This window comes from Pseudoalteromonas sp. 2CM39R, assembly GCF_023161845.1.
Genome location: NZ_JALNTM010000015.1, coordinates 115,343 through 171,029, shown reverse-complemented (window position 1 = coordinate 171,029; position 55,687 = coordinate 115,343). Strand labels below are relative to the sequence as shown.

General features: G+C 41.6%; 49 protein-coding genes (1 of these 49 only partly in view). 26 read left to right on the top strand and 23 right to left on the bottom strand.

Annotated features, from left to right (window positions below; all coding sequences use genetic code 11):
• Positions 1-179 precede the first annotated feature (179 nt).
• The 5 genes from MTF66_RS27800 (at position 180) to MTF66_RS27780 (ending at position 6,350) form a co-directional block, all read left to right on the top strand.
• Positions 180-842 carry a tRNA-uridine aminocarboxypropyltransferase gene (locus MTF66_RS27800; RefSeq protein WP_282454201.1) on the top strand — a complete coding sequence of 221 codons (663 nt, stop codon included), beginning with the start codon at positions 180-182 and terminating at the stop codon, positions 840-842.
• 790 nt (positions 843-1,632) lie between these two features.
• Positions 1,633-2,637 carry a Fe(3+) ABC transporter substrate-binding protein gene (locus MTF66_RS27795; protein ID WP_062566170.1) on the top strand — a complete coding sequence of 335 codons (1,005 nt, stop codon included), beginning with the start codon at positions 1,633-1,635 and terminating at the stop codon, positions 2,635-2,637.
• A 77-nt stretch (positions 2,638-2,714) separates the two neighbouring features.
• Complete coding sequence (locus MTF66_RS27790; protein ID WP_248529292.1) at positions 2,715-4,349, top strand: iron ABC transporter permease; 1,635 nt, start codon at positions 2,715-2,717, stop codon at positions 4,347-4,349.
• On the top strand, positions 4,346-5,389 hold the full coding sequence (locus tag MTF66_RS27785) for an ABC transporter ATP-binding protein (RefSeq protein ID WP_248529291.1): 1,044 nt from the start codon (positions 4,346-4,348) through the stop codon (positions 5,387-5,389). Before MTF66_RS27790 ends, MTF66_RS27785 begins: the two co-directional genes overlap by 4 nt.
• Positions 5,390-5,450: 61 nt before the next feature.
• Positions 5,451-6,350: a Dyp-type peroxidase gene (locus tag MTF66_RS27780; protein WP_054562779.1), complete on the top strand. Its 900-nt coding sequence runs from the start codon at positions 5,451-5,453 to the stop codon at positions 6,348-6,350.
• On the opposite strand, the gene argR is transcribed toward MTF66_RS27780, so the two are convergent.
• Complete coding sequence (gene argR, locus MTF66_RS27775) at positions 6,347-6,814, bottom strand: transcriptional regulator ArgR (protein WP_054551012.1); 468 nt, start codon at positions 6,812-6,814, stop codon at positions 6,347-6,349. The genes MTF66_RS27780 and argR overlap by 4 nt on opposite strands.
• A 225-nt stretch (positions 6,815-7,039) precedes the next feature.
• Here argR and mdh point away from each other — a divergent pair, with 225 nt between their 5' ends.
• Positions 7,040-7,975, top strand: a complete 936-nt coding sequence (gene mdh, locus MTF66_RS27770) for a malate dehydrogenase (RefSeq protein ID WP_248529290.1) — start codon at positions 7,040-7,042, stop codon at positions 7,973-7,975.
• Positions 7,976-8,065: 90 nt separating this feature from the next.
• On the opposite strand, the gene ispB is transcribed toward mdh, so the two are convergent.
• On the bottom strand, positions 8,066-9,037 hold the full coding sequence (ispB, locus tag MTF66_RS27765; protein ID WP_248529289.1) for an octaprenyl diphosphate synthase: 972 nt from the start codon (positions 9,035-9,037) through the stop codon (positions 8,066-8,068).
• A gap of 410 nt (positions 9,038-9,447) precedes the next feature.
• Here ispB and rplU point away from each other — a divergent pair, with 410 nt between their 5' ends.
• From rplU to MTF66_RS27740, 5 genes are all read left to right on the top strand, one after another.
• On the top strand, positions 9,448-9,759 hold the full coding sequence (rplU, locus tag MTF66_RS27760; RefSeq protein ID WP_036965957.1) for a 50S ribosomal protein L21: 312 nt from the start codon (positions 9,448-9,450) through the stop codon (positions 9,757-9,759).
• A gap of 16 nt (positions 9,760-9,775) precedes the next feature.
• A complete protein-coding gene (rpmA, locus tag MTF66_RS27755) occupies positions 9,776-10,033 on the top strand; it encodes a 50S ribosomal protein L27 (RefSeq protein WP_054551015.1) in 258 nt (85 codons plus the stop codon).
• Positions 10,034-10,183: 150 nt separating this feature from the next.
• Positions 10,184-11,338 carry an Obg family GTPase CgtA gene (gene cgtA / locus MTF66_RS27750; protein ID WP_248529288.1) on the top strand — a complete coding sequence of 385 codons (1,155 nt, stop codon included), beginning with the start codon at positions 10,184-10,186 and terminating at the stop codon, positions 11,336-11,338.
• Between the two features lie 79 nt (positions 11,339-11,417).
• Positions 11,418-11,897, top strand: coding sequence for a type 3 dihydrofolate reductase (folA, locus tag MTF66_RS27745; RefSeq protein ID WP_282454200.1), 480 nt, complete (start codon positions 11,418-11,420; stop codon positions 11,895-11,897).
• A 79-nt stretch (positions 11,898-11,976) separates the two neighbouring features.
• A complete protein-coding gene (locus MTF66_RS27740) occupies positions 11,977-12,354 on the top strand; it encodes a DUF3718 domain-containing protein (protein WP_248529286.1) in 378 nt (125 codons plus the stop codon).
• Between the two features lie 333 nt (positions 12,355-12,687).
• Here MTF66_RS27740 and MTF66_RS27735 read toward each other — a convergent pair whose 3' ends face one another.
• The 7 genes from MTF66_RS27735 to lptD all read right to left on the bottom strand — a co-directional run bounded on the left by MTF66_RS27735 (position 12,688) and on the right by lptD (position 21,416).
• Positions 12,688-14,703, bottom strand: a complete 2,016-nt coding sequence (locus MTF66_RS27735; RefSeq protein ID WP_248529285.1) for a methyl-accepting chemotaxis protein — start codon at positions 14,701-14,703, stop codon at positions 12,688-12,690.
• A 141-nt stretch (positions 14,704-14,844) separates the two neighbouring features.
• Positions 14,845-15,660 (bottom strand): symmetrical bis(5'-nucleosyl)-tetraphosphatase, encoded by an 816-nt coding sequence (locus tag MTF66_RS27730; protein WP_248529284.1) that lies wholly within the window; start codon positions 15,658-15,660, stop codon positions 14,845-14,847.
• A 6-nt stretch (positions 15,661-15,666) separates the two neighbouring features.
• Complete coding sequence (gene apaG, locus MTF66_RS27725; RefSeq protein WP_054550996.1) at positions 15,667-16,056, bottom strand: Co2+/Mg2+ efflux protein ApaG; 390 nt, start codon at positions 16,054-16,056, stop codon at positions 15,667-15,669.
• The gene (gene rsmA, locus MTF66_RS27720; RefSeq protein WP_054550997.1) at positions 16,040-16,846 is read right to left on the bottom strand and encodes a 16S rRNA (adenine(1518)-N(6)/adenine(1519)-N(6))-dimethyltransferase RsmA; all 807 of its coding nucleotides are present in this window, start codon (positions 16,844-16,846) and stop codon (positions 16,040-16,042) included. The genes apaG and rsmA overlap by 17 nt, the downstream gene beginning before the upstream one ends.
• Positions 16,843-17,835, bottom strand: a complete 993-nt coding sequence (gene pdxA, locus MTF66_RS27715; RefSeq protein ID WP_175078668.1) for a 4-hydroxythreonine-4-phosphate dehydrogenase PdxA — start codon at positions 17,833-17,835, stop codon at positions 16,843-16,845. The genes rsmA and pdxA overlap by 4 nt, the downstream gene beginning before the upstream one ends.
• Before the next feature lie 5 nt (positions 17,836-17,840).
• Positions 17,841-19,133: a peptidylprolyl isomerase SurA gene (gene surA, locus MTF66_RS27710; protein WP_055021167.1), complete on the bottom strand. Its 1,293-nt coding sequence runs from the start codon at positions 19,131-19,133 to the stop codon at positions 17,841-17,843.
• Positions 19,134-19,169: 36 nt separating this feature from the next.
• A complete protein-coding gene (gene lptD, locus MTF66_RS27705; RefSeq protein ID WP_248529283.1) occupies positions 19,170-21,416 on the bottom strand; it encodes an LPS assembly protein LptD in 2,247 nt (748 codons plus the stop codon).
• Positions 21,417-21,519: 103 nt separating this feature from the next.
• Here lptD and MTF66_RS27700 point away from each other — a divergent pair, with 103 nt between their 5' ends.
• The 3 genes from MTF66_RS27700 to djlA are packed head-to-tail and all read left to right on the top strand — an operon-like array spanning position 21,520 to position 24,070.
• Positions 21,520-22,521: an aminoglycoside phosphotransferase family protein gene (locus MTF66_RS27700; RefSeq protein WP_248529282.1), complete on the top strand. Its 1,002-nt coding sequence runs from the start codon at positions 21,520-21,522 to the stop codon at positions 22,519-22,521.
• Positions 22,518-23,174: an N-acetylmuramate alpha-1-phosphate uridylyltransferase MurU gene (murU, locus tag MTF66_RS27695; protein ID WP_248529281.1), complete on the top strand. Its 657-nt coding sequence runs from the start codon at positions 22,518-22,520 to the stop codon at positions 23,172-23,174. Before MTF66_RS27700 ends, murU begins: the two co-directional genes overlap by 4 nt.
• A gap of 23 nt (positions 23,175-23,197) precedes the next feature.
• The gene (gene djlA, locus MTF66_RS27690; RefSeq protein WP_248529280.1) at positions 23,198-24,070 is read left to right on the top strand and encodes a co-chaperone DjlA; all 873 of its coding nucleotides are present in this window, start codon (positions 23,198-23,200) and stop codon (positions 24,068-24,070) included.
• Here the strand turns inward: djlA and MTF66_RS27685 are convergent.
• Together MTF66_RS27685 and rluA are read right to left on the bottom strand one after the other, a co-directional pair.
• Positions 24,053-24,988: a DUF3530 family protein gene (locus tag MTF66_RS27685; protein ID WP_248529279.1), complete on the bottom strand. Its 936-nt coding sequence runs from the start codon at positions 24,986-24,988 to the stop codon at positions 24,053-24,055. The genes djlA and MTF66_RS27685 overlap by 18 nt on opposite strands.
• Before the next feature lie 80 nt (positions 24,989-25,068).
• Positions 25,069-25,722, bottom strand: coding sequence for a bifunctional tRNA pseudouridine(32) synthase/23S rRNA pseudouridine(746) synthase RluA (gene rluA / locus MTF66_RS27680; protein ID WP_248529278.1), 654 nt, complete (start codon positions 25,720-25,722; stop codon positions 25,069-25,071).
• Between the two features lie 133 nt (positions 25,723-25,855).
• On the opposite strand from rluA, the gene MTF66_RS27675 reads away from it, so the two are divergent.
• Complete coding sequence (locus tag MTF66_RS27675) at positions 25,856-26,086, top strand: hypothetical protein (RefSeq protein WP_248529277.1); 231 nt, start codon at positions 25,856-25,858, stop codon at positions 26,084-26,086.
• A 25-nt stretch (positions 26,087-26,111) separates the two neighbouring features.
• On the opposite strand, the gene nadS is transcribed toward MTF66_RS27675, so the two are convergent.
• The 3 genes from nadS to rapA all read right to left on the bottom strand — a co-directional run bounded on the left by nadS (position 26,112) and on the right by rapA (position 29,751).
• Entirely contained in the window at positions 26,112-26,396 is a 285-nt protein-coding gene (gene nadS, locus MTF66_RS27670) for a NadS family protein (protein ID WP_248529276.1), read from the bottom strand.
• Between the two features lie 2 nt (positions 26,397-26,398).
• Entirely contained in the window at positions 26,399-26,728 is a 330-nt protein-coding gene (locus MTF66_RS27665; protein ID WP_282454193.1) for a type II toxin-antitoxin system RelE/ParE family toxin, read from the bottom strand.
• 128 nt (positions 26,729-26,856) lie between these two features.
• The gene (gene rapA, locus MTF66_RS27660; RefSeq protein WP_248529275.1) at positions 26,857-29,751 is read right to left on the bottom strand and encodes an RNA polymerase-associated protein RapA; all 2,895 of its coding nucleotides are present in this window, start codon (positions 29,749-29,751) and stop codon (positions 26,857-26,859) included.
• Positions 29,752-30,050: 299 nt separating this feature from the next.
• On the opposite strand from rapA, the gene MTF66_RS27655 reads away from it, so the two are divergent.
• The 3 genes from MTF66_RS27655 (at position 30,051) to MTF66_RS27645 (ending at position 35,831) form a co-directional block, all read left to right on the top strand.
• The gene (locus tag MTF66_RS27655; RefSeq protein ID WP_248529274.1) at positions 30,051-31,448 is read left to right on the top strand and encodes a PhoH family protein; all 1,398 of its coding nucleotides are present in this window, start codon (positions 30,051-30,053) and stop codon (positions 31,446-31,448) included.
• A 62-nt stretch (positions 31,449-31,510) separates the two neighbouring features.
• A complete protein-coding gene (locus MTF66_RS27650) occupies positions 31,511-34,939 on the top strand; it encodes a response regulator (protein ID WP_248529273.1) in 3,429 nt (1,142 codons plus the stop codon).
• On the top strand, positions 34,908-35,831 hold the full coding sequence (locus tag MTF66_RS27645) for a diguanylate cyclase (protein ID WP_248529272.1): 924 nt from the start codon (positions 34,908-34,910) through the stop codon (positions 35,829-35,831). Before MTF66_RS27650 ends, MTF66_RS27645 begins: the two co-directional genes overlap by 32 nt.
• Before the next feature lie 32 nt (positions 35,832-35,863).
• On the opposite strand, the gene MTF66_RS27640 is transcribed toward MTF66_RS27645, so the two are convergent.
• The gene (locus MTF66_RS27640; protein ID WP_054562759.1) at positions 35,864-36,244 is read right to left on the bottom strand and encodes a DUF3192 domain-containing protein; all 381 of its coding nucleotides are present in this window, start codon (positions 36,242-36,244) and stop codon (positions 35,864-35,866) included.
• Between the two features lie 162 nt (positions 36,245-36,406).
• Positions 36,407-37,351 carry a D-2-hydroxyacid dehydrogenase gene (locus MTF66_RS27635; RefSeq protein WP_248529271.1) on the bottom strand — a complete coding sequence of 315 codons (945 nt, stop codon included), beginning with the start codon at positions 37,349-37,351 and terminating at the stop codon, positions 36,407-36,409.
• Between the two features lie 94 nt (positions 37,352-37,445).
• Here MTF66_RS27635 and zntR point away from each other — a divergent pair, with 94 nt between their 5' ends.
• From zntR to MTF66_RS27615, 4 genes are all read left to right on the top strand, one after another.
• Positions 37,446-37,859 carry a Zn(2+)-responsive transcriptional regulator gene (gene zntR / locus MTF66_RS27630; protein WP_082401639.1) on the top strand — a complete coding sequence of 138 codons (414 nt, stop codon included), beginning with the start codon at positions 37,446-37,448 and terminating at the stop codon, positions 37,857-37,859.
• The gene (locus MTF66_RS27625) at positions 37,843-39,123 is read left to right on the top strand and encodes an SO_0444 family Cu/Zn efflux transporter (protein WP_248529270.1); all 1,281 of its coding nucleotides are present in this window, start codon (positions 37,843-37,845) and stop codon (positions 39,121-39,123) included. The genes zntR and MTF66_RS27625 overlap by 17 nt, the downstream gene beginning before the upstream one ends.
• Before the next feature lie 155 nt (positions 39,124-39,278).
• Positions 39,279-40,409 carry a 1-acyl-sn-glycerol-3-phosphate acyltransferase gene (locus tag MTF66_RS27620; RefSeq protein ID WP_054562756.1) on the top strand — a complete coding sequence of 377 codons (1,131 nt, stop codon included), beginning with the start codon at positions 39,279-39,281 and terminating at the stop codon, positions 40,407-40,409.
• Between the two features lie 99 nt (positions 40,410-40,508).
• Entirely contained in the window at positions 40,509-40,754 is a 246-nt protein-coding gene (locus MTF66_RS27615; protein WP_248529269.1) for a DUF1289 domain-containing protein, read from the top strand.
• Here MTF66_RS27615 and MTF66_RS27610 read toward each other — a convergent pair.
• Entirely contained in the window at positions 40,751-41,455 is a 705-nt protein-coding gene (locus MTF66_RS27610) for a transporter substrate-binding domain-containing protein (protein ID WP_248529268.1), read from the bottom strand. The two genes, MTF66_RS27615 and MTF66_RS27610, sit on opposite strands and share 4 nt — an antisense overlap.
• Positions 41,456-41,605: 150 nt before the next feature.
• On the opposite strand from MTF66_RS27610, the gene MTF66_RS27605 reads away from it, so the two are divergent.
• The 3 genes from MTF66_RS27605 to MTF66_RS27595 are packed head-to-tail and all read left to right on the top strand — an operon-like array spanning position 41,606 to position 46,755.
• The gene (locus tag MTF66_RS27605) at positions 41,606-41,806 is read left to right on the top strand and encodes a DUF3283 family protein (RefSeq protein WP_036966037.1); all 201 of its coding nucleotides are present in this window, start codon (positions 41,606-41,608) and stop codon (positions 41,804-41,806) included.
• Positions 41,807-41,808: 2 nt separating this feature from the next.
• Positions 41,809-42,234 carry a GNAT family N-acetyltransferase gene (locus MTF66_RS27600; protein ID WP_248529267.1) on the top strand — a complete coding sequence of 142 codons (426 nt, stop codon included), beginning with the start codon at positions 41,809-41,811 and terminating at the stop codon, positions 42,232-42,234.
• 15 nt (positions 42,235-42,249) lie between these two features.
• A complete protein-coding gene (locus tag MTF66_RS27595) occupies positions 42,250-46,755 on the top strand; it encodes an EAL domain-containing protein (protein WP_248529266.1) in 4,506 nt (1,501 codons plus the stop codon).
• Between the two features lie 22 nt (positions 46,756-46,777).
• On the opposite strand, the gene MTF66_RS27590 is transcribed toward MTF66_RS27595, so the two are convergent.
• Together MTF66_RS27590 and MTF66_RS27585 are read right to left on the bottom strand one after the other, a co-directional pair.
• Positions 46,778-47,731 (bottom strand): ion transporter, encoded by a 954-nt coding sequence (locus MTF66_RS27590; RefSeq protein ID WP_054562751.1) that lies wholly within the window; start codon positions 47,729-47,731, stop codon positions 46,778-46,780.
• 9 nt (positions 47,732-47,740) lie between these two features.
• Positions 47,741-50,410 (bottom strand): bifunctional acetate--CoA ligase family protein/GNAT family N-acetyltransferase, encoded by a 2,670-nt coding sequence (locus tag MTF66_RS27585; RefSeq protein ID WP_248529265.1) that lies wholly within the window; start codon positions 50,408-50,410, stop codon positions 47,741-47,743.
• Between the two features lie 169 nt (positions 50,411-50,579).
• Between MTF66_RS27585 and MTF66_RS27580 the strand changes: the two genes are divergently transcribed.
• On the top strand, positions 50,580-51,296 hold the full coding sequence (locus MTF66_RS27580) for an SIMPL domain-containing protein (protein ID WP_054562750.1): 717 nt from the start codon (positions 50,580-50,582) through the stop codon (positions 51,294-51,296).
• Here the strand turns inward: MTF66_RS27580 and MTF66_RS27575 are convergent.
• From MTF66_RS27575 to hemW, 4 genes are all read right to left on the bottom strand, one after another.
• Positions 51,285-52,541, bottom strand: a complete 1,257-nt coding sequence (locus tag MTF66_RS27575; RefSeq protein ID WP_248529264.1) for a lipopolysaccharide biosynthesis protein — start codon at positions 52,539-52,541, stop codon at positions 51,285-51,287. The two genes, MTF66_RS27580 and MTF66_RS27575, sit on opposite strands and share 12 nt — an antisense overlap.
• A gap of 4 nt (positions 52,542-52,545) precedes the next feature.
• Positions 52,546-53,229 carry a hypothetical protein gene (locus tag MTF66_RS27570; protein WP_248529263.1) on the bottom strand — a complete coding sequence of 228 codons (684 nt, stop codon included), beginning with the start codon at positions 53,227-53,229 and terminating at the stop codon, positions 52,546-52,548.
• Between the two features lie 99 nt (positions 53,230-53,328).
• A complete protein-coding gene (locus tag MTF66_RS27565; RefSeq protein WP_248529262.1) occupies positions 53,329-55,164 on the bottom strand; it encodes a DUF885 family protein in 1,836 nt (611 codons plus the stop codon).
• Between the two features lie 40 nt (positions 55,165-55,204).
• Positions 55,205-55,687, bottom strand: the 3' end of a protein-coding gene (gene hemW / locus MTF66_RS27560; protein WP_063527263.1) for a radical SAM family heme chaperone HemW. Its footprint extends 651 nt past the window's final position; only the last 483 of its 1,134 coding nucleotides appear in the window; its start codon lies off the right edge, out of view; its stop codon occupies positions 55,205-55,207.

The following is a 55,687-nucleotide window of genomic DNA, read 5'->3' as shown; positions in this document are numbered from 1 at the left end:
CACTAACCACTAACCACTAACCACTAACCACTAACCACTAACCACTAACCACTAACCACTAACCACTAACCACTAACTACTTAGATCAATATCTATTCCCCATATTTTTAGCTACAATACGCGCCGTTTAATTATCTGGTAAATACACAGTGGCTACTATCTCAAATAATTCAGTGTTAATGCTTCGTGCTCAGCAAATGACTGAGTCTCGTCGTGAATTTAAAGCGCGAGGAGCAAAGTTAACGCGTTGTGAGCGTTGTTTATTAGCCGAACACTATTGTATTTGTGACGGCGTTGAGCAAGCTCAGTGTGATGCCGCGGTCTGTTTACTTATGTACCATAATGAGAGTTTTAAGCCGTCAAATACTGGCCGTTTAATTGCTGAAATTGTGCCAGATAACCATGCCTTTAAGTGGGATAGAACAAATCCAGATGAAGCCTTATTAAGCTTGTTGGCAGATCCTCAGTATCAGCCAATGGTTATTTTTCCTGCCAGCGATGTTGATGATGAAGCGCGCGTGATCACCGAAGTAACTCCTGTTGAAGGTAAGCGTCCATTGTTTATCTTCTTAGATGGTACTTGGCGCGAAGCAAAGAAAATGATCCGTAAAAGCCCTTATCTAGATAATTTTCCTGTGCTTTCAATTACGCCTGAAAAGCTATCTGATTATCGATTACGTGTTGCCCCGCATGAGCATCAACTAGGCACCGCTGAGGTGGCTATTATGGTACTTGCCCTTGCGGGTGAAGAAGATGCTACACAAAAGCTTGAGCAACATTTTATTAAGTTTAGAGATGCATATTTGCTTGGTAAGCGAAATAAAGGGCGACCAGAGCAATAACTCTTTACTAAATTTTAGGCAAAAGAAAAGCGCGTACTATCTCTAGTCGCGCTTGCGGAATCTTCTTAATTTTTTGCATCCTGCAATTGAATCTAATCAACTCCCTAAACTTTGCCAATCCATGCGATTACACTTTACTTATTGGTTCTGTGCAATATAAGGCAATCCCGCCTTGTTTCCTTGTTAGTCCTTTACATCCTTGCTGGTAAATACTTTACCACTCCTTTACGTGCCATCCTGACACTATCCCTTTGTTTGCAAATCCGTTGCGATGCCCTAACGGCCTGTCCTTTATTCCACTTTTTGAACTTCCTGTATAACAACGTCCTGTTGTCATGCCATTCCACATCATCCTGATGTTGTCCGTAGGTTGTCACTCCATTGCGTTACTCTTCCTGAGCCTGTCCTTGATTCCTTATTCTCCTAATGAACCTTATTCCGCGGTATTATGAGTAATGCTTCCTTATCCATTTACTCATTAAGCTTCTTGCTTAGTTGATGTAAGTAATTATAGAGAAATGGGCAAAGCTGAGTAGGTCAAAATCTTACTTAATCTGCTGGTTATTTTATTGTCATTTAAAGTATGTTGTTATATTTCAATTGTTTACCTTGTTTTGTGCAGTGTTTGCTGGTGGTTTTTACTCAATAACTGCCATGTGGGTGAGATATGTCTTACATGCAAATTCCTAAATGGCAGTTAGGTTGATTGAAATATAAGTTTAAACGGGTGCACTTTGCCCTAACTCTAGGTAAAATATTTTGATAATTGTTACTATTTAGGTGCTATAAAATGAAGAAAACAGCCTTAGTATTACTTAGCGCATTATTAAGCGCGCCTACATTCGCTGCAGATGTAGTAAATATTTACTCGTTTCGTCAACCATTCTTAATTCAGCCTATTTTGGATGATTTCACAAAGCAAACAGGTATTAAAACCAATGTGGTTTTTGCCAAAAAAGGTTTGATTGAGCGTGTAAAGCGTGAAGGTAAGCACAGTAAGGCTGATTTAGTGTTAACCTCAAATTTTAGTGCGCTGATTCAATTAGAAGATTTAGGCTTAACGCAATCCATTAATAGTGATGTGGTTAATGCGAATGTGCCAAGCACTTTTCGCGATGGCGACGGTCAATGGATAGCACTTACTAAACGTGTACGTAATGTTTACTCTGCAAAAGAGCGTGTTGGTGCACTTGCTGAATTAACTTACGAAGATTTAGCCGATCCAAAATACAAAGGTAAGATCTGCACTCGATCTGGTAAACATCCTTACAATTTAGGTTTAGTTGCTTCTATGGTTGCTCACCATGGCGAAGCAAAAACTAAGCAATGGCTTGAGGGTGTAAAAGCCAATTTAGCACGTAAGCCGCAAGGTAATGACAGAGCACAAGTAAAAGCCGTAAAAGAAGGTTTATGCGATCTGGCGTTAGGCAACAGCTATTATTTTGGCAAAATGATGCAAGATGAGCAGCAAAAATCATGGGCTGAAGCGGTTTATATTAACTTCCCTAACCAAACAAACCGTGGCTCTCATATCAATGTATCGGGCGTTGTTATGACCCGTTATGCTAAAAACCCTGAAAATGCCTTGAAACTGGTTGAGTATATGACCGACAATAAGGCGCAAAATATGTATGCTTCAGTTAATATGGAATACCCTGTAAAGCAAGGGGTTGCATTATCTGAGATGGTTGCATCATGGGGTGAGTTTAAAGAAGATAGTCTTCCTCTTGATGAGATCAGCAAATATCGCCCTGTGGCACTGAAGCTGATTGACGAAGTAAAGTTTGATTTATAACGAGGATATTTCTCGTAACACATTTTTATAAAAGCTGTTTTTTAACAGCTTTTATTTTATCTGGTATTAATCCACTTATGCATGTGAAGTTTTCGCTGTCGCGTTGGCAGCTTATAGCCTGGCTTATTGGCCTGTTGCTTGTTACGCCATTAGGCTTTTTATTATTTGAATCTCTTCAAGGAGATTCAGATGTATTTCAGCACCTTTTCGATACTGTGCTGTGGGATTATACCCGTAATACACTCATACTTATTGCAGGGGTAGGGCTGCTGAGCTGTGTAATTGCATTGCCGTTAGCTTGGTTAACTGCATATTGCGAGTTTCCTGGGCGTAAGCAATTTGAATGGGCGCTAATGCTGCCATTAGCAATGCCAACTTATCTCATCGCCTATGTGTATACCGACTTACTTGATTACGCAGGGCCAGTACAAATAGCCCTTAGAGACTGGTTTGGCTGGCAATCACCAGACGATTACTGGTTTTTTGATATTCGTACATTAACTGGGGCTATTATTATGATTGCCTTGGTACTCTATCCTTACTTATTCCTTATTTTTAAAACGGCACTCAGAGAGCAGTCTTTTAAACTAGTACAAGCTAGTCAGCTGATGGGCTTATCGCCATTACAAAGCTTTCTGCGCGTTAGTTTACCTCTTGGTCGTGGGGCGATTGTGGCAGGGGTTACATTGATCAGTATGGAGGCCATGGCTGATTTTGCTACCGTTAATTACTTTGCTGTGAGCACACTAACGACCGCTGTTTACGATACATGGCTTGGCTATTACTCATTAACGGCAGCGGCGAAAATTTCAGGCATTATGTTACTGATTTTGTTTTTAACCATCATGGTTGAGCGCTTTAGTCGTCGTGATCAAGCTGTGTATGAGCGTCAGTCAAGCGTTAACAGTGCCACCTTGTATCGCTTAAAAGGCGGTGCGGCATGGGCTGCAAGCTTGGCTTGCACTGTTGTGCTGGTACTGGCTTTTATTTTGCCGGTTGGGGTATTAGTTAAATACGCTATTGTCTATGCAGATGAAGCATGGAATGAGGCATTCTTTAATTACGCTTGGCAAAGCTTTAAAGTGGCTGTTGTGGTGAGTATTGCAACTATCCTATTGAGCTTATTGGTATTGTTTTATCAACGTATTGCGAAGCAAGCTTACCCTTTGATCCCAGGACGTTTAGCAAGTACTGGCTACGCCTTACCTGGTACTGTGTTAGCTATTGCCGTATTACTACCATTAACTCAGTTAGATGATGCATTAAATAATTGGCTTGAGCCTTTTGGTTTATCACCAGGATTACTTTTGAGCGGCACTTTATTTGCGATGATTTTTGCTTATGTTGTACGTTTTTATGCGATTGCGCATGGCGCGCTTGAAAGCAGTTTTTTACGTATTAGCCCTTCATTAGATATGGCTAGCCAATCAATGGGCAAAGGGCCCTTACAAACACTTTGGCGAGTACATTTACCACTATTAAAACGCGGCATTCTAACAGCTGGCTTGTTAGTGTTTATTGAGTGCATGAAAGAGTTACCTGCGGCTTTATTACTCAGACCTTTTAATTTTGAAACCCTGGCAACTCATGTTTTTCAATATGTTAGTGATGAGCAATTGGAGCTTGCGTCAATTTCAGCCTTGTTTATCGTGTTAGTTGGGTTAATCCCTTTGTATTTCGTTAATCGTTCGATGGAGCAAAATCACTCATGAGTCATTTGATAATTAAAGACTTAGCTTATCAGTACAATGCGACTCAGGTGTTGAGTGAACTAAACCTCAATGTTGAACAAGATGAAATAGTCTGTTTGCTTGGCGCAAGTGGCTGCGGCAAAACTACTACCTTAAAGGCAATTGCCGGAATTTTACAGCCTGAGCAAGGCTATATGAGTATTGATTCAAAAGTGGTCAACGATAGTGGGCTGTTTGTTGCACCGGAAAAACGTAATATTGGCATGATGTTCCAAGACTATGCGTTGTTTCCTCATTTAACGGTAAGCGACAACATTGCGTTTGGGCTAAGCAATATGAGTAAAGCGCAAAAGCGCGAGCGTGTAGATGAAATGCTTAGCCTTGTTAAACTCGATGGTTGTGCACAGCGATATCCGCACCAGCTTTCTGGTGGACAGCAGCAACGAGTAGCAATAGCCCGTGCACTTGCTTACAAACCAAGTTTATTACTACTTGATGAGCCATTTTCGAATATTGATACACAAGTACGTTTTGAGCTTATTGCCGATATACGTCGCATTATTAAAGCTCAGCAGGTTTCTGCGGTATTTGTTACCCATTCGAAGGAAGAAGCTTTCGCATTTGCCGACACGCTTGCGGTTATGCATGGTGGAAAAATCGCCCAACAAGGCTCTCCTGAGCAGTTATTTAGCCAACCTAACTCAAAGGTGGTTGCAGAGTTTCTTGGTACGGGCATATACTTAACGGCAAAAGTATTAACGCCAACTGAATATGAGACGGCGTTTGGTGTGGTTCACTCATTGACACCGAACAATGCAGATTGTCAGCAAGGTCAAGTGTATATAAGACCACATCATATTCAGTTGTGTGAAGCTGCGCACAGTGACGCAAACAGTTTAACTATCTTGCACAGGCGCTTTATCGGTACGCGTTATGTATATCGTATCAATATTGCAGGGCAAGAGTGTGAAGTTGCTGCAGAGCAAGACCGCGTGTTAGCTGTTGAGCAGCCTGTAAAAATAAAAATAATGCCGCACACAGTCAATTTTTTTCATGATTAGTAATAAATAACAATCTTGAATCCTTGGCTTTGTGCAAATAACGAGAAGCTAAGGATTCACTATGGCGCAAGCGCAATCTGGGATTTGTGCTGAAGCAAACTTACATGGTTTGCACCTGTTTTTTAATGTTTACGATGGCCATGATGAGTCATTACGTAAAAAACTAAAACGCGTTAGCGTCATTCAAGATGAGTTTGCTGATCAGTTCTCAGAAGCCATGCTATCGTGTGTGGTTGCCCTTGGTGCTCAGTATTGGCCGCATATTCTGCCCGAGTTTATCCCTAGCCAATTACAAAGCTTTCCGAATGTTACTCATAGTGAGCATGTGATTAGTGCGCAGCCATTTGACTTGTTTGTGCAAATTCGCTCAGACCGCGAAGATGTAAATCATCTATTTGCTCTGCAAATTCTAAAATTATTAACACCGGATGTTGAGCTGGTGGAGCAGGTCCGTAATTTTAGGTTTTTAGATGGACGTGATTTTAACGGCTTTATTTATGCAGGCGATACACCTCATGGCCGTCAAAAGCGTAGTACAGCACTTATCGATAAACCGGGTCACTTTGAAGACCAAGGCAGTTATATTCATGTTCAGCGCTTTGTGCATGATTTGAGTGTCTGGCAGCATTTATCGTTATCAGAGCAAGAGCAAATCATGGGGCGCACGCGTCTAGATAATACCTTGATTGTGCCTGCTGTAGAAACCAGTCATGCGGTTCGTAGTGAATTAAAAGATGAGCATGGCCAGCCACTTTTGCTAAACCAAAGCATGCCATTTGGTGATGTGCATAAGCAGGGAATTTTAATGGTTTCGTGTGCTGCGCAAGGGGATGCGTTTGAGCAGGTATTAAAGAGTCGCTTGGGGCAGGGCGATTGCTATGATCATTGGCTCGATTTTACTCAAGCCGATATGGGATCTGCGTTTTTCGCCCCGTCAGTAAACTTCTTAAAGCAACTTTAAACGGTATCAAATAAAGTGCGCACGCGATCAAGCGTCACATCGATTTCAGAAATCTTCGCAGGGGCGATAAAAATAGTGTCGTCGCCTGCAATGGTGCCGAGTACACCATCCGCCTTACCGAGTGAATCAAGTAAACGAGCAATTAATTGTGCTGCGCCTGGACTAGTACGAATAATGATCATCATTTCGTTATGCATAATATCAATAACAAGCTGACGCAGTGGGCTTTTCGCTGTTGGCACACCCATTTCAGCCGGTAAACAATAGACCATTTCTTGTTTTGCATTACGAGTACGTACTGCACCGAACTTGCTTAACATGCGAGAGACTTTACTTTGACTAATATTATCAAAGCCTTGCTCTTTTAATGCTTCGACAATCTCACCTTGTGAGCCGAAGTTTTCTTCTTTTAATAGCGCTTTAAACGCTTTGATCAGTGCTTCTTGTTTGTCTTGTGGTTGCATGTTGCCGTTTCTTTATTCATAAAATGTAGGGTAATTCTACACAACTCTGCATATTTATGCAGTATTAGTTTACAAAGTCGTCCAAAATGCTGTGTCTTTACAGCCAAGTTTACAACTATGGTCGAAATTATACGCGAAATAAGCAGGATAAATTTGTTTTTAGTCGCTAATTTCATTATCTTTAGGGCCACAAATATTTCCTACCTCAAATTACGGAGAATTCCAATGAAAGTTGCTGTTTTAGGCGCAGCTGGCGGTATCGGCCAAGCATTGTCTTTATTATTAAAAACAAGTTTACCTGCAGGTTCTGAATTATCGTTATACGATGTTGCCCCTGTTGTTCCTGGTGTAGCGGTTGATCTTTCTCACATCCCAACAGACGTTAAAGTTGAAGGCTTTGGTGCTGACAACCTAGACGCAGCATTAGCTGGTTGTGATATCGTTCTTATCCCAGCGGGTATGCCACGTAAGCCAGGCATGGACCGTGCGGACCTTTTCAACGTAAACGCAGGTATCATCAAAACATTAGCTGAAGGCATCGTTAAAAACTGTCCTAAAGCGTTAGTAGGTATCATCACTAACCCAGTAAACGGCACTGTGCCAATTGTTGCTGAAGTATTCAAAAAAGCGGGTACTTACGATGCTAACCGTGTATTCGGTATCACAACGCTTGACGTGATCCGTTCAGAAGCATTTGTTGCTGAACTTAAAGGTTTAAGCGCAACTGACGTTAAAGTTCCTGTTATCGGCGGTCACTCAGGTACTACAATTCTTCCTCTTCTATCTCAAGTTGAAGGTGTTACTTTCACTGACGAAGAAGTTGCAGCATTAACTCCACGTATCCAAAACGCAGGTACTGAAGTTGTTAACGCTAAAGCGGGTGGCGGTTCAGCGACTCTTTCTATGGGTGCTGCAGCAGCACGCTTCTGTATGTCTTTAGTTAAAGGCTTACAAGGTGAAGAAGTAGTTGATTACGCATACGTTGCAGTTGAAAACGGTGACGCAGCATACTTCGCACACCCAGTTCGTCTAGGTAAGAACGGCGTTGAAGAAATCCTTTCTTACGGTGAGTTAAGTGCATTCGAAGAGCAAGCTAAAAACGACATGCTAGCTACACTTAACAAAGACATCCAAGAAGGTGTTGATTTCATCAATGGTTAATTCCGACAGATGATAGGCGATTTTTTTAATCGCCGAAAACAAAAAAGCCTGCAAAATGCAGGCTTTTTTAATGGCTCGAATAAGTCGCGTTTAGTGATCGCGTGCAACGGCGATGCGTGCCAAACTCTCTAAGGCTTGTTTGTACGGTGTGTCTGGTAAGAACGCAATACAAGCAATTGCTTTGTCAGCTTCTTGCTCAGCTTTTTGCATTGCAAACTCAAGGGCCTTAGTGTCAGCTAATGCCGCTAGAATGCTCTCTAAGTGCTCCATACCATTACCAAGCTCAATTGCTTCGCGTACTAGCTTAACTTGCTCTGGTGTGCCTTTTTGCATTGCGTAGATAAGCGGTAGGGTAGGTTTACCTTCAGCTAAATCATCGCCAATGTTTTTACCAAGTTGCTCGGCATCAGCATTGTAATCTAGAACATCATCCACTAATTGGAATGCAGTGCCAAGATGCATACCGTATAAGTTTAATGCTTCAAGGGTTTGTTCGTCTTGCTCGGTAATAATTGCAGCAAGGCCGGTTGCAGCTTCGAACAATTTTGCCGTTTTGCTGTAAATAACCTGCATATAGCTTTGTTCTGTCGTGTCAGGGTCGTTACAGTTCATTAGCTGTAATACTTCACCTTCAGCGATGACATTGGTTGCATCAGCTAAAATTTGCATGATTGGCATTTTACCTAGGCCAACCATAAGCTGAAATGAACGAGTATAGATAAAGTCACCCACCAAAACGCTCGCTGCATTACCAAACTCTGCGTTGGCTGTAGGCGTACCACGGCGCAAATGTGACTCGTCGACAACGTCGTCATGCAATAAAGTTGCGGTATGAATAAATTCGATGATAGTGGCAAGCGTAATATGGTCTTTGCCCTCATAACCAAGTGCTTTTGCCGCTAAAATGGCCAACATAGGACGAACGCGTTTACCGCCACTGTTTACTATGTATAAACCGAGTTGGTTAACCAATGCGACATCTGAGCGCATTTGGGCATGTATAAGTTGATTGACGTCATCCATTTCATTTTCGATTAACGTCTGGATAGCTTTTATATCCATTGATCTCCGAGCCAATATTTATGGGTATACGGGGCTGATTGTACAACAAAAAAAGCGCTTGCTCGATATTTTGTGATGATTCAGTAAAAAAACACTGTAAAGTTTTTTATTTGAGATCAATTTTGCCAAGATAAATTTATAGTCTTGATTAATAAGTGATCAGCTTTTTGAATTTTCAAAGTGCGTATTATTAGTGTAATTTAATTGTCATGAGATCGTAAAAACCGCTTGGCATGTGGTGTTTTTAGGATAGAATAGGAGAAAATATTGAATTGCTCTCAATGCAGCTATTTTTTATTCATTTTATCGAAAAAGAGGCTTGCTAGTTTTTGCACATTAGCGTAAACTTCGCGCCCTATTGAAGAATATTTTAGTTGCGTCGATTTGAGGGCGCACAGACGGAGTTAATTATGTACGCGGTTTTCCAAAGTGGTGGTAAACAGCACCGTGTGACTGAAGGTCAAACAATTCGTCTTGAGAAATTAGACGTTGAAACTGGTGCAGCAGTTGAATTTGATTCAGTACTTTTAGTTGCTGATGGTGAGAAAATCGAGATCGGTGTACCGTTCGTAAACGGTGGTAAAGTAACAGCTGAGGTTGTTTCACACGGTCGCGGTGAGAAAGTTAAGATTGTTAAATTTAGACGTCGTAAGCATTCTCGTAAGCAAATGGGCCATCGTCAATGGTTCACTGAAGTTAAAATCACTGGCATTAGCGCTTAATTAGAGGTACTGAGAAATGGCACATAAAAAAGCAGCTGGTAGTACTCGTAACGGTCGCGATTCAGAAAGCAAACGCCTAGGTGTTAAGCGTTTTGGTGGCGAATCAGTTCTAGCGGGTAGCATCATTGTTCGTCAACGTGGTACTCGTTTCCACGCTGGCGCAAACGTAGGTATCGGTAAAGACCACACTATCTTCGCAAAAGCAGATGGTAAAGTTCAATTCGAACAGAAAGGTCCTTTAAACCGTAAATACGTAAATATCGTAGCTGAGTAATCATCTCGATATTTGAAAAACCCCGCCTTTGCGGGGTTTTTTGTTTTAAGGCACATAAATATATACCTAAGCGCCTTGGCATTGGGTGCTGAATAGGGCACTTAGGTATATAATAGAGTTATTAACAAGCCAATCTTAAAGTGAGTAATCATGAAGTTTGTAGATGAAGTAGAAATTCGTTGTGACGCGGGTGATGGCGGCAGCGGTGTCGTATCTTTCCGACGTGAAAAATATGTACCAGATGGCGGTCCTGATGGCGGCGACGGCGGCGATGGCGGCAGCGTTTATCTACAAGCCGATGAAAACTTAAATACGTTAATTGATTACCAATTTGAGCGTTTTCATAAAGCAGAGCGCGGCACAAATGGCCAAAGCCGTAACATGACTGGTAAAAAAGGCGCTGATTTAACGCTTAAGGTGCCTGTTGGTACACGTATCATTGATGTTGATACTGAAGAGTCATTAGGTGATTTGACCCAGCATGGTCAAAAGGTTGTTGTTGCAAAAGGTGGTTTCCATGGCTTGGGGAACGCACGTTTTAAATCAAGTACAAACCGTGCGCCACGTCAAAAAACACTAGGTACACCTGGTGAAGTTCGCAGCTTACGCTTAGAGCTAATGCTACTTGCTGATGTTGGCTTACTTGGTTTACCAAATGCTGGTAAATCAACGTTTATTCGCAGTGTTTCTGCAGCTAAACCAAAAGTGGCAGATTACCCGTTTACGACGCTTATTCCTAATCTTGGTGTAGTACGCCCAGAAGCGAATAAGTCATTTGTAATTGCTGATATTCCAGGTCTAATCGAAGGCGCCTCAGAAGGTGCTGGCCTTGGTATTCGCTTCCTAAAGCACTTAGAGCGTTGTCGTGTATTATTGCATATCATTGATGTTATGCCTGTTGATGGCACAAATCCGGTTGATAATGCCTTTGCGATTATTAATGAGCTGCACCAATACAGCCCTAAACTTGCTGAAAAGCCGCGCTGGTTAGTATTTAACAAAATTGACCTATTACCAGAAGATGAAGCTGAAGCGCTGTGTAATGAGGTTGCTGAAGAGCTAGGTGAAGAGGTTAATGTTTACCGTATCTCTGCTGCAAATAAGCAAAATACCCAAGCACTATGTCATGACATTATGGCGCTACTTGATAGTATGCCGAAAGAGAAATTCGCTGAAGAAGAGAAAGAAGAAGTTGAATTTAAGTGGGATACTTACCATCAGAAAGCAACATCTCAAGACGATGATGATTGGGATGACGACTGGGATGATGATGACTACGATGTAGAAGTTATCTACCAACGATAAAATTTAAAACTGAAAAGGAGCCATGCGCTCCTTTTTTATTGATAAGAAAAAAGTATTAAGGTTTAGTGTGAAAATTTCAATGATTGCTGCAATGGCAAATAACCGAGTAATTGGCCAAGACAACCAAATGCCATGGCATCTACCCGCCGATTTGCAACACTTTAAAAAAGTAACCATGGCAAAGCCTGTGATCATGGGCCGTAAAACATTTGAATCAATAGGCCGGCCTTTACCAGGCCGTCAAAATATTATTATCACGCGTAATGCTGATTACACAGCAGAAGGTATTGAGGTGGTTACTTCTCCAGAGGCTGCGCTGGAATTGGTTGCTGATGTTGAAGAAGTTATGATTATTGGTGGTGGAAATATATACGAACAATTTCTATCTCAAGCAGATCGTCTATACTTAACATTCATCGACCTCGACGTGGTCGGTGATACGCAGTTTCCAGATTACGAAAGTGTTGCTAATTGGACAGTTGCCGAGCAAGAACAGCATCAACCTGATAACAAAAATCCTTACTCGTATACTTTTGTAACCCTGTACAAAAATCCGTAACATTATTGCGGTAAAATTAATTAGTTGGTACAATATTACACAATCTTGGTAAGAAAAAAGTATTACATAAGGGCAAAATATGATGAAGTTACCAAATATGTTACTTGCAGCGGCTGTTGTTTCAGCGTCAGTAGCCTATACAGCACCAGCAAAAGCGAATGATCAATTAGCTGTTTCTATCTGTGAATATATCGCTGCTGATGATAAAAACCGTTTACGTAGTAAGCTTAAAAGCTCACGTGTGAAAATTCGTAACATTTTTGATGCTGTAAAATGTAACGGCAACAATATGCTTCGTCATGCTATTGAAAGTGGCGCTGCAGATGCTGGTGAATATATTGTTAAGAACTTATCTAAAAGCTCGTTAAAAGATGGTGCAGACATCGCATGGGCAGAATCAAACGGCCACGGTGGTTCTCCATTAATCGCTGTTATTAAAGACCGCGCAGGCCTTTAATTGAAACGCCAATAGAATTTAAGAAACCGCACTCGTTGCGGTTTTTTTGTGCCTGAAAAACGCTTCGTTTATTTCATACCTACTCGCAATTCTTCGTTATTATTTTGTATTAAATAATGCGCCTGCATGGGTGCGGGAGGCAGGAAAATATTAAGAGTAATCACCTCAAAAGATCATTTAATTAAGTGAACTGGTATGAATACATACAAAAAAACCGTGTTTGCAATTCACAAACACGGCTTCTATATTTGTTAGCTCGTAGCTCGTAGCTCGTAGCTCGTAGCTCGTAGCTCGTAGCTCGTAGCTCGTAGCTCGTAACTCGTTCACAGCTTCTTAAACTTTAAACGCATCTACCGATAAACGTAGTTCTTCCGCTAATTTAGCAACTTCTGAACTTGAAATATTGGTTTGGTTTGCGCCTTCAGCTGTTTGTTCAGCAATTGCTACAATCGACTCTAAGCGTTCACTAATTTCTTGCGACACTTGTTGTTGCTCATGAGCGGCTGTTGAGATCTCTTCACTTACGTTGTGAGCTTGCGCAACGGCTGTAGTGATTGAATCAAGGGCTGTGTTTGCAAGGTCTGATTGATCTACACATGACTCAGCTTGTTGCTTACCCTTCGACATTGCCGATACAGCAGCCTCTGCGCCAACCTGAAGCGATTCAATCATAGCTTGAATCTCTTGGGTCGATTCTTGAGTCTTGCTCGCTAGAGAGCGTACTTCGTCAGCAACTACGGCGAAGCCTCGGCCTTGTTCACCGGCACGGGCTGCCTCTATGGCTGCATTAAGTGCAAGTAGGTTTGTTTGCTCTGCAATGCCACGAATAACATCTAAGATGCCACCAATTGATGCGCTATCTTTGTGTAGCTTATTGATAACTTGTGAAGCATCATCAACTTCACGGGCAAGTTGTTCAATAGTCGCTTTGTTTTGTGAAGAAATGCCTTTAACACGGTCAGCTTCTTTATCAGCGTTCTTGATTTCGCTAAGTGCCTGTTGAGCACTGCTGCTTACCGCTTGTGATGTACTGCTCATTTCAGTGGTTGCTGTGGCAGCTTGTTCAACTTGCGCTTGTTGGTTACGAATAGCTTGGCTTGACTCTTCAGTAATTGCTGAAGTTTCCTCTGAAGCCGCTGCAAGCTGTGTAGAGCGAGAGATAATGCCTTGAATAAGCGTACGTAAACTTTCGATTAGCGTATTACAACTACGTGATAGCTCACCGAACTCGTCTTTAGCTGAGTCGTCTAAGCGTTGAGTCATGTCGCCGCTAGCAACAATATCAAGAATACGGTTTACTTCAGAAAGTGGTTTAGTAATACGGCTAACAGTAACTGCTGCAACAGCAATAGCTATTAAAGTGGCGATAACCATGGCAACCCAAGTCCAAATGGTTGCTGTAGATACGTTACCACTAACGTCTTGCTGTAGATCAAAGGCAAGTACAGTTGCTTGGTCGACAAGCTCTTTAAGTTGTTTTAGAGCTTCAGTTGTTGATTTTTCTGCATTTGCCAGCTCAGCTTGAGTTTGTGCAATTGCATCAATTAAACGCTTTTTATTTGCTGATAGGCTGTTGTTGCCACGTACATTATTTACAAGGTTCTCAACATAATCGTTTAGGTCGTTATATAAATCACCATTACTTTCAATGATAGCAGGGCGGATTAGGCCAAGGCTTCGTTCAACTTCTTCTAAATAATAAATTTGTTCGTTTTTCACGATATCTAACGTGTTAAGGGTTTTAACCGTTAACATATCAGTACTATTAGTGACTACTGACTGGAAGTTGTTCTCCATGTTGTTAGCAGCTTGATAGGCACGTGAATTGTTTTCTTCAAGACCATCGATATCAATGATATCAAGCACAACAGAGTTAGCATCCTCTGCGCTGATCTCAATATCTTCAAGCTGGGTGCGCAGCGTATTGTTAAGTTCAAGTTGAGTTTGTTTGTCTTTGAAAAGATTATCGACAGACTTGGCAAAGCGCTTATAAGTTTGCTCAACTTCTTGACTGCTTTGTTTTAACTTAGGGTCGTTACTCACTATTTGTTGTAGGTCTCGATAAGAGCTATCGTAACGCTTTTTCTGCTCGGTAAAATTCTTGCGAATAGTTGCTAATTCATCTTGTGATGTGGTGTAAAAGCTAGCTTGAGCTGATTTACTCATCAGGATGAATTCAACCTGCAATTCATAACTTTTATCGAGAGCCGGTAATGACAGCTGATTAACTCGCTGTGTCGATTGATCAATGTTGGTAATTCTGATCAACGAGTTACCACCAATAAATAGCAGGAGTAACGTAATAACAATAAAGCCACCCCAAATGCGCTGTCTAACGGTCAAGTTCATATGTAATTCCAGAAAATAGTACTAATCAACACTTATCGGCAAGGTTGCCAATTAGTTAAGTATTTAAATTTAATTAGCTTTAAATTAAATTAACTTTAATTGTTATAAATCTAACAGATGTTCAGCTATTTTTCAGTTTATTTAGATAAAAGAGTGGGATTTTTCGACAAAACAGTCTTTTTGGCTGAGTTCCATGAGGGTCATCGCGCCTCCCCATACACAGCCAGTGTCGAGGGCATGAATTTTTTCGGCTTTAACTTTACCTTCTAAAGCTGCCCAATGACCAAATGTGATCTGTTGCTTGAGCTTATTAATATTCGGATGCTCAAACCAAGGAATTATTGAACTATCTTCACTAATGCTGGTTTTGTTGCTGAAATCGAGTTCACCAAGCAAATTAACGAAGCGCATACGCGTGAAGTAATTAACGATATAACGAAATTTAGCCTCGTTAGGTAGTGTTGATTGCCATTCTAATGGGTGGGGGTCATACATATTGGCAAAGTAATGATGGGCATCACTACCTTGGTAGCAACTTTCGGCAAAGCGAGCGCGTTTTAATGCTTTTTTTATCGACCAATTTGGGTTTAAGCCGGCATGGCTTATCAGCATGTCATAACGTTCGAGCCAAATAGCTAATGGCTGTTGTTGCAAAAAATGAATATATTCAGGGAGCTTCGGACTGTCAAAAACACTAGCAAGCTTATCTTTTGGGTTTGCTAGCTTATTTAGATAATGACAAGCAATTAGGTGTAAATCATGATTACCAAGGGTGATGGTTACACTGCCTTGCATAGTATGAAGGCGCTCGAGGCAGGCGAGTGAATCAGGGCCTCGAGCAACAATATCGCCAACTAAGTAAAGGTGATCTTGGCTTGGGTTGAAATTGACACGTTTTAGTAACGCATCAAATTCACTGTAACAGCCTTGTAAGTCACCAATTGCGTAGTCAGCCATTATTACCTAATGCAATATGTTTGGACGAGCTAAGCGAAACACCTCGATTGGCGCTTCAAACTCAGTCCCAAATTCGTTACGCATGGTGTAATGGCCTTGCATCGTCCCAACAGGAGTATCAAGCACTGCACCACTGGTGTATTTGTAGCTTTCGCCTGGGGCTATGGTAGGTGTTTCACCAACAACCCCTTCACCTTGCACTTCCACTTCTTTGCCGTTGGCATCGGTAATTAACCAGTAACGGCTCAATAGCTTAGCACTGCATAAACTGTGGTTTTTAATGGTGATTGAGTAAGCAAAAACGTATTTATCTTGTTCAGGCTCTGATTGACCTTCTACATAGAAGGTTTCAACCGACACCTTAATTGGAGAACCTAAATTACTGCTTGTTGTCATAAATCCAATTAGCTATATCAATAAATTGTTGTAAAGACAGGCTTTCAGCACGCAGAGTGATATCAATGCCTATGCTTGTTAGTTCTTCAGCTGTAAGTAAGTTAGATAAACTATTACGTAAAGTCTTACGGCGTTGATTAAAGGCTTCTAAACATACCGTGTTTAATAGCTTAGTGCTTTTAGCTGAACGTTGCTCTGGCTTTTTAGGGATCAAGCGAATAACCGCTGAATCTACTTTAGGTGCTGGTTTAAAGCACTCTGGCGGCACATCAATCACTGGCATTGCGTGACAGTAATATTGCGTCATTACACTTAAGCGACCAAATGCTTTACTGCCCGGGCCTGCGACCATACGTTTGACCACTTCTTTTTGCAGCATAAAGTGCATGTGCTCTACGTTATCTGCGAACTCAAATAAATGGAATAGCAGCGGAGTTGAAACGTTGTATGGTAAGTTACCAAAAATCTTTAACTTTTCGTCAGACTTGATCAAAGAGCTAAAATCGAATTTCATTGCATCGCCTTGATGCACTGTTAACTTTGGCCCTAAGAATGGGTGGCTCGTTAAACGTTCTGCTAAGTCTTTATCTAGCTCAACAACCGTTAGGTGGCCACTTAAATCAGCGACTGGCTCAGTGATTGCACCAAGACCCGGGCCGATTTCTACTAAATTGTCTTCAGGTTTAGGATCGATAGCCGTGACGATTTTGTCGATGATCATGTCATCGTTTAAAAAGTTTTGACCAAAACGCTTACGAGCGCGGTGTCCTAAATGTACTTTATCTGTCATTGATTCTGTGCTTTTTCATGGGCGAGCTTAATTGCTTCGCGGATCGCTAATTCAAAACTACCTACATCAGCAGTACCTGTGCCGGCTAAATCGAGAGCCGTACCGTGATCTACTGAGGTGCGAATAAATGGCAGGCCAAGGGTGATGTTGACCGAATTGCCGAAACCTTTGTATTTTAGCACAGGTAATCCCTGATCGTGATACATTGCAAGCACGGCATCTGCTTGCGAGAGATATTTATCTTGGAACAGGGTGTCAGCAGGCAATGGTCCAATTAAGTTCATACCTTGATTATTTAACAGCTCTAAAGTTGGCGCTATGGTATCAATTTCTTCAGTGCCTAAATGACCATCTTCGCCAGCATGTGGGTTTAGACCACATACGAGGATACGCGGATTTTCAATACCAAACTTAGTTTGTAAGTCATGGTTTAAAATAGTGGCAACTTTACTTAAACGTTCAACGGTGATTGCGCGCGATACATAAGCAAGCGGTATATGCGTCGTAACAAGCGCCACGCGTAAGCCTTCTGTAGCTAACAACATCACTACATCGGCAGTATTCGATTGCTGCGCAAAATACTCAGTGTGACCGCTGAATGAGATACCTGCTTTGTTGATAATCCCTTTATGCACAGGTCCTGTAACAACAGCGGCAAAGGTACCATCCATATTTTTTTCACTGGCGATACGCAACGTATCCAGCACGTATTGACCATTGGCGTCATTAAGTACGCCCACTTCAACGTCAGAGCCTAAATCTACTTGATGTAAGTAAACGCTGCCTGCAGGGGCAATGCTTGGGGCTTGGCTGTCATCGAAGTCAATTAAATTAATATCTAAACCAAGCAATTTAGCGCGCTGTTTTAACAGCGCGCCATCAGCAATCACCACCAGTTGGGCATCCCACTGGTGCTGCGCTAACTTGATAAGTAAATCAGGGCCAATACCGGCTGGCTCACCTGGGGTAATTGCAATTCTAATGGTCATAATTTTTATTCTGTTGGGAAAATATCAACGTGCGCTTGTTCACGCATTTCTTGCTGCCAGTTGAAACTTTCTTCTTTAAATTTACGATTAAACAGTAGTTGGTGAGCGCGGTTACGCTTAGCTTGCTCTGTTTTATCAGCTACACGCTTATCAAGTAGCTGTACAATGTGCCAACCAAACTGTGTTCTGAATGGCTCACTGATTTCATTTTTATCTAGAGAAAGCAGGGTATTTTTAAATTCTGGTACATAGGTGCTTGGATCAGTCCAATCGTACTCACCACCTTTTAATGCTGAACCCGGATCTTCAGAGTATTCTTTAGCAAGTTCACCAAAGTCAGCTTTACCTTCACGTAGCTCTTTTGCAAAACCTTTTAGCATGTCACGCGCTTTTTCTTCGCTTAAGATGATAGAAGGCTTAATTAAGATGTGACGTGAACGAACCTCTGTTGTTTCAACAACTTGGCGACCACGAACATCTTGCACTTTAATGATGTGGAAACCAGCACCTGAACGAAGCGGGCCAACGATATCGTCTTTTTTATGGCCTTTTACCGCTTCAGCAAAAAGTGATGGCATTTCGTTGATGCTCATCCAACCTAGCTGACCACCTTCAAGGGCTTTTGAACCGCTAGAAGATGAAATAGCGATACGCTTGAACTCTTTGCCTTCTTTTAAAAACTCGATAACTTTATCTGCACGCGTTTTAGCACTGGTGATTTCATCAGCTGTTGCATCACTTGGGATATCAATCAAGATATGACCAATATCATACTCTTCGGCATTCTTGCCTTGAGTTTCCATGATTTTAAGAAGGTTATCGATTTCTTGTGGGCTAATATAAATACGACGGTCAACGTTCGCACGCATTACTTGTTGCGTGGTGATTTCTTTACGTATTTCTTCACGGTATGCTGGGTAACTCTCGCCTGATGCCTCGATAGTGCGACGTAAATCAGCGATTGTACCGCCTTGCTCACGAGCCATATTTTCAAGTGTTTGGTCTAACTGAGAGTCAGAGATTTCTAAACCCATGCGCTCAGCAAGTTGCATCATCAGAGTTTGGTTTACTAAACGCTCGATTGCTTGAATGCGAAGCGTATCATCAGAAGGTAATTGCTGACCTTGCTCTTGCGCTTGAGTTTTTACGCGATTGATAATGGTGTCTACTTCACTTTGTAAAATAACACCTTGGTTAACTACACCAACAACTTTGTCGATTTCGACAGGTTTTGCGAAAACGCTTTGGCAAAGGCCAACTGTTAATAATGCAGATGCAAATAATTTTTTTAAATTCATACTTTTTCTAATACTCTTGCTAATAGTACTGCGGTACTAGTTATTAAGAAAATACGGTCTACGATAGCCAAAAATACCTTGTTGTAATAATTTTTGTGCATCATAACGGCTTTTACTTCCAAGCCCTTTTAATACGATATTGAAGCCAATACTGGTATCAAAGGTTGCTTGCTCTTGACCAATCGCCTGGTTCAAATCTGTTTCGATTTGACGACGGCCTGTGATTTGAAACGCCCAACAGCACGATTCATACTGAAGACCGCTGAAAACCTCAATGCTACGACCACTTTCTAAATCGCGGTGATAGCTGCCAACAAACTGCCAATCTTGCGATAGCGGAATGCTGGTAAATAGACCAACTTGCTCGATTGTATTGCCTGAGACATCATTTGCATAGCGATGGTTCAATTGCACGAGCTGTTTATCGTCACCTTTATAATCTAAGGTGATATTTGATTGAATAATTTCTTTACCATCAGTGTCGTATTGAATACCACCTGATAGATACCAGCGACGGTGCCAATGTAACATGGTTTGCGCTGCGAACAAGGCATTGTAGTTAGTATCAACATTAATACCTTGTGATGTAGGCTTTGCATCATCACTTAAATAGAAGATTTGGCCTGCGCTGAAATTAAATACTTCTTCGTTTTCATTGCTAAATAAGCGAGTAGTCGCACCTAACGTAAATTGGTTCGCAGTGGCAATACGGTCGATACTTGAGAAACGACGGTCTCTAAATAAACCAAAAAAGTCATCTTGTAATTTTGCCGTATCGTAAAGGCCAATATTTGATTGGTCTTTATTTGGCGTATACAAGTACTGAATTTGTGGCTCAAGAGTTTGAATACCATCTTTAAAGAAAAACGCGGTATCACGCTCAAAATTTAATTGGCTGTATAAACGCACTTTTGGCAGGGTGCGGGTGACTTTTTCGTCGTAGTCGGTCCCTGCTAAATCGCCATGCTGGTTATATTCAGTATGCAATACGCTGAACTCTGATAAAAATGACCATGCGTATTCTTGATAACCAAAGCTTGCTTTAGGTTCTATGTGAACACGGCTTGCTTCATCAATAACTGCGTCATCATTCGTGAAATAACTAAGCTCACCATCAAGGGTTAAATCAACGCCATAAAAATCATACGCATCAGTTTGCGAAAAACTAATTTGTGGCAGTGCCGCATATGATTCGCGGTGATCACCTAGTACTTCAAAACTCTGTAGTTTAATATTGGTGCGCCAAGTGTCACCTAAGTGGGTGAGTGAACCTGTACGGTATAACTGAGTGTCTGTGCGAGTCGCATAGCCAGAATTTAAATCGGTTAAGTAATTATCATCACTAACGTTAGTAATATCGATATTACCGCGCCAGTTTTCACCAAAGTAACTTTGCTGCTGCCAATGGAATAGATAACGCGAGTCAACATTTGGCTCTTCATCATCTTTATCTAGGTACTCAACGGCAATGAGACCGTTGTTTTGCTCTGTTAAATAACGAAACTCACCAATCATTTGTAAACCGCGCTTAGACATATAGCGAGGCGTAATGGTGGCGTCGTAATTTGGAGCAATATTCCAGTAATACGGAGTGATAGTTTCAATACCGTAGCGGCCTGAACTTGAGAATTTAGGTGTTAATAAACCTGATTTACGGCGATCATCTAACGGAAATGTAAAATAGGGGATATAAAGAACTGGCGTATCAAATACCCGTAATACGGTATTGTGAGTTTCGCCCCAGCCATCTTCACTTGATAAGTCAATTTCGTCAGCTTCAATTGCCCACACCGGTGTTTCGCCCGGGCAGGTAGTAAAGCTTGCGTTCATCAGGTTTAGGCCAGACTCGTTGACTGTTAGTTTTTCTGCGCCACCATGACCAAGTTGGTCGGTGAGCTTATAATCAGCACCAAGCAAGCTTAATTCAGAATTATTTAAATCCGCATTGAGCCCAGAACTATTAATTTGGCTTACTTTATCGCGATAAACGATAGGGCCGGTTGCATTAAGTAACCCACGTTGTTTGTCAATCAGTGCACTTTGTGCGGACAAATTCATCGTTAGGGTGTTAATATCTACATTACCGGTAAATTCTGCGCTTTGGGTACCCAATAGTTCAATATCATCGGATTTGATATCGATCATATTAAGTTCAAGGCCAGGGAGCGGTTGCCAAGCTCTGGTTTGCATTGAAATGCCACAAAAATTGTGTGTCAGTTCAGTTTCGGCGAACGATGGTGCGCTAAGTACGCTTAGCATCATTATGCCCCAGGTTTTGCTCATTTAATGACCTTAATGCTCTTTGGTTGGATATAAGCTAGACATAATAAAGGAAAACAATGGCAAATACAGTAATTGACTTAGTGAAAAATAGATATCTTACTAAATGAATCGTTATAAAAGTTTACAGCAGTTTTTAAATCCTCATTTTAAAGAGGATGAATATCAATTAGCCGCCATCACTGGGGATGCGAGTTTTCGCCGTTATTTCCGCGTAAATACAAGTGATCAGAGCTATATTGTTATGGACTCAGACCCAGATAAATTAGATAACACGCCTTATATAGAACTCAACAAAGTGTTTTCTCAGCATGGCTTTAAATTACCAAAAATTCTTCAAGCAGATGAAAAGCAAGGCTTCTTCTTACTAAGTGATTTAGGCAATACTCATTTGGCTGATTTACTGGGCGACGAAGACCGCACTTTACACTACAAACATCTAATAAAGTTAAGTGCACAATGGGCGCAAATCCCACCTGCCCAATACATGAAAGTATTTGATGGCGAGTTTTTACAGTTTGAGCTGAGTATTTTTAAAGATTGGTTAGTCGATAACTTTATTGGTGAGCAACTTTCTGTTGATGAGCAGCAAATGTGGCAACAGGCTTGTGAGTTATTAGTTAACAATGCGCTTGAACAACCAATTGTTACGGTGCACCGAGACTTCCATAGCCGTAATATTATGCGCACGGGGCAGCAATGGGCAATCATCGATTATCAAGATGCGGTGCAAGGGCCTGTGTGTTATGACCTTGTGTCGTTATTAAGGGATTGCTATTTCAAGTTACCAGAGCAAGAGCTCGACTATCTTTTACATTACGCTTATGACGAATTTAGCGAGCAACAGCTATTGCAAGACACCTCATTTGCGATGTTTAAGCGCTGGTTTGACTTAACAGGCGTGCAGCGTCATTTAAAAGCAGCAGGTATATTTTGCCGCTTAAAATTACGTGACGGTAAGTCTGGTTATTTGAATAATGTGCTGCCAACCCTTACATACATTAGTAATGTCAGTAAAGAATACCCAGAGTTAACAGCCCTTGGCCAGTGGATAGAGCAGACTATTATTCCACAGACTAAGCAGCGATTAACTAAAGAGTCTAAATGAAAGCAATGATCCTAGCGGCGGGGCGCGGTAAGCGCATGATGCCGCTAACAGAAGCGATGCCAAAGCCGATGCTAAAGATTAACGGCAAGCCATTATTAGAGCATCACATTAATAACTTACGCCAAGCAGGCATTACCGATATTGTCATTAACCTTGCCTGGCAAGGTGACAAAATAACAGAGTATTTCGGTAATGGTTCGCAGTTTGGTGTATCGATCACTTACAGCCAAGAGCAGGCTGGGGGGCTTGAAACCGCCGGGGGCATCATTCAAGCATTGCCGTTATTGGGTGAGCAATTTATTGTCATCAATGGTGATGTGTTTACTGATTATGATGTGACTTCGTTGATGCAGCTTCATCTGCAAGCAGGGGAGGCGCATATTGTCCTTGTTGAAAATCCTGCGCATAACCCTGATGGTGATTTTGCACTGAGTCATCTAAGCCCAGATAGTCAAAAGTATACTTTTTCCGGTATAAGTCGCTATCATGCTGATTTCTTTAAAGGTCTCAGCGCAGGTATTCGTCCACTTGGGCCCATTTTGCGAGAAAAGCTCAGTGAACATCACGTTTCGACTGAGCTTTATTTGGGGCAATGGGATGACATTGGCACACCTGCCAGACTCGACGAAATCAATCAACGTTTCGCTTTGTAATAACAACAGAGGTTTGCCAAATTATGTGGGGAAAAGTACTCGGTTTTTGTTTTGGCTTTATGTTTGGCAAATTTATAGGAGCCTTACTGGGCCTATACCTAGGCCATATGTTCGATCGCAGCTTAAAACAAGACTTTGATAAAGCAGGTGGTTTTTCTGGTTTGTTTAAAGGCGATGATATTAACGAGCGCCAAGCACTTTTCTTTTCTAGCTGTTTTGCGGTGATGGGGCATATCGCCAAATCGAATGGTCGCGTTAGTGAAACGCATATTCGTGCTGCAAGTTTGTTTATGGACGAAATGGGCTTATCGGGTGATGAGCGCAGAGAAGCACAAGATGCCTTTCGTAGTGGTAAAGAAACGGATTTTTCATTAAAAGAAACGGTTCATGACTTTAAAGAGCGCTTTGCTCGACGCCATGATTTATTGCAACTTTTCCTCGAAATACAAATTCAAATGGCCTTTTCTGATGGTCACCTTGCAGAGCAAGAAAAGCAGCTATTGCAAGAGGTGAGCAAGCAGTTAGGTATTTCGCGTACTCAGTTCGCATTTTTATTAAAACGCTACCAAGCCGAATTTGCATTTCGTCAGCAACAACAGCGTTTTTATGAACAACAACGCCAACAAAGCCAGCAAAACCGCAGCAGTCATAGTGAACAAAGAGGGCACAGTGTGCCACCGAATAATGGTATGAATCGCGCTCAAGCGTTGGCTCTTTTAGGCTTAAACAATGATGCTTCAGCGAGAGATATTAAAGTAGCCTATCGAAAGCTCATGGCTCAGCATCACCCCGATAAGCTGGTATCGCAAGGTTTACCAAAACATATGATGGAAGTTGCGGTAAAGAAAAGCCAAGATATTCAAGCGGCTTATGAGTATTTAAAAAAGGCGGCGTAAAAAGCCGTCTATTTCTTTGAGCAGTCGCTGGTGCTGCTCAGGCTCTGAAGGCACACCAAATAACTCTCTTTGACGGTAGTCATATTTAGCGTGTTTTCTTACCCAACGTTTTCTGTCTTTTACACTTTGCAGGGTGTCAGGGTTACCCTCACTATAAAAAATATCCAGTAAGGGTGGGCTGATAGTTGAAAGCGTCGCATTGAGATGCTGGTTACGAACACTGTTAGGTAAATAACTACCTAGGCTAATAAAAGCGTTTAGTTCGTTATTTGGAAAGCTAGCATAATGCTCAATCAATAACCCCGCACTGGCACCTTGTGCCACCACAATAATATTGCCGCCTTCATCCATTGCACTGTTATACAAGGCATTGAATCTGGCAATTAGCTTTAGTTTGTAATCATCAAGCACAGCTTCACTGATATTAGGCTCACCCGTAACAAAATGCGGCGCTTGTTGCGTTTCGGCTGGTGTAGCAGGAGCTTCTTGCTCATCGCCTTGTTCATTACTTTGTATTGTTGACTCAGGTTCAGAGCTTTCAGGTGGCTCGGGCGTTGTCATATCGACAGGGTGCCAATCAATGTCAGGCATGGTCATGGCAAGGGTTGCATAGCCAATTTCGTTTAACTGCTTGCGCAAAAAGTTAATACCAGCATTATTAGTGGGTAAGTGCTGCCAATCAGGAATGATTAGCACAATTCCGCGTTGACTGGCTGCCATCGATTGACGATATAAGCTAATGAACTCATCTTCACCGGCAAGCAGGGTACGTACTTCATCGCTTGGTAAAAAGCGTTGAATATCGTTAGTGACCAAACTTGACCAAGGGGTGGGTTTAATAAAGTCGGCAGCATTCACATTGCCCATGAACGCAAAACAGGCTGCGTAAAGTAAGCGATGTGCGGGTTTTAAATTCATGCCGATATTACCTGAGTCTTTAATTAAATCAGTTATTGATTAACTATCGGCAGTATTTAGTAAATATTTAGCGAATTGTCTTAAAACTCAGGAGCGGCTTCAAAAATCAATGTTTCACCGCTGGCTGGGTGAGCTAAGGTTAGCATTTCGGCATGCAGTTGTAAGCGAGGAGCCATGGCGAATGCCTCGGGGTGAGCATACAGCTTATCGCCTAAAATAGGGTGACCCAATGACAGCATATGCACACGTAGTTGGTGAGAACGCCCAGTAATAGGGGTCAGCTCGACGCGAGTTGCATTCTGTTCATATTCAAGCACTTTAAAATGGGTTAATGACGGTTTGCCATTATCGTGATCAACCATTTGCTTTGGTCGGTTCGGCCAATCACAAATAAGGGGTAAATCTACCGATCCTGTTTCTTGCTCAAGCTTACCAAATACGCGAGCAATGTAGCGTTTTGCAGTTTTTCTATCTTGAAACTGAATGCTTAAATTACGATGCGCTTCTTTGTGCAGAGCTAAACAAATAATGCCAGAGGTAGCCATATCAAGGCGATGAACAATTTTTGCTGTTGGAAAAACGCGATTAATGCGAGCAATAAGGCAGTCAGCGTGTTTTGGATCTTTTCCCGGCACAGTAAGTAAACCACTTGGTTTATTCACAATAAGCAAGTCATCGTCTTGATAAACAATACTTAAATAAGGTGTCATTGGGGGATTATAATTGAGTAACACAGCCAGCCTCGATGATATGCAAGGGCGCTATTTTAAAGGAGTATGAGCGCATACACAATGCCAGAGCTGGTTTTCGAGTAGCAGCTAAGATACAGTAAATTCAGCTATGGAGTTTAAATAGAAGGACAAGTGAATGTTTCGCCTTGGTTTAATTCGCAGTAAACCTTGTACACGTTGTGGCTTAGAAGTTAATGATCTTGAGCCAGAGTGTCCGCATTGTAAAGGCTTTTCAGACCTACAAGCAGTATATTTAAAGCAGGCTTACAAAGACGATTTAATACTAAGAAATAAAAGCTTAGCTAAGTTATTTTGCAAGCTAGCGGTATTGGCCGTAATTATTACCCTTGTGGTGTTTTTTGTATAAACATTAGTCATGGCTTTGCTGTTAGCTAATGAGCCGCAATTTCAAAATAGATGTTAGGGTTATCTTGAATCGTAGCCAGCACTTTTGCTGCTAACCCAGTTGGGTTTCTTCGTTTAGTTTCCCAACTTTTTATGGTGTCTGTACTGGTCCCAAGTGCTTTAGCGAATTCAGCTTGAGAAACGTTCAGTTTCATACGTATAGCTTTTACATCGGCGATATCGAATTGAGTACTACGTGCAGGAGCGACTTTTTGTTTTTCAATTTCAACAGCTTCTTGTAAAGAAGCTTTCAACTCATCAAATAAGCTCATGATTATTCACCTTTTAGTTTAATAACTAACTCTTTAAGCTGTGCCTTTTCAGACTTACTAAGAGTAGTTTTAGTTGCTTTATGATATGCCAAAACAAAGTAAATACGTTCTAAATGAGCAACAAAATAAATAACTCGGGTACTACCGCTTTTACCTTTGTGACCCGTTGCCATTCGTACTTTTCTAAGCCCGCCAGTCTCTTTTATTAGCTCTCCTTTCAGAGGGTTGGCTATTATTTCAACTTGCAAACTTCGTAACTCATCGTCAGTGGCAATTTGCTTTATTTGCCTAGTGAAGATGGAGGTTTCTATAAATTCAATTGCATGTGTCATAGCATTAATTCCATTTAATCTATGTTGTGTACAGTGTACACCTTGTTTCGGTAAGGTCAATGTGAGGGTAATAAAAAACGCGATGTGAAAGCACATCGCGTTTGTAGTTTGAGTTTAGCGCTTCAACGTTAGTGTGAAACGACAATTAAACGAATTGCATCCAGTTTAATTTGGGCTTTTTCGATGTAAGTCGTGAGTTCGCTACGCTGTTTATCAAAGAAGCTAAGCTCTTCATCACGAATATTCGGGTTGATCTGCTTAAGTGCCGTTAAACGAGCTTGCTCTTCACCAAGGGCAGTTTGCATTTTCTCTAGTGATTCAGCACGCAGTGCTTCTAGCTTGGTTTGTGCCATGCCTTGTGCGCTGGTGATCATTGGGTGAATGGCACTTTGTAGCGCGCTTGCTAATTTACTTGCCGTTTGGCGACCAACCGCAGACAACTGCTGATTGAAAGCATCAAAAGCAACATTATCAGCCAGATTGTTACTGCCCTTATCTAACAAGATACGAATAGGCGTTGGTGGCAAGAAGCGGCCAACCTGAAGTGCTTTAGGCGCCATCGCTTCAGCAATGAAAATAAGCTCAACAAAGAAGGTACCAGCAGGTAGCTTTTTGTTTTTCAGTAACGCCACAGAGGCAGTACCAAAGTCATCATCACAAATCATGTCTAAGCTGCCTTGCACCATAGGGTGGTCCCAGCTGATGAAATGGGCGTCTTCTTGCGAAAGCGAGGTGCTGCGATCAAACGTTACTGTGATGCCATCATCTTTTAAGCATGGGAAAGATGGATTTAGCATGTGCTCAGTTGGTTTCAAGATAATGGTATTTTCACCTTTATCTTCTTGGCTTACCCCAAAGGTGTCGAACACATTGATCATATAGCTTGGCAGCGTGAATTGATCGTCTAACTCTTCGATATCAGCTACAAGGCTTTCTGCTCGACCTTGGCCACTTGAGTGCAGCTCTAGTAAGCGGTCACGACCACTTTCCATTTGCTTACGAAGCTTAGCATTTTGACCTGCCACTTGTTCTAGTAGTGGGTCTAGCTCTTCTTCGTCGCAATTGTGTGCACCAATAAACTCAAGCAATTCTTCGCCATACTCTTTATACAGCATTTGCCCTGTTGTCGAGGTTGTTTCAAACGCATCTAAGCCTTCGTTGTACCAACGAAGTAACACTTCTTGTGCGGTGTTTTCAAAATACGGCACATGAATGTTTACATCTTGAGTTTGACCAATACGGTCAAGACGACCAATGCGTTGCTCAAGTAAGTCTGGATTAAGTGGTAAATCAAACAATACTAAGTGATGCGAGAATTGGAAGTTACGACCTTCAGAACCAATTTCAGAACAAAGTAGAATTTGCGCGCTGTCGTACTCGTCGGCAAAGTAAGCTGCTGCACGGTCACGTTCAACAATCGACATGCCTTCATGGAAAACAGAGGCTTTAATTGCTTCACGCTCACGTAAAATCTGTTCTAGGCTAAGTGCGGTTTCGGCTTTAGCACAGATAAGCAGTACTTTTTCGTGTTTAAGGTTTTTTAAGGTTTCGATTAACCAATCAACACGTGGGTCAAATGCGCCCCAGCTGGCATTTTCACCTTCAAACTCTTGGAAGATCTTTTCAGGGAATAGAGCGCGAAGTGCCGTTAATTCAGCATTTTGAATGCCGCCCATGTTACCCAGTACCGACATCGCTGTTTTGTATTGTTTAGGCATTGCCATAGGGTATGCATGAAGCTTACGGCTTGGGTAACCATCAATACCGCTGCGGCTATTTCTAAATAAAATACGACCCGTACCATGGCGGTCCAGCAGCATTGATAAAATTTCGTTGCGCGCCGCTTCATCACCTTGCTCCGCTTTCGCTAAAATGTCAGTGATGTCGGTTTCTTTCAATAGCTCTTTTAATGTTGCACGAGATGCATCATCAAGGCCTTGTTCCCCCAGTAATTGATTAGCAGCTTCAGCAACCTCTTTGTAATTGCTTTCTTCTTCAACAAACGCATCGTAGTCGTAGAAACGATCTGGGTCGAGTAATTGCAAGCGGGCAAAGTGACTGCGGTGACCAAGTTGATCTGGCGTTGCAGTTAATAAGATAAGGCCCGGAATGTCTTGGCTTAACTCTGCCATGCGTTGGTATTCAGTGCTTGGCTTACCATTATTGATACTTAAATGGTGCGCTTCATCAACAACCAATAAATCCCAATCAGCCAGAGTTGCTTGCTCAAACCAGCGTTTTTTCTTGCTTAAGAACTCAAGGCTAGTAAGTACTAACTGTTCTGTTTCGAATACGTTTGGAGAGTCTGCGAATGCTTCATCACAACGTTCTTCATCAAAGATTGAAAAACGTAAGTTAAAGCGGCGTAGCATTTCTACTAACCACTGATGCTGTAAGTTTTCAGGCACAACAATCAATACGCGGCTAGCACGGCCACTGATGATTTGTTGATGTAAAATCATACCTGCTTCAATGGTTTTACCTAAACCCACTTCATCAGAAAGTAATACGCGTGGTGCAAAACGTTTACCCACTTCTTGTGCAATATAAAGCTGATGCGGAATAAGGTTTGCACGCTGACCAATTAAACCTTTTAAAGGCGATTGTTGGCGCTCAAACTGGTGCTGCCAAGTTTGGTAGCGCAGCGTATAGCGATCAAAACGGTCCACTTGACCTGCAAATAAACGGTCTTGTGGTTTATTGAATTTGATAAAGTGATCTAAAAAGGTTTCTTTTAACTGCGCTTTTTCACCATTATCAACGCGAATGCCGTGATAGCATAGTAACTCGCCTTGCTCTTCAACAGACTCGACTTCTAATTCCCACTCTTCAACGCTGCGAATAATATCACCTGGATTAAATGCGACACGAGTAACAGGTGCTTCTGTTAAAGAATAAACTCTGTTTTCTCCACTGGCTGGAAATAAAATGCTGACCTGACGGCCTTCAAGGGCAACAACGGTGCCTAATCCTAAATCTGACTCAGTATCACTGATCCAACGCTGACCTAAGGAAAAATTCATGTATGTCTCGTCTATGAAGAAAAAAGGCGGCTATGTTACCTGTAACGCCATGCTACTTCAAGGCAGTAAACTCGCCGCACACAATTAAATTTAGTCAACCTTTTTAAGCCATTATTAATGGTAAAAATTGTATGTATTTTAACCAGTTAAATAATTGTATATTTGTTTGTCATAAAAAGGACTTTTGTCGTAAATAGACTAAACTGAGTATATACCTGACGAATAAACCATAGCTTCATCCGCCGCTTGTTTAGTTTATTGGGTATAGCATAAAAATCATAAAACGTAAGGAAAGTGCTATGGAAAAAGCTTCGAACCTTGATAGTAAAATGTATGTGCTCGATACCAATGTATTACTCCACGAACCCCTCGCTTATTTATCTTTCCAAGAACATGATGTTGTTATCCCCATGACAGTATTAGAAGAGCTCGACCACATTAAAGATAGGAAACGTGATGTTAGCCGTGACGCCCGTGTTGCTATTCGTGGTTTAGATGAAGTGTTAAAGGACGCTTCGCCAGAGCAAATGTTGCAGGGGGTCGCGCTTCCTAGTAACAAAAAGGCTAAATCAGAATCTCGTGGCCGCTTAATTATCGTTAATGACCATTTATTTGCAGACAGTATTTCGGGGTTGCCAGGCAACGAAAACGACCACCGCATCATCAATTGTGCTGTTCATTTACAGAAGCAACACAGCGATAGCAAGGTGGTGCTTGTCACTAAAGACATCAATATGCGCCTCAAAGCGAAAGGGGCAGGCCTTAAATTTGTTGAAGACTACAGAACAGACCAATTAATTGACGACATAGCGTTGCTTACTAGCGGCTATAAAAAAATTGAAGGTGATTTTTGGCAACAGGTTGGAGAATGCGAAACAGAGCAGCAAGGCCGAGATACCTATCATCATGTTGCAAAAAGCACGATTAGCGATGTGTTCTGTAATGAATATATTTTAGATGAAAGCGACCACTTTGCGGCTCGAGTAACAGGCTACGATGATAAACAAATTACTTTAAAGGATATCAGTGTCGAGCGCTTGATGAGCCATACCGCTTGGGGCGTTAAGCCAAAAAATGTTTATCAAGGGATGGCACTAGATGCGCTACTTGACCCAAGTATTGAATTGGTGATTTTAACTGGTCCCGCTGGCTGTGGTAAAACCTTACTTGCTCTTGCTAGTGCCCTCGAAATGATTATTGAAAAAGGCATTTACGATAAAGTGATTGTCACTCGTAACACCCCAGAGATTGCAGAGTCGATAGGCTTTTTACCTGGCACTGAAGAAGAGAAAATGGCGCCGTGGTTAGCTGCTATTACCGATACCTTAGAAGTGCTGCATAAAGGGGATGAAAATCCAATTTCGAGTCGTAATTACATTATGGAAAAAGCCAATGTACAGTTTAAATCGGTAAACTTTATGCGTGGCCGTAGTATTCAAAACGCGGTTGTTATTTTGGATGAAAGTCAAAACTTAACCGCTTCACAGCTGAAAACCATTATTACTCGTTGCGGTGAAGGCACTAAACTCATTTGCTCAGGTAACTTGGCGCAAATTGATAGTAATTATCTCACGCCAGTTACCTCAGGCTTAACCTATATTGTTGAACGTTTTAAAGATTTTCAGGGCAGTGCTACCGTTAATTTAAACGGTGTGGTACGTAGTCGCTTAGCCAGCTTTGCTGAAGAAAATTTATAACTTGCCAGTACTGCTATGCCTCGTTAACCTAGCTGTTATCGAGGTAAGGTACTTATAAGCCAGTGAATTTTTTACCGTTAAAGCATTACTATCGCTCTTTAGCTGTGGCACTTATTGTGCCACTGCTGGTGGCGTTTTTTTTGTGTTTACATCTATATAATTTAAAACTTGAACGGGCGATAGAAAGCAGGCAAAACGGTTTTAATAATATTTCAGCTCAGCTTAGCCATGCTATGCGTGCCGCAGATGGCCTTATAGACACCATGTTCAAGCTATATGAGCAGCCACTTTCTTATGATTTTGATCCTAGTTGGGCACGCAATGTGAATCAATATGATCACTATTACTACCAAAGTGTGGGCGATGGAGTGGGGGAGATAGTCGGGCAAGGAAAGTTTGCCTCAACCGCTTACGCAATTAATCAATGGCGACGAGTTATTGCCCTCGGCCCCTCGTTTAATACCACGCTGTCGCTTATTCAATCTTTAGAAGCGGTTGCTTATGTTAATGAGCAAGGCTTTGTTTATATTAAGCGCCGTAACACAGCAAAAAGTGAATTTCTGACCAGTGTGTTAGATAACAAATTTCGACCTTTATCAATCAATAGCAACAAGCTTGCTTCGAGCTCTGTGTTGACGATTAATGGTCATGCTTACTTTGCTATTGGCAAGCAGCGAGCCGCTAATAGTCGTGATTACATCGTGTTGATTTATGACCTTAAAGCAATTTCTAACTGGTTAAAAAAAATAGCGCCTAACTATGGTGAGTATATTTTTATCAACCAAGATAACCAAGTTATTGCCAGCTCAAAGGCAACGCTTAATACTGCCATAAGTGCCAACGAGCATTGGCCAAATATCGCGGTAGATATGCGCAAGAGTAATCACAGTCATTTAGTACAAGAAGCTACCAACTTACCTATTTACACTCGTTTCTATGAATCAAAGCAAGCTCTGAGTGAACCAGTAGGCTACGACATTTTTTTAGAATTCGCATTTTTGAGTGTGTTTTTAGTGATGATGTTCAGCGCTGTTTTTTGGTTGAGTCAGCGCATTTTTGTAAAACCAATGACGCACTTGATGAATTATCTTGAGCAGCATGATGAAGGCAAACAAGCGTTAGTTCATTATCGTATTCCTGTTGATTGGCAGCCTTGGTTCAGCCGTGTGAAAAAGGTGTTTAGCCGTAATGAAGAGCTCGTTCAGTCGTTACAAGAGGCAAATAAAGCGCTTGATTCGCAAGTACAGGTAAAATCAAAACAATTACGCCGTAGTATTGATGCGAAAGAGCGTCACTTAGCGCTATTAAATACCATGCTCAATAACGTACCGGATCTCATTTATTTTAAAAATATTGATGGTTCGTTTTTAGGCTGTAATAAGGCGTATGAGCGCTATATTGGCTTGCCACAAGAGAAGCTAGTAGGGCAGCAAATATGTGATATTAGTGATGATAACGGTGAGTTAAACGAGCTTGAAAAGCAAGTACTCCAAGACCGCCAAGCTTATCAAAAAAGATTGACCACAGAAGATAACAGCTATCTTTTTAGCATTGTGCCATTTTACAACGAACATCAGCAGTTTCTTGGCACCATGGCGATTGGTCGTGATATTACCGAGCAGCATAATGCGCTCAATGCATTACAAAGCTCCGAAGCAAAATTACGCAGTGCTATGGAATATGCTGCTAATGGGGTGCTGTTGGTATCGCTTGACGATCAGGTGCTGCAAGCAAATAAAGCGGCACGTAAAATCTTTGCAATTGAAAACGCCAATGACCTCAAACTAATAGACTTATTTGCTGAGACGTCTTATCAGACGTTAAAAAATACTCTGACAGAGCTGTTGCATGAGAAGAAAAAAGTGTATCACTTTAGTCTTGAGCAGCAAGAGCTACAACGCTGGCTACAAATTAGTGTGTCATTAGTTTGGAATGCTGAGCAAACACCTGATTACTATGTTGTTCATGTACAGGATGTGACGGATTTAGTAAAAGCAAAGGATGACGCAGAGCGGGCAACATTAGCTAAGAGCCGCTTCATTGCAAACCTTAGTCATGAAATACGCACACCACTCAATGCTGTACTAGGCTTAATTGATGTCATCGCTTTACAAGGTTTAACACAGCCGCAGCGTAATCATGCCGAACAAGCAAAATCAGCAGCCAATAGCTTGCTTACTTTATTGAATCGCATGCTCGACTTTGCCCGCGCTGAAAGCTCGCAAGTACAACTTAATAAAGCTCCTTTTAGTGTGCCTGATTTAATTGACTACTGTCAGGGAATAACAGCTCCTTTATGCGCAAATAAAGATATCGAGTTTAAAGTCGAATGCGATAAAAGCATTAGCGATAACTTAGTGGGTGATCAAATTTGTTTGCAGCAAGTACTGGCTAATTTACTGACAAACGCTGCCAAATTTACCGAGCAAGGCACGGTGACATTAAACTTAATGCTGGTGGAAGAGTCAGCTGAGCAGCAACTCATTTGTTTTACTGTTAAAGACACGGGCATTGGTATTAGCAAGGCAGATCAAAGCCGCTTATTTGATGCATTTACTCAAGGTGATGAATCATTAACGCGCTCTCATCAGGGGGTTGGCTTAGGCTTAGCGATTGTTAAGTACGAAGTTGCGCTAATGGGAGGCGAAATTAAGCTGGAAAGCGAAAAAGGTAAAGGCAGTGAATTTTGCTTTTGCTTACAGCTAGATAAAGCCTCGGAGCCTGTGAAAAAAGAACTGGTTTCATTGCCTTCTAGTACTGATTTATCTGGCATGTTAGTGCTGGCTGTGGATGATAACCCGCTTAATTTAAGCATTATTAAAAGTATTTTAGAGCAAATTGATGTCACCGTTGTGTGTGCACACAGTGGTGAAAAAGGCATTGAACTGGCAAATAGCTTAAGGCCCGATCTCATTTTTATGGATATTCAGATGCCAGAAATGGATGGTTGTCAGGCAACGCGTATTATTCGTCAGTCATTCACCAAAGAACAAATGCCGATTTATGCACTCACTGCACACAGTGAAAGCGAAGATATTGAGCATTCAATCGCGGCGGGTATGAATAAGCATTTAACTAAACCGATTGTTGCTAGTAAGTTGTTTTTAGCAATGAGTGAACTTGATAACACAAAAGAAGTCTTTTTTGATCAAGCTTTTATACTGTCTCAGTTTGCAAACAATACTAAGTTAGTATTAACTATGTTGTCGAAGTTTGCGACTATGGCAGCAGAGCAGTTATTACAAATCTCTACATTAAAAACTACCGATGAGTTGGTCCGTGTGGTTCATAATGTAAAAGGGTCAGCCGGAAATCTCGGTTTTAAGCGATTGTCAGCGTGCGCTCAGCAATGTGAAGCTAGGCTTAAAGCAGATGGCGAACTGCCCGAACAATTAAATGATGAGTTGCAATGGCAAATAAAACAGGTCATTGCATTTATCATCGAACAAGGATCTACTGATGTTGAAAAGAGCCAAGGTACTGATTGTTGATGACGATCCGTTAAACCGCTTGGTATTAGAGAAAACATTGCAGCAAGACTATGATGTTTTTTGTGTTGAGAGTGGCGAAAAAGCACTAACGTTTTTAAAAACGCAGACTGTTGATTTGTTGATCTTGGATATTGTGATGCCCGGCATTGACGGCTACGAAGTGCTTACTAAGTTAAAAGAAAGCGCGACTACCAGTATGCTGCCTGTAATATTCATTTCAGCTAATACCAGTCACGATGATGAAGCGAAGGGCCTTGAATTAGGCGCGATGGACTACATCACTAAACCATTTAGTGCTGCTATTGTGCGTGCTAGAGTGCGCAATCAGCTGTTGATCAAACAAAAAAATGACTTACTCGAAATGCTCGCCTCAATTGATGGCTTAACAGAGATCCCAAACCGACGTTATTTAGATGAAAATTTAGCGCGAGAGTGGCGTCGTTGCCGTCGAGATCAAACCCCGCTATCTGTGTTATTGATGGATGTTGATCACTTCAAGCGTTACAACGATTGCTATGGTCACCGAGCGGGTGATGATTGCTTAAAACAAATTGCTCATGCCTTAGTTGGGGCGTGTGAACGAGGCAGTGACTTTGTTGCTCGTTATGGTGGTGAAGAGTTTGCTGCGGTGTTGCCCAATACTTCAGCTAAAGAAGCTATGTCGTTTGCAAATAAATTGCGCAATGCAGTTAATGATTTAAACATCCCACATAAAGCGTCGCTAAATGCCGACCATGTCACAATTAGTATTGGTATTGCGACCACAGAAAATGGTCAGGTTTATGCAGAACAAACTTTGCTTGAAGAAGCTGATTTAGGTCTTTATCAGGCTAAAGACGCCGGACGAGATCAGATAGTATCGAGAATGATTGCAGTTAATGAGTCAGAGTAGGCAAAGCCTACTCATCCGTTTCAAATTATTTATTAACCATTGCTAAGAGATTTATAAATCGTATCACCCACGCCAATTAACTTATCATTTTTAAATACGAGTGGCGTACACTCGTCTTTAGTCATCTTGCCATCAGAGTGAATACTATGCGTTGCATAGAATAATACTTGGTAAACATCATCACCTTGCTTTAATAACTCGGTAAAGTTAGGTGTATTTAGTTTATTTAATACAGTTTGGTAGCTCGTATCTAATGCAAGATTAGAAATCACTTCACGGTTATTTTTATGCTGTTTTTGCCAGCTAGAAGAGTTACCAGCCCAATGTGTGTCGGCTTCACCGTCAGAAACAGCAATTACACAACCAGTTAAAAATGGAGCAGTTAGCGCGGCAATTAGAAGTGCTTTTTTCATGTTATTTTATCCCGAAGAAATTGTTTTATAGTTACCCTTAGATAGCAAACTGCTTGCCAAACTTATAAATGATAACCAAATCAATTGTTTAGGTTTTTTTTAGTCAATGGGCTAAGTAATAAATCACTAACTACTTAGCTCTATTGACTAATAAATTGCGATTTAGACCAACCTGTTACGTGTTTCGCCTTGATTAAATGCCTGGATATTTAACGCAATTTCGTTAACTAAGCGCACAATAGATTCTTGGCTCGCCCATGCAATGTGTGGGGTAAGTAATAAGTTTGCACCTTTGTATAGTGCCAGCGGGTTTTCGTGCTCTGCGGGTTCTTTACTGAGTACATCAACACCGGCTCCGGCAATAATATTATTAGCTAATGCATCAGCTAAATCGGCTTCATTTATGATCCCACCGCGAGCAGTATTTATAATGATAGCTGACGGTTTCATCATGCTTAATTCTGCCGCAGCGATTTGGTTGCGTGTTTCATCAGTTAGCGGGCAGTGAACACTAATGATATCGGCTGTGGTTAAGGCATCATTGAAACTAACACGACCTTCACGAGGCGTTTGGCCTTTTCGTTCACTAATGATGACATTGGCACCAAAGGCGCGTGCTACATCGGCAACGGCTTTACCCAGTGAGCCATAGCCAACAATAGCCAGTGTTTTGCCGGCAATTTCATTAAAGCTGTAATCTAAACGGCAAAACATAGGGCTTTGCTGCCATAAGCCTTGTTGGCAATCATTAATATATCTGTGAGTATTGCCCAGTAAATTAGTGATTAGAGTAAAGGTATGCTGCACCACACTCGGTGTTGAATAGCCCGCGACATTTGTCACTGCGATGTTATATTCTTTGGCTGCACCTAAATCAATGTTGTTAGTCCCTGTCGCTGCAACACATATTAATTTTAAATTAGTTAGCTTGCTCATGGCGTGCTGATCAATCACCACTTTATTACTGATAACGATATCGGCATCTTGGCAGCGCTCAACAACCTGTTCTTTAGCGGTTAAATCGTAACAGGTTAATTTACCTAATTGCGCTAAGGCATCTAACGACGTGTTGGCTAATGTCGCTGCATCAAGGACAGTAATATTCATGTGCTTTCCTTTTTTAATTTATTGCTTGACCTTGGGGTATACTCCAAGGTTTATAGTGAGCATAATAAATAAACGCTTCACAATGGAGACGGTGATGAAAATAGGTGAGTTTGCCCGTCAGTTGGGTGTCTCAACAGATACGCTACGGTACTACGAAAAGCATGGTTTGTTAACGCCTAGTTCGCGTTCAGACGTGGGATATCGTTTTTATTCTGAGAATGACTATAAACAAATGGCGTTTATTCTCAGAGCAAAGAATGTTGGCTTTAGTCTGGCTGAGATCAAAGAACTACTGCAAATTAAGTTTCATAAAGATCAGCATTCTTGCCATGAAGTTAAAGAGATGACGATACAAAAACGTGATCTCGTTGCACAGCGAATTGCAGAGCTTACTCGCTTTTATGACTCACTTTCATTATTGGCAGATAAATGTTGTGGCGGAGAAGAGCCTGCTGAAAACTGCTCAATACTAACAACGCTGGAGGATATCGATGGACTTACTCAATAATTTTTGGCATCTGTTTTTGCTTTCAGCGCCTTGGTTAATGCTGGGCTTATTCATAGCTGGTCTTCTCAATGTGTATTTGCCTGCTAACTTTCTTAACCGGCATTTAGGCAAAGAAGGGTTATGGACCACAGTTAAAGCAGCCTTTATTGGGGCTCCAATGCCATTGTGTTCATGTGGTGTGATCCCTGCGGCCATTGGTTTAAGAAGGGCGGGGGCGTCAAAAAGTGCCACCACAGCATTTTTAGTTTCAACTCCTGAAACAGGGGTCGATTCAGTTTCGGTATCTTATGTATTACTAGGCCCATTTATGGCGGTAATACGTCCTATTGCCGCCGTGTGCAGTGCCATTGTGGCGGGAGTATTAGTAGGTAAAGATAGCGAGCTTCATCAGCATCAAAACACAGCATCAGATGAAAAAGACTCAGAATCAACATCTTGTTGTAGCAGTAAACAGCCTGAGCCTGTGACCACATCAAGTTGTTGCAGTAAAGAAGCGCCTCCTAAGCCCGAACAAAGTTGTTGCAGTAAGCAAACGCCTAAAGAGTCTGAGTCTGTTAAAACAACAAGCTGTTGTAGTAGCAAGAAATCGCAACCAACACAGGAGCCGCAACACAGTTACGCAACTGAAAAAGCAGCACCTTCGCAGAAAAGCTGTTGCAGCACTGAGCAGTCATCTAAAGCCGTTGAAAGTCGTTTTAGCAAACTGAAACGTGCAGTGAGCTTTAGTTGTAACAAGCTGCTTGAAGACACCATGATTTGGCTAATGATCGGTTTATTTTTTGCTGCTCTAGTTCAAACTTATGTACCAGAATCTTATTTAAGCCAATGGGGTAATGGCATCCTTGCAATGCTGGTGGTTATTTTAATCAGTATTCCTATGTATATTTGTGCCACAGCATCGACACCTATAGCTGCAGGCTTATTACTCAGTGGTGTGTCTCCGGGGGCGGTGCTAGTGTTTATGTTAGCTGGGCCGGCAACTAATATTGCAACACTTGGTGTGGTTGGTAAAGAGCTTGGCAAGCGTGCGGTATTTGCCTACTTAATAGGAGTGATTGGCACGGCGCTAGCATTTGGCTTTTTAACCGATTATTTAGTGGCGCAATACGGTTTTGTTGTAGCGCCGATGATGGGCGAAGAGCACGAAGTTTTACCTCATTGGTTAAGCCTTGGGGCAGGTATTGTGTTGGCAATTTTAATGCTTAGATTACTGCTAAAAATGGTATTAAAAAAGTCGTCGCAAACTGGTAAGAGCATTGCTTAATTATTTGTTATAGATATATATTTTCTACATTAATTGGCATTTAATTTGGTTAACTATCGCGTCTCGGTTCGCATTTAAAATTGCCTGAGTTATAATCCGCCAATTATTTTTAACGGCACGCTCAGCGTGCCGTTTTTTAACTTAAGTAGTTTTTAATGAGTGAAAGTGTGGATAAATACGCCGACATAAGACCTTACAATGATGATGAAGTAGCTGATTCAGTAGCGCGTTTGATTGCTGATAATGCCTTTGTAGATGTAATCGCTAAGTATAACCTACCGCGCTTTTTATCGAACTTCCCATTTATTACTCGCCCATTAGTGCGCAGCCAGCTGCGTAAAAAGTGGGGCAACACCGCATCGGTTGAGCAAGTTCAGCATGAAGTGGCTGATTATTTAAATAAACTAATCACCCGTACGACTTCAGAAGTAACGTTTTCGGGCATCGATAAACTAGACCCAAAACAAGCTTACTTATTTATCTCTAATCACCGCGATATCGTGCTTGATCCTGCACTTGTGAATTGGGGCTTGTTCAAGCACAACATGCCGACAGTTCGCATCGCAATTGGTGATAACTTACTGCAAATTCCTTATATCACTGAGTTAATGCGTTTAAACAAAAGCTTTATTGTAAAGCGCTCAGCGAAAGCTCCGAAAGAGATGTTAAAAGCGCTGTCGCAGCTGTCTGCTTATATCTATGACTCACTCGCTGAAGGCCACTCAATTTGGATAGCGCAAAAAGAAGGCCGGGCAAAAGACGGATTTGATCAAACAGATCCAGCCTTACTTAAAATGTTGCAGTTACAAGGTCGTAAGCAGAAAAAAGAGTTTGCTGAATACGTACGCGAATTAAAAATTGTGCCAGTGTCTATCTCTTATCAATACGAGCCATGCGCGATTGCTAAAGCGAAAGAGCTTTATCACAAACAGCAACATGGTCAGTATGTGAAACAGCAGGGTGAAGATATTGCTAGTATTGTTGAAGGTTTTAGTACAGCTAAAGGGCATGTACATTTAGCGTTCGGCGAGCCAATTGAATCAGGCTGCGAATCGCCTGAAGAGCTTGCAAAAACTATTGATCAGCAAATTGTTGATTCGTTTTTCTTACACCCAGGTAACTATATAGCGGGTGGTTGTACGCAAGCTGTGATTGACGAAAAAGATGCAGCTGCATTTAACGAGCGACTAGCAAAAGTGCCAGAGGAGCTAAAACCTTTGGTACTAGCTATGTATGCTAAACCTTTTCATCGTAAAGCAGAACTTGCCACAAGCGAATCTGAGTAAGCGAAACAGATAGTTTAAGAAGCCACTTTTTAAAGTGGCTTTTTTTATGGTTAATTTTCAGGCTATACTTTTAATATTCTTTATTAACCGGCATTTGTGATGCAACAAATTGAAATATTTGAAATTCCAAGCCCTTGCAAAGGAATATGCCAAGTTAATAACCGAGGCTATTGTAAAGGTTGCTACCGTAGTCGCGATGAGCGCTTTTATTGGAATAAGTTTACCAATGCAGAAAAACGTAAAGTCATTAGCTTATGCCAACAGCGCTATAAACGTTATCTTCAGAAAAAACAGCAGGCAGAGCAGCAACAAAAAAATCCTGAGCAAGGCGGTTTTGATTTTTAAAATTTACTGAGGTTGTATTTCGATTTTAAAAATTGCACCGTGCCGTTTTTATCAAGCTTTTTAAGCACTTTAGTTAGTTGCGGAATAATCGCTTTATGTCGTTTATGCACAAAGTGAAAGCTCTGCATCGGCATTAATACCTGTTTATGAAAGGCTGTTTGATCAAACCCCGGGTGCTTAGTCGACAATAAAAAGTCTAGTAATATTGTTCCTTCAACACGTTTTTGCGTGAGTAAATTAAGCTGCGCAGTGACATTTCTGACCTTGATCACATCACCATCAAATGGGTGGTTATCGATATAACTCTGGGCTGCCGGGTAGCTAGACTGAATTGCTAACGATTTAAGCTGTTCATATTGGCATTGTCGGCAGTTTTTCAGTAGCACTAGATTAAAATCAAAAAGCGCATAGTCTACTTTCAATAAGTTTGGGTAATCATCTTTAACATCGGCAATGCGGCCTAGTTGCCCATCGAGTACTCCTTGGTTAGCGGCAACCAAGGCATTTTGATGATTAAAGTCGATAATATGGATCTCATAGCCAATTTCTTTGTATGCCATTTTCATTAAATCAATAACATAGCGAGCTTGAGGTGTATCGGCGGGGCGATTAAAGATCAGTAAATTATTGCTGGCACTACATGATAAGCAAAAAAACAGCAAAAATAAGGCAAATCTGTGACTCAGATACTTCGACAACATGCGTTCCTTGCGTACATAAATTGCTCGTTAATTTACTGATATGTGTTTCCAAAATCAAGCTTATCCGTGGGCTTTTTAAGCTAATAAAAGGGATTAAAGCCTGTTAATTTTGTTATACTTGCGAAATCAAAAATTTATTGCTGAGAAAGTATGAGTTTCAATTTATGTAAATTGCCACGAGAGCAAAAATATCAAATTCAATTGGATTACGAAGCGTCTTTTTGGGCTTATCAAATAAAGCGCGGCAAGAACACCCGCGAAGGCGTTTACACTGCAATAAATAATCGCCCTATGTCTGAACAAGCTTTTCTTAAGCAGCAATTTGAGCATTACCTTTCGTTAATGAGCTAATCATGGCTGCGTTTAGATTTTGTTTACTTGAGCCAATTAAAACGCCGTTAGTAAACAAATTTTATGATAAACACAAGGCTCGTGGTCGCGCGACCAAAGCTGACCAAGTATGGGTTGCTTACAAAGAAACAGAAATAATTGCAGCATGCCGAGTCCAAAACCATGCAGGGCTGTTATTTTTGTCTACCCTTTATGTTGATGAAGTATGGCGGGGTCAAAAAATAGCTTCACAATTACTTGCGGCTGTCACCGCTGCACAAAAAGGGACAGTTTTTACCTTCGTGTACCAAAATCTGATTGATTTTTATCTACAAAATGGGTTTAACTATGCATTAACATTACCCAATTCTTTGCAATCGTTGTTTGAGGTATATGCGCATCGAAACGTAGTTGCGATGCACTTTACGCGTGACACAGTGCCAAGTTAGCAATTTGGAACGTCAATGACTAAGTTCTTCTCCAGTATAGCGTTATTTTTTATTCTGATCTGTGGCTTATTTAGCCATCCCGCTATCTCGCAGGTAAAACGTTTATCAACCAGTGAAGGCTTATCGCAAAGTTATGTAAACACCATGCTTATCGATAACAGTGGCTACTTGTGGTTATCGACTGAAGGTGGCCTCAATCGCTACGATGGTTATCAGGTGGTTCATATCAAAGGCCCTAATGGTGAGCTTGAAGATGCCATCATTGACCGTATTTACCAAGACCCTCAAGGCTATATCTGGATAGCTTCACTACAAGCGGGTTTATTCCGCTATGATCCCACTTCCGATACTTATCAGCAGTTTATTGCTAAACCAACCACTGAAGAGCAAATTTTTATTGAGTCGGTGTTTAGCATGGTGGCTGTTGATGACAAAACACTTTGGCTAGGGCGAGGTTGGGATTTTGCCAAATTAGACTTAGAAACGAAAAAAATCACCTCTATTTTTGAAATACCTGAACGCGTAAAAAGCAGCGTTATTCGAGAGCTTTTCGCGTACCAAGGTTATATTTTTATGGGCACTAGTAATGGTGCTTATGTGTATGAGTTGGCATCCGGAAAAGTCCGTAAACTTGAGCATTTGCAAAATGAGCCAAGTCATATTTATCAAAATTATGTGAAATCATTCGCTATTATCAATGAACAAACATTGCTAGTGGGCGCTGTTAGAGGCCTCTATCAGGTTGATATTAGCAATTTAAAAGCAATGTTCGAGACCCCTGATACCGCTTTCAAAAATAAAACGCTCATTAGTGAATTAAATATTTGGAAGATTATACCTGAGACTAACTCTATTACGCTTGGCACTGATAAAGGGTTATTTGAATATAACCTTGAAACGGGTGAGTTAGCTAAGAATATGCGCCTAAAAGAAAGTGGTTACACACTAGCTGACACCAGCATTATTGATATTGTGAAAGATCGCTCAGGTGGAATGTGGCTGGCAACCAAAAATGATGGGGCGTTTTATCAGTCATATGATAACTACAATTTTATCAATGTGACAGCCAACTCATTAACAGGCGATGGACTATCTCACCATTCAATTTGGAGTATCACTGAGTTTCAAAATCGTCTCTGGCTTGCCACCCATAATGGTTTAACAGCGGTTGATTTAGAAACCTACGAAAGTGAAGTTTTTTTAAAAGATTATCAGGTTGACCTTATAACCACTGAATTCAGTATTTACCAAATCATGCCCTACAAAGATAAGTTATGGCTGCATACTAATCGCGGTATATTAAGCTTTGATCCGAAAACCGGGCAAGCCACCCCAGTCAAAGCGGCAAATCCCGAGAACCAAGTTTTAATTAACGATTGGGTGCATGGCATATTGTTGATGCCATCGGGGGATCTTTACTATGTTCACCCTGATTACGGCATGTTTGTTTATAATATCGATAGCCAAAAAGTGACCCGACTAGGCGGCAAGTTTGATGAGTTTGAGCCGTTTTTAGCCTACGGATTTTTACCTGCGTTGTCGTCAAATCCAGAAGCGCCATTATTTTATAATGCGGGTATTCTGTATCAAGTTGATCCCGAAACTTACGAGCTCTCGACGATATATAAAGTACCTGAACAACATGAAAATGTTGCTGTGAATGTGATGTCTTACATCATAGATAACAACAATGTGTTGTGGTTATCGCTTTCAAACTTTGGCTTAATCGGCTTAGATGCCAGCACCTACGAGCATATTTATACCATCGACCTTGAGAAAAATAAGTTAGGTACTTTGTTATATGACATGGTGCTTGATGAGGCGGGCATGATATGGATGAGTAGCCATAAAGGACTTTGGCGACTGAACCCAGATAATTTACATTTTCAGCAATTTACTGGCTCAGAAGGGTTATTCTCAACCGAGTTTAATAGCGGAGCTTTTACTAAGCTTGAGTCAGGGCAAATTGTCTATGGTACGCTAAAAGGCTTTACCTACTTTTACCCTATGGATAACCACTATCAGCAAGCTTTAATTGATCACGTAAATATTACTAACCTTGATTTAATGTCTCGTGATTTACCCGCTGAGCTAAAACAGCCTATCGATAGTGTTGTCCTTGAGCATGATGATATAGGCCTTGAAGTTGCCTTTTCGGCGATGGCATTTAACTATCAAGAACGTATCATTTATGAATATCAGCTTGGTGATGGTCAAAAAACTTATACCCGTAATAACAACCGAGTGCTCTTCCCAAAACTCAGTGCAGGAAAATACCACCTTAAGGTATGGGCAAAAGATCCATTAACCGGAGAGTTAACGCCGCCGGCAATTTTAAATATCGAAGTGAAATACCCACCTTGGCGTGCACCTCACTTTATTGTTTTATATGTGATTTTGGTTGCACTGTTTGTTGCTGCTTGGGTGTTTAGACGTAACCGTATGCAACAAATATTGCTAGCCGCCCATAAAGAAAGTAAAGAGAGTGAAGCACGATTGAAGCTTGCTCTTGAAGGTAGCCATTCTGGAGTATGGGATTGGTCATCGCAAAGCCCGATTATTTATCAGCCGCGTCTTAAAAATGAGTTAGGCTATGAAACTGATAGCCTTAATCTAGATGATTATTTAGCAAAGATTCACCCTCATGATAAGCAAACTTTTAGGTTAGAGTGGTTAGAGTTTTTATCTACACAAAAAGGCTATTTCAATTGTACCTACAGGCTGCGCCATGCTGATGGTAATTGGCGCTGGTATAAAGACTTTGGCAAAGTGGTTGAGTGGCAGGACAGCGCTCCTGAAAAAGTAGCAGGTACCTACACAAACATGACCCGTGAACTGGTATTTGAAGAAAATGCCCGCTTGTTTGGTGCAGCATTTGAACAAACTCGTGACTGGGTGTTCATCTTAGATAAAAATCTGCGTATTCGCGCTACCAATAAGTCATTCCAAGATGCGTTTGGTTTTCCTGCAGAGCCTCGCTCTAGCCGTTCGCTCACACTTGGGATGCCTATATCTACCCGTATTCATTACTTACGCATTATGCAAAAGCTTGAATCGGGTGAGCACTTCTCTGCAGAAGATGTGGTTGAAGTTGCTGGCGGTGAAAAGCGCCAAGTATTAATAAAAATAAGTGCGGTTGCAGGCAATAATCGCCAACTTGATAGCTATGTGATTATAGTTACTGATATTAGCGCGCAAAAGCTGGCTGAAAACGAGCTGCATTTACTTGCCAACTACGATGCTTTGACGGGGCTGCCAAATAAAACCTTGTTCAACGACCGAGTCGTTCACGCTATTGAGCAAGCTGATTACCATCAAACAAAAGTGGCGCTATTAAACGTTAATATTAAGCGCTTTAAGCACTTTAATGATTCGCTAGGTCGTGAAGAGTCAGATGAGTTAATTAAGCGAGTTGCTAAGCGCTTAAAACAGGTGTTGCGTCCACAAGATAGCGTGGCTCGTTTTGATGGTGACGAGTTTGTGATCCTTGCTGAAGATTTAAAACAGCTTGATGAGTTACTGCTGTTATGTGCAAAAGTGATGGATTGTGTCGATACTCATATTGAACTGAGCCAGCAAGCTGTAAAAGTGAACCTTAGTGTTGGGGTTGCTGTTTACCCTGATGATGCAAAGGACACCAAAGCCTTATTGAAAGCCTCTAATGTGGCACTGTACCACGCGAAAAGTCATGTTGAAGGCTGTTATCAGTTCTATAAGCAAGAAATGAACTTACAAGTGCAGCGTACTTTGCACCTTGAATCACAGTTAAGTAAAGCTTACCAAGAACATGAGTTTTGTAATTTTTATCAGCCAATCGTGAGCGCTGAGACTCGCCAAGTGGCGGGGCTTGAAGTGTTGTTACGTTGGCCGAGTAATGATGAATATAAACCTGAAGACTTTGCAAATGCTGCAGAAAGCTCCGGGCTAATTACCAAAATTATGCTGCAGACTCTATCAAGAGCATTGATTGAGCTGCGCCAATGGCGTACCACGCATCCTGATTTATATATTTCTATTAATCTCTCTGCCCTAGATTTTGAAAGCGAAAATCTGGTTGAGAAAATACATCAATCAATAAGCGCAATTAAAGTTCCTGCGAGCGCGCTAGTGTTTGAAATCACCGAATCAGTGATGATGCATGACTCTGATAAAGCGCAGCAAAGTATGGAAAAACTCAAAGCCCTAGGCTGTCGTATTTATATGGATGACTTTGGAACGGGTTATGCGTCACTGACCTACTTGAAACGTTTTCCGGTTGATGTGCTTAAAATAGACAAAAGCTTTGTTAATGATATTGGAATTGATAAAGGTGATGAAGCGATTATCAACTCAACACTTACCTTAGCAAAAAGTTTGGGTAAAGAGTGTGTAGCAGAAGGAGTTGAAAACCGCACGCAATTGCAGTTCTTACGCTCTTTAGGTTGTGAGTATTTCCAAGGTTACTTGTTTAGCAAACCTGTGGCAGGTGATGAAGTAAAAACGCTTTTAGATACCCAGTGGGATGATGAATTTTCAGGGTAAAGCCAAAGCTTTACCCTTTATGTTAATCTTGGCGTTTACCACAGTGGCGGCAATACAGATTGCGATTGCGGTTTTTAAGTTCGTTATGAATCGCTTTATTCGCCTCTTGCTGACTTAAACCCAGTTTATACCGTAAGTTTTCTAAGTGTTCTTCTTCAACCGGCGATAAATGCCCATCTTCAACGGCTTCGTGGACTGCATCGGTAAACACTTGTCTGCGTTTACGTAACTGCTCAGAAAAGCTTGAGGCCAACAAACCGGTTGGAATAGCCACCATACCCATACTAACTAGTGTAATAGCACCACCAAATAAGCGACCAAGGGGAGTCACAGGCACGACATCGCCATAACCAACAGTTGTTAATGTCACCATTGCCCACCACATTGCAGCAGGGATAGAGCCAAATTTATCTGGCTGTACATCGTGTTCAATTAAGTAAATACCGCATGAAGCAATGATCAGCACTACGGCCATAATAAAAAAAGCCGCAAGCAGTGAACTGCTCTCTTCTTTGAACGAGTTTAATAATAGCTGCATCGCCCTTGAATAGCGTGTCAGCTTAAAGATACGCATTAACCTAAGCACTCGTAAGAAGCGCAAATCAACACTCACAAAGACCATCAGAATGGTGGGTAAAATCGCTATAAGATCAATCAGCGCCATGGGCGAAAAGAAATACTTAATGCGAATTTTTGAATTTGTTAGTGTACTTTCTTTATGCACGCTTTTATCAACACAGCACCAAAGCCTGAGCACATATTCTAAGGTAAAGATACCGACAGAAATCAGCTCAATCATTAAAAATTCGTGATGATATTGCTTTGCTAAAGGGCCGACTGACTCCAACACAATCGCCACCACATTAATCATGATCAACGACATTAAAAACACGTCGAGAGCGCGTCCTATACGTCGATATTTTCCGTTACCTTCAAAAACTCGTGCAGTGTAATTTCTTAAACGATGCAAAATAATGATCCAGTTTTAGTTAAGTTTTAGCACCATATTAATGCTGCCTTCTTCAAAGTCGCGGGTGATCTTAAACCCGAGTTTTCGTGCCAGTTCAATCATGCCGGTGTTTTCTGGCAAGGTAATACCAGCAATTTGTTTTACGCCTTGGTTTTTACAATGCTCAATCGCCGCATTCATTAATATTGTGCCAAGCCCTAAACCTTGGCAATCAGAGCGCACCACAATTGCAAACTCAGCATCGAGCTTGTCTGGATCCATAAGTACACGAGACACACCTAATGTACAGGCTGAGCCATTTTGCTCTTGGCTAACAATAAACGCCATTTCTCGGTCATAATCAATTTGCGTCATTTTCGCGAGCTGATCATGGTTAAATTGCGGTAATTCACCGAAAAAACGCTTATATCTGTCTCCTTTACTCAATGATTGATCAAACTCTAAGTGAGCTTGCTCATCTTCTGGTTTTATTGGTCTTAGCTGTGCTTGGGTATTGTTTTTAAGGGTTACTTCTTTAACTAATTCAATCGGGTAGGGGCGAATACACAAACGTTTACGGTTCGCTTTTGCTTTATAACGGCTAAGGCCAATAGTCGCATCAAGGACCAAAAACTGCCCGTTGCTGGCTAAAATAGGGTTTAGTTCAACACTGGTAATATCAGGTTGGTCGATAACAAGCTGCGAGATACGGGTGAGTAGGGCGCATAAACGGTATTTATCGACTTTTTCTGGTAGCACGCGGTCTTTTAGTACGCCTTTATCGTGCGCCGCAGCAATCAGGTATTTTGCCAAGTTCATATTCAGTGGTGGTAGTGCCACTGCAGCTTGAGCGAATTCAAGTCCGGTGCCTGCTTCACCAAGTAAGATCACCGGGCCAAAGTTAGGCTCTGTTTTAATAGCGATTCGTAGCTCATTAGCACCTGCTCGTGGCGCCATCTTTTGCAATGAAAAGCCTTCAATATGGGCATCAGGGTAGGTGTTTTTGATTCTTAGCAGCATGGCAAAAGCTGTTTGCTCAACTTCTTGCGCATCATTTAAATTAAGGACCACACCACCGACTTCTGATTTAGAAGGAATACTTGGGCTAATTAGTTTTAACGCTACCGGAAAACCCAGCTCAATGGCTTGTTCTTTGGCTTCTGTTGGTGTGTAAGCAACCTCAGTTTGAATACAATCAATACCATAATGAGTGAGTATTTGGCTTGCTTCATGGGTTGATAAATAGCTTTGCTCTTCGGCTAAAAACTCATTTACGACATTGCGTGCTGCGTCTTTATTTATTTTTGCATCATCGGTGTTTGATTCTGGCGTTTGCGTTAAATGCTTTTGGTTACGGCGATAACTTACCAAGTGCATAAACGCACCAACCGCACCTTCAGGTGTACGGTAGGTCGGAATGGCATTATTAGCGCAGACTTTACGCGCGGCATACGCGGCATCTTCGCCCATAAAGTTTGTCATAACATAAGGGCGAGCCATCTTCGGGATTTTTTCTAAGGTTTCGACAATAATCTCAGCATAGTCTTCACTCGGTGCAAGCGCAGAAGGGGTATGAATGATCAGCAGGTTTTTGACTTCTTTGGCTTGCAGCAAAATTTCTAACGCTTGTTGGTAGCGTCTTGGCGCAGAGTCACCAAAAATATCCACCGGATTCGAGGTCATTTCTGATTGTGGGATCACTTTATTCAGCGCTGCTCTGGTCTCGTCGCTAAGCTCTGCCAGTTTTCCTGAGCTTTGCAAGAGCGTATCAACGGCCATGACACCTGGGCCGCCGCCATTGGTTAAAATAGTCAGCTGTTCGACTTTAAGTAGTTTGGGGTGCATTGCCAGTGTTTGTGTCGCAGCAAAAAGCTCTCGTAAGTCATTTACCCTTAGCATACCCGCTCGCTGGAATAGCGCATCATAGACCGCATCTGAGCTTTGTTTGCCACCAGTGTGTATTTCTGCGGCAAGGGCACCGGCGCTGGTTTTACCGGTTTTAATGGCAATGACGGGTTTGCTAAATGCAGCGGCCCGCGCTGCAGAAATAAAGCTACGAATATCTTCTATATTATCGATATACAACAAAATAGCCTTGGTTTTTGCATCTCGACCTAAAAAGTCGAGTAACTCATCAAAGTCGATATCAAGGCAATCACCCACAGACACAAAATATGAAAAACCAATCTCTTTATTTTTCGCCCAATCAAGAATGGTTGAGCAAACCGCCGCTGATTGCGATACAAAGGCGAGCTTTCCAGGGCTTGCAACTGTATGCGAAAAACTAGCATTTAAGCCAATGTGAGGAATAAGTAAGCCCAAACAATTAGGTCCAAGTAAAGAGACATTTGCCTCAGCAGCTGCTTCTTTTAATGCGTGCTTTTGGTCGGCGTTTAAGCCCGCCGCAATCACCACTGCATGTTTACAGCCAAGCTCCCCAAGCTCATTAATGATGTTGATTAAGGTGTTTTTATTAGTACAAATAACCGCAAGATCAGGTACTTTTGGAAGTGCAGCAATGCTCGGATAGGCTAGTACGCCGTGTACAGCGCTGTGATTTAAACTAACAGGCATGATTGGGCCTTTAAAGCCCCCTTGTAAAAGGTTGCGCATAACCACAAAGCCCGCTCGGTTAGGGGAATTTGAGGCGCCAATGACCGCGACTGATTTAGGGTTAAAAAATTGGCTAATACGTTTAACGCTCATGCTGTTTCCTTCGCTTGCGCTGTTTGTTAAAACTTCAGGGTCTGTTAAGTTTAATACACCCAAACTAGAACCGACACGCTTCTAAAGTATTAAAAGTTATACTCATAAGATAACCTGTTTATAACTACTTTTCGAGTCAAAAACAGTGACCTACATCAAGGAGAAAAGCATGAATAAAGCGCAACCATTTAATATCGTTATTGCAGCCTGTGCATTGGCGGTTGGTTTGCTCGGGTTAGGTTTTATTTTGAAAAGTGCAGCCCTTGATGTGAAAGGCATGGAGCGCACTGTTCACGTTAAAGGTTTAGCTGAAATGGAAGTGCCAGCAGACACTGTTATATGGCCGTTACAGTTTTCTGATGCCGATAACAACCTTGAAAAATTAGTGGGTCGAGTTGAAGAAAAAAGCGATGCAGTCGTCGCCTTTTTAAAGCTACATGGTTTTAGTGATGAAGAAATCAGCCTTGGTAGTCAGTCAATTATTGATAAACAAGCCCGTGAGTATGGCGGCGAGAATCAGCAGTTTCGTTATATTGCCCGTAATAATGTCATTGTTTATTCAAATGACATCGAAAAAGTGCAACATGCCTTAGGCGCAGTAAGCCAATTAGCCAAGCAAGGCATTGCGATAGTACAAGACAATTACGAAACGCGTATTCAATATTTATTTAATGGCTTAAATGAAATTAAGCCAAATATGATTCAAGAAGCAACCGAAAAAGCCCGTGAAGTGGCAATGAAATTTGCCAAAGATTCACAGTCTAAATTAGGTAAAATTAAAACTGCGCGTCAGGGGCAGTTTTCAATTTCTGATAGAGATTCAAACACACCTCAGCTGAAAAAAGTGCGTGTTGTTACCAGTGTTGAATATTATCTATCTGACTAAACCCAATACCACAGATAAAGGCAGCCGCATGCGTGTGCATACAAGCACCATGCGGCAAAGCGCACCGAGCATAAAGCCGCCACTAAATGCCACAGCCACCCCCAATAAGCCAAACTGATCTTTTAACAGTACTGCCATTAAAACCGTGACACTGGTTGCGCCAAGTAATACGTACAGGTTGATAAGCGGGTTCCCTTTTAACTTGATCATGCTACTGGCTAAAATTCTTGCTGGTAATAACAGCTGCCCGAGTAACAGCAGCATTAAAATCCAAAAACCTTCCTGCAATTGGCTTTCTCCATAGAGAGTGAGTAGTGGCTTTGCGAGCAGGGCAAGTAGCAAAATAGCGGCAAAGTTAAAACGCCATACCACTTTCATTAACTCGCTAAGTTGCTGCTCGGTCGTTTCATCGGCCATTAAAATGGGTTTTAAATATTGGTTTGCGGCATTGCCTAAAATAGTCAGTAAGCCAGCAATCACTACCGCAGGAAAGAAAATACTCACGCCTTGTGCGCCAAACCAGTGATGCACCAGTAATACATCGAGTTTTGCTACCAACACGGTGCCAGCGCCACTGGCGAGCATGATCAATGAGTCTTTACACCATTGCTTGGTTTGGTAGCGGGCAGTACTTGCGACGATCATTTTCTTGATTAACCAATATTGATAAATGACTACGCACAAGATGCTACAAAACAACAAGATACAAATCTCGACTAAAGATAAGTCGCCACGTATCAAGTACACAAAAAAACAAAACCCCGCGGTTAGCAATTCAAAGATACACTGCTGTGTTATTAGGCCAATTTTAGGTTTATTCAAAGCCACTAAAAAAGCCGATTGGCTTTGCATAATGGCGCCAATCGGCACCAGTAACAGTAAATAGACCACATGCTCTTGAGCGCTTTGGTGCGGTGAAATAGCCTGAAAGCTAATCACCACCGCAGCGACAAAAATCACCCCGAATAAACAAGATGCCGCTAAATAAACATGTTTTAAGCCACGTAGTAAATCATGTTGCTGGGCTTTGTAGAGCGGGTAGCTAATACGCATTAAAGACGATGCAAACCCCATACTTGCGGGTAATAACAGAATTTCACACAGTGCGAGTAAAGCCGCGAAAGTACCAAACTCATCAGTACTTAATATCCTTGCAAGGCACAAGGTAAGCACAATACGGCTACCGTGATTAAGGGCTGTAAAACTGCTGAGCGATAAAAACGCTTTAACAACATCCTTATTCATGGAGCTATTGATTGAGCGCGTTTAATAACTGCGCTGTTGGCACTTGCAAATAGGCCGCGCACAGTAGAACTTTGCTGTCGCTATTCGTTGGTTGATTGGCACCATAAAATTGCTTAAGGGTATTTATTAAGGCGCTGACTGCGCTAGGACTGTGGCTTTGGTCGACTTCCATCATGGCTAATAATGCGGAGAACTCATGTTTGGCTAGCATTTGGGTCGTGCTGTTTTGCGCTATAAAGCAACCAATAGGAGTGAGCTGCTGTTTATTTAATGTTTTTAACGCTTTGCCTAAGCTTTCGTTGCTTTCAAATAACATTAACGAACGCAAGTAATTAAAGGGTAGGTTATCAGCCTGACACTGCGTAAATAAATGATGTAGTAAGGTATTGCCCTGATTGTCTGTTACACAAAAAGCATTTTGAAATTTAAGGCCAGGCGTGAAAAAGCTCAGTTTATCGATATCATCAATTAAGGCTACAGCTTCATTTGGTAGCGGGCTTGCTTCGAGTAAATGCGCTGCCACATTTTGTAAAAACAAGTATTTAACTTCACTACTGCAAGCTAATTGATAGATATGTTGTAATTGTGCCGCTTGCAAAACTCCCGATAAACTTTGGTAATCGGCAATGAGTTCTTTTAACTGATGATGTTGAAGCCGGCTGTTCAATTGCTCAATCGCGCTTTGCATGGAGATACTCGTTTTTTATTATTTATACATTTATAGCTCAACTAGTTGTTTAAATAAATAAAAAAGGCCGCTGAGCGGCCTTTTTCAAGTCTTTATTGCTTAAGCTGCTTGTTTTTTAGCAACCCATTGGTCAACAAACTTCTCTAGTACATTTAATGGTACTGCACCATTTTTAAGTACTACATCGTGGAATTCACGAATATCGAATTTATCGCCTAGTTTTTCTTTAGCCGCTTCACGAAGCTCTAAAATTTTCAGCATGCCCACTTTGTATGCCGTTGCTTGTGAAGGCATTACAATGTGACGCTCAACCATTTTAACGCCATCAGACGTCGCATTTGGTGTGTTATTTACGTAGTAGTCGATACCTTCTTGACGTGTCCACTTCATTGCGTGGATACCTGTATCTACTACTAGGCGACATGCACGCCATAATTCCATCGCAAGACGGCCAAAATCTGAATATGGGTCTTCGTATAAGCCCATTTCTTTTGGTACTAGCTCAGAGTATAAACCCCAGCCTTCAACATACGCTGTGTAGCCGCCAAACTTACGGAACTTAGGTACATCTTCAAGCTCTTGCGCGATAGCAATTTGCATGTGGTGACCCGGAATACCTTCGTGGTATGCAAGTGCTTCCATTTGGTATGTTGGCATTGCTTCCATGTCGTAAAGGTTTGCGTAATAAATACCTGGGCGTGAGCCATCTGGTGCAGGTTGTTGGTAGAACGCTTTACCTGCTGCTTTTTCACGGAATGCTTCAACAGCTTTAACTTTAAGGTCAGCTTTTGGCTTAACAATGAATAGCTCGTCTAGGCGAGACTTCATGTTATCGATAAGCGCTGTTGCTTCATCAAGGTAACGTTGTTTACCTTCAGCGGTATTCGGGTAGTAGAACTGCTTATCAGTTTTCATGAATTCCATGAATGCTTTAAGGTCACCTTTAAAGCCTACTTTGTCCTTAATCTCACGCATTTCGTCGTGAATACGCGCGACTTCAGCTAAACCGATTGTGTGGATTTCTTTTGCTGTTAAATCAGTCGTTGTGGTACGTGCTAAAGCATTATTGTAGAACGCTTCACCGTCAGGGAATTTCCAAGCACCATCGCGGTCATCAGCGCGTTTTTCTAACTGAGCTAAGAAGTTAATTAGCTTAGTGTAAGAAGGTTTTACTGCTGCTTTTAGGGCTTTTTCAGCATCGCTGATAAGTGCTGATTTTTCGCTATCGGCAATCTCTAACGCATTAACTTTGCGTTTAAAGTCAGCTAGTAACGTTGAGTCTTCACCGTCATGGAATGGTGCGCCGCGTAAGATATTATTGCTTGAATCAATCACGTGTGGGAAAACAAACTTAGGCGCGATAATGCCTTTATCTGCTCGTACTTCAAGGTCTTTGATTAGCTGATCAATAACCGTTGTAACACCATTTAAACGTGAGATATACGCTTTAGCATCAGATACATCGGCAATTTGATGTTGATTGATTAAAAAAGCAGGGATCATCGAGTGAACACCAAACATTTGGTTCACAGGGTAGTTGTAATGACGCCATTTGAAATCAGCAATTTCGTTTTCTAAATCTTGCTTTTTAAGGTCGTAGCTTACTTTTGTTGCGTCATCTAATAGGTCGCGGTTAATTGCGTTAAGCGCAACTAGGTCAGCTTTAGTTTGTTCAAAGTCTTCTAAAACGCGCTCTTCGCTGCCATCGTCCCATTTGTCGTAATCTTTTTTGATGCCCATGTATGTTTGATAGATCGGGCTTTTCATTACATCACGGTTAAAAGTATCTTCGAAGAAGGCATTAGCTTTATCGATTTCACTTTGTACAGGTTGGCTTTGTACACTTGGTGCAGGCTTCGGTTGCTCTTGCATTTGTTGGCAGCCGCCAAGTAATGCAACACTTACCGCCGCAGCGATGAAGGTCAGTTTACGCATTATCGTTCCTTTGTAGTTGTTAGAAATTTAATTATAATTCTTAAACGAATAATTCTAGCAGGTCATTTAAAAAGCGGTGGCCTTTTTGGCTTACCTGCCAGTTATCTTTATCATCAATTAGTAAGCCTTTTGCAATTGCATCAGTCAAGGCTTGTTCCTGACTTTGCAGTGACAAACTTGTAAGCAAAGGTAAATCAGCTTTGGGGCAGGGTTCGACTAAACGAAAACGATTCATAAAGAATTCAAAAGCTAAGTCGTCTTCTGCTACTTGCCATTGTTCGTATAAATACGGTTTGGCAAGATCCATATAACCTCGTGGGTGTTTTACTTTCACGGTACGGGTGATGACTTTATTTTCATCAGTAATTTTACCATGGGCACCGCAGCCGATACCGAGATAATCGCCAAATCGCCAATAATTCAAGTTATGACGGCATTGGTAACCGGGCTTCGCGTAGCCTGAGATCTCGTATTGCTCATAACCTGCTGCTGCGAGTAATGCTTGACCTTGTTCTTGAATATC

Excerpts from the sequence above, each read along its gene's own strand:
- MTF66_RS27575 (WP_248529264.1), bottom strand. The coding sequence starts at position 52,541 with ATGAATAAGGATGTTGTTAAAGCGTTTTTATCGCTCAGCAGTTTTACA.
- djlA (WP_248529280.1), top strand. The coding sequence starts at position 23,198 with ATGTGGGGAAAAGTACTCGGTTTTTGTTTTGGCTTTATGTTTGGCAAA.
- mdh (WP_248529290.1), top strand. The coding sequence starts at position 7,040 with ATGAAAGTTGCTGTTTTAGGCGCAGCTGGCGGTATCGGCCAAGCATTG.
- MTF66_RS27800 (WP_282454201.1), top strand. The coding sequence starts at position 180 with ATGCTTCGTGCTCAGCAAATGACTGAGTCTCGTCGTGAATTTAAAGCG.
- argR (WP_054551012.1), bottom strand. The coding sequence starts at position 6,814 with ATGCAACCACAAGACAAACAAGAAGCACTGATCAAAGCGTTTAAAGCG.
- MTF66_RS27740 (WP_248529286.1), top strand. The coding sequence starts at position 11,977 with ATGATGAAGTTACCAAATATGTTACTTGCAGCGGCTGTTGTTTCAGCG.
- MTF66_RS27585 (WP_248529265.1), bottom strand. The coding sequence starts at position 50,410 with ATGAGCGTTAAACGTATTAGCCAATTTTTTAACCCTAAATCAGTCGCG.
- rpmA (WP_054551015.1), top strand. The coding sequence starts at position 9,776 with ATGGCACATAAAAAAGCAGCTGGTAGTACTCGTAACGGTCGCGATTCA.
- MTF66_RS27675 (WP_248529277.1), top strand. The coding sequence starts at position 25,856 with ATGTTTCGCCTTGGTTTAATTCGCAGTAAACCTTGTACACGTTGTGGC.
- MTF66_RS27685 (WP_248529279.1), bottom strand. The coding sequence starts at position 24,988 with ATGAATTTAAAACCCGCACATCGCTTACTTTACGCAGCCTGTTTTGCG.
- MTF66_RS27615 (WP_248529269.1), top strand. The coding sequence starts at position 40,509 with ATGCAACAAATTGAAATATTTGAAATTCCAAGCCCTTGCAAAGGAATA.
- MTF66_RS27570 (WP_248529263.1), bottom strand. The coding sequence starts at position 53,229 with ATGCAAAGCGCGATTGAGCAATTGAACAGCCGGCTTCAACATCATCAG.
- MTF66_RS27795 (WP_062566170.1), top strand. The coding sequence starts at position 1,633 with ATGAAGAAAACAGCCTTAGTATTACTTAGCGCATTATTAAGCGCGCCT.
- rapA (WP_248529275.1), bottom strand. The coding sequence starts at position 29,751 with ATGAATTTTTCCTTAGGTCAGCGTTGGATCAGTGATACTGAGTCAGAT.
- MTF66_RS27780 (WP_054562779.1), top strand. The coding sequence starts at position 5,451 with ATGGCGCAAGCGCAATCTGGGATTTGTGCTGAAGCAAACTTACATGGT.
- lptD (WP_248529283.1), bottom strand. The coding sequence starts at position 21,416 with ATGAGCAAAACCTGGGGCATAATGATGCTAAGCGTACTTAGCGCACCA.
- cgtA (WP_248529288.1), top strand. The coding sequence starts at position 10,184 with ATGAAGTTTGTAGATGAAGTAGAAATTCGTTGTGACGCGGGTGATGGC.
- surA (WP_055021167.1), bottom strand. The coding sequence starts at position 19,133 with ATGAATTTAAAAAAATTATTTGCATCTGCATTATTAACAGTTGGCCTT.
- MTF66_RS27605 (WP_036966037.1), top strand. The coding sequence starts at position 41,606 with ATGAGTTTCAATTTATGTAAATTGCCACGAGAGCAAAAATATCAAATT.
- MTF66_RS27620 (WP_054562756.1), top strand. The coding sequence starts at position 39,279 with ATGAGTGAAAGTGTGGATAAATACGCCGACATAAGACCTTACAATGAT.
- MTF66_RS27610 (WP_248529268.1), bottom strand. The coding sequence starts at position 41,455 with ATGTTGTCGAAGTATCTGAGTCACAGATTTGCCTTATTTTTGCTGTTT.
- folA (WP_282454200.1), top strand. The coding sequence starts at position 11,418 with ATGATTGCTGCAATGGCAAATAACCGAGTAATTGGCCAAGACAACCAA.
- MTF66_RS27790 (WP_248529292.1), top strand. The coding sequence starts at position 2,715 with ATGCATGTGAAGTTTTCGCTGTCGCGTTGGCAGCTTATAGCCTGGCTT.
- zntR (WP_082401639.1), top strand. The coding sequence starts at position 37,446 with ATGAAAATAGGTGAGTTTGCCCGTCAGTTGGGTGTCTCAACAGATACG.
- rsmA (WP_054550997.1), bottom strand. The coding sequence starts at position 16,846 with ATGACAGATAAAGTACATTTAGGACACCGCGCTCGTAAGCGTTTTGGT.
- MTF66_RS27645 (WP_248529272.1), top strand. The coding sequence starts at position 34,908 with ATGTTGAAAAGAGCCAAGGTACTGATTGTTGATGACGATCCGTTAAAC.
- nadS (WP_248529276.1), bottom strand. The coding sequence starts at position 26,396 with ATGAGCTTATTTGATGAGTTGAAAGCTTCTTTACAAGAAGCTGTTGAA.
- rplU (WP_036965957.1), top strand. The coding sequence starts at position 9,448 with ATGTACGCGGTTTTCCAAAGTGGTGGTAAACAGCACCGTGTGACTGAA.
- MTF66_RS27700 (WP_248529282.1), top strand. The coding sequence starts at position 21,520 with ATGAATCGTTATAAAAGTTTACAGCAGTTTTTAAATCCTCATTTTAAA.
- MTF66_RS27635 (WP_248529271.1), bottom strand. The coding sequence starts at position 37,351 with ATGAATATTACTGTCCTTGATGCAGCGACATTAGCCAACACGTCGTTA.
- MTF66_RS27600 (WP_248529267.1), top strand. The coding sequence starts at position 41,809 with ATGGCTGCGTTTAGATTTTGTTTACTTGAGCCAATTAAAACGCCGTTA.
- MTF66_RS27640 (WP_054562759.1), bottom strand. The coding sequence starts at position 36,244 with ATGAAAAAAGCACTTCTAATTGCCGCGCTAACTGCTCCATTTTTAACT.
- MTF66_RS27655 (WP_248529274.1), top strand. The coding sequence starts at position 30,051 with ATGGAAAAAGCTTCGAACCTTGATAGTAAAATGTATGTGCTCGATACC.
- MTF66_RS27595 (WP_248529266.1), top strand. The coding sequence starts at position 42,250 with ATGACTAAGTTCTTCTCCAGTATAGCGTTATTTTTTATTCTGATCTGT.
- MTF66_RS27735 (WP_248529285.1), bottom strand. The coding sequence starts at position 14,703 with ATGAACTTGACCGTTAGACAGCGCATTTGGGGTGGCTTTATTGTTATT.
- MTF66_RS27580 (WP_054562750.1), top strand. The coding sequence starts at position 50,580 with ATGAATAAAGCGCAACCATTTAATATCGTTATTGCAGCCTGTGCATTG.
- MTF66_RS27785 (WP_248529291.1), top strand. The coding sequence starts at position 4,346 with ATGAGTCATTTGATAATTAAAGACTTAGCTTATCAGTACAATGCGACT.
- ispB (WP_248529289.1), bottom strand. The coding sequence starts at position 9,037 with ATGGATATAAAAGCTATCCAGACGTTAATCGAAAATGAAATGGATGAC.
- murU (WP_248529281.1), top strand. The coding sequence starts at position 22,518 with ATGAAAGCAATGATCCTAGCGGCGGGGCGCGGTAAGCGCATGATGCCG.
- MTF66_RS27625 (WP_248529270.1), top strand. The coding sequence starts at position 37,843 with ATGGACTTACTCAATAATTTTTGGCATCTGTTTTTGCTTTCAGCGCCT.
- pdxA (WP_175078668.1), bottom strand. The coding sequence starts at position 17,835 with ATGACCATTAGAATTGCAATTACCCCAGGTGAGCCAGCCGGTATTGGC.
- MTF66_RS27565 (WP_248529262.1), bottom strand. The coding sequence starts at position 55,164 with ATGCGTAAACTGACCTTCATCGCTGCGGCGGTAAGTGTTGCATTACTT.
- MTF66_RS27665 (WP_282454193.1), bottom strand. The coding sequence starts at position 26,728 with ATGACACATGCAATTGAATTTATAGAAACCTCCATCTTCACTAGGCAA.
- apaG (WP_054550996.1), bottom strand. The coding sequence starts at position 16,056 with ATGACAACAAGCAGTAATTTAGGTTCTCCAATTAAGGTGTCGGTTGAA.
- MTF66_RS27730 (WP_248529284.1), bottom strand. The coding sequence starts at position 15,660 with ATGGCTGACTACGCAATTGGTGACTTACAAGGCTGTTACAGTGAATTT.